53 protein-coding genes and 1 tRNA gene (2 of these 54 running past the window's edge) are annotated in these 56,208 nt (G+C 57.3%); 29 read left to right on the top strand and 25 right to left on the bottom strand.

Annotated features, from left to right (window positions below; translation table 11 throughout):
* Both ACK4FF_RS12630 and ACK4FF_RS12625 read right to left on the bottom strand, forming a co-directional pair.
* Positions 1-45, bottom strand: the start of a protein-coding gene (locus ACK4FF_RS12630) for a phosphate/phosphite/phosphonate ABC transporter substrate-binding protein (protein ID WP_409709818.1). The gene continues 822 nt to the left of window position 1, outside the view; the window shows 45 of its 867 coding nt (coding positions 1-45); its start codon is at positions 43-45; the stop codon falls past the left edge of the window.
* A 33-nt stretch (positions 46-78) separates the two neighbouring features.
* Positions 79-987, bottom strand: a complete 909-nt coding sequence (locus ACK4FF_RS12625; protein WP_409709815.1) for a VTT domain-containing protein — start codon at positions 985-987, stop codon at positions 79-81.
* 238 nt (positions 988-1,225) lie between these two features.
* Here ACK4FF_RS12625 and ahpC point away from each other — a divergent pair, with 238 nt between their 5' ends.
* From ahpC to ACK4FF_RS12605, 4 genes are all read left to right on the top strand, one after another.
* Complete coding sequence (ahpC, locus tag ACK4FF_RS12620) at positions 1,226-1,789, top strand: alkyl hydroperoxide reductase subunit C (protein ID WP_409709812.1); 564 nt, start codon at positions 1,226-1,228, stop codon at positions 1,787-1,789.
* 155 nt (positions 1,790-1,944) lie between these two features.
* Positions 1,945-3,501: an alkyl hydroperoxide reductase subunit F gene (ahpF, locus tag ACK4FF_RS12615; protein WP_409709809.1), complete on the top strand. Its 1,557-nt coding sequence runs from the start codon at positions 1,945-1,947 to the stop codon at positions 3,499-3,501.
* A gap of 74 nt (positions 3,502-3,575) precedes the next feature.
* Positions 3,576-4,259: a hypothetical protein gene (locus tag ACK4FF_RS12610; protein WP_409709806.1), complete on the top strand. Its 684-nt coding sequence runs from the start codon at positions 3,576-3,578 to the stop codon at positions 4,257-4,259.
* On the top strand, positions 4,256-5,128 hold the full coding sequence (locus ACK4FF_RS12605) for a DMT family transporter (RefSeq protein ID WP_409709804.1): 873 nt from the start codon (positions 4,256-4,258) through the stop codon (positions 5,126-5,128). Before ACK4FF_RS12610 ends, ACK4FF_RS12605 begins: the two co-directional genes overlap by 4 nt.
* Before the next feature lie 23 nt (positions 5,129-5,151).
* On the opposite strand, the gene ACK4FF_RS12600 is transcribed toward ACK4FF_RS12605, so the two are convergent.
* A complete protein-coding gene (locus tag ACK4FF_RS12600) occupies positions 5,152-6,789 on the bottom strand; it encodes a hypothetical protein (protein WP_409709801.1) in 1,638 nt (545 codons plus the stop codon).
* Entirely contained in the window at positions 6,782-7,225 is a 444-nt protein-coding gene (locus ACK4FF_RS12595; RefSeq protein WP_409709798.1) for a TadE/TadG family type IV pilus assembly protein, read from the bottom strand. Before ACK4FF_RS12595 ends, ACK4FF_RS12600 begins: the two co-directional genes overlap by 8 nt.
* Positions 7,226-7,466: 241 nt before the next feature.
* Here ACK4FF_RS12595 and ACK4FF_RS12590 point away from each other — a divergent pair, with 241 nt between their 5' ends.
* On the top strand, positions 7,467-8,735 hold the full coding sequence (locus tag ACK4FF_RS12590) for a hypothetical protein (RefSeq protein WP_409709795.1): 1,269 nt from the start codon (positions 7,467-7,469) through the stop codon (positions 8,733-8,735).
* Here the strand turns inward: ACK4FF_RS12590 and ACK4FF_RS12585 are convergent, their stop codons facing one another.
* Complete coding sequence (locus ACK4FF_RS12585; RefSeq protein WP_409709792.1) at positions 8,736-9,311, bottom strand: hypothetical protein; 576 nt, start codon at positions 9,309-9,311, stop codon at positions 8,736-8,738.
* A 96-nt stretch (positions 9,312-9,407) separates the two neighbouring features.
* On the opposite strand from ACK4FF_RS12585, the gene ACK4FF_RS12580 reads away from it, so the two are divergent.
* From ACK4FF_RS12580 to ACK4FF_RS12540, 9 genes are all read left to right on the top strand, one after another.
* Positions 9,408-9,800 (top strand): PA2779 family protein, encoded by a 393-nt coding sequence (locus ACK4FF_RS12580; RefSeq protein WP_409709789.1) that lies wholly within the window; start codon positions 9,408-9,410, stop codon positions 9,798-9,800.
* Positions 9,801-9,814: 14 nt separating this feature from the next.
* Positions 9,815-10,786, top strand: coding sequence for a PA2778 family cysteine peptidase (locus ACK4FF_RS12575; protein WP_409709786.1), 972 nt, complete (start codon positions 9,815-9,817; stop codon positions 10,784-10,786).
* Positions 10,783-11,061, top strand: coding sequence for a SemiSWEET transporter (locus ACK4FF_RS12570; RefSeq protein ID WP_409709783.1), 279 nt, complete (start codon positions 10,783-10,785; stop codon positions 11,059-11,061). The genes ACK4FF_RS12575 and ACK4FF_RS12570 overlap by 4 nt, the downstream gene beginning before the upstream one ends.
* Positions 11,058-11,786 (top strand): SDR family NAD(P)-dependent oxidoreductase, encoded by a 729-nt coding sequence (locus ACK4FF_RS12565; protein WP_409709780.1) that lies wholly within the window; start codon positions 11,058-11,060, stop codon positions 11,784-11,786. The genes ACK4FF_RS12570 and ACK4FF_RS12565 overlap by 4 nt, the downstream gene beginning before the upstream one ends.
* Before the next feature lie 76 nt (positions 11,787-11,862).
* On the top strand, positions 11,863-13,005 hold the full coding sequence (locus tag ACK4FF_RS12560) for an efflux RND transporter periplasmic adaptor subunit (protein WP_409709777.1): 1,143 nt from the start codon (positions 11,863-11,865) through the stop codon (positions 13,003-13,005).
* 5 nt (positions 13,006-13,010) lie between these two features.
* Positions 13,011-16,151 (top strand): efflux RND transporter permease subunit, encoded by a 3,141-nt coding sequence (locus ACK4FF_RS12555; protein ID WP_409709774.1) that lies wholly within the window; start codon positions 13,011-13,013, stop codon positions 16,149-16,151.
* Positions 16,148-16,729 carry a TetR/AcrR family transcriptional regulator gene (locus ACK4FF_RS12550; RefSeq protein ID WP_409709771.1) on the top strand — a complete coding sequence of 194 codons (582 nt, stop codon included), beginning with the start codon at positions 16,148-16,150 and terminating at the stop codon, positions 16,727-16,729. The genes ACK4FF_RS12555 and ACK4FF_RS12550 overlap by 4 nt, the downstream gene beginning before the upstream one ends.
* Before the next feature lie 73 nt (positions 16,730-16,802).
* Positions 16,803-17,813: a FecCD family ABC transporter permease gene (locus ACK4FF_RS12545; protein WP_409709768.1), complete on the top strand. Its 1,011-nt coding sequence runs from the start codon at positions 16,803-16,805 to the stop codon at positions 17,811-17,813.
* Positions 17,813-18,628, top strand: a complete 816-nt coding sequence (locus ACK4FF_RS12540) for an ABC transporter ATP-binding protein (protein ID WP_409709765.1) — start codon at positions 17,813-17,815, stop codon at positions 18,626-18,628. Before ACK4FF_RS12545 ends, ACK4FF_RS12540 begins: the two co-directional genes overlap by 1 nt.
* Here the strand turns inward: ACK4FF_RS12540 and ACK4FF_RS12535 are convergent.
* Entirely contained in the window at positions 18,613-19,245 is a 633-nt protein-coding gene (locus tag ACK4FF_RS12535; RefSeq protein ID WP_409709762.1) for a class I SAM-dependent methyltransferase, read from the bottom strand. The two genes, ACK4FF_RS12540 and ACK4FF_RS12535, sit on opposite strands and share 16 nt — an antisense overlap.
* A 64-nt stretch (positions 19,246-19,309) precedes the next feature.
* On the opposite strand from ACK4FF_RS12535, the gene ACK4FF_RS12530 reads away from it, so the two are divergent.
* Together ACK4FF_RS12530 and ACK4FF_RS12525 are read left to right on the top strand one after the other, a co-directional pair.
* The gene (locus ACK4FF_RS12530) at positions 19,310-21,292 is read left to right on the top strand and encodes an alkyl/aryl-sulfatase (RefSeq protein WP_409709760.1); all 1,983 of its coding nucleotides are present in this window, start codon (positions 19,310-19,312) and stop codon (positions 21,290-21,292) included.
* Between the two features lie 31 nt (positions 21,293-21,323).
* Positions 21,324-22,403, top strand: a complete 1,080-nt coding sequence (locus tag ACK4FF_RS12525) for an alkene reductase (RefSeq protein ID WP_409709757.1) — start codon at positions 21,324-21,326, stop codon at positions 22,401-22,403.
* Positions 22,404-22,409: 6 nt separating this feature from the next.
* Here the strand turns inward: ACK4FF_RS12525 and ACK4FF_RS12520 are convergent, their stop codons facing one another.
* Positions 22,410-23,282 (bottom strand): bile acid:sodium symporter family protein, encoded by an 873-nt coding sequence (locus ACK4FF_RS12520; protein ID WP_409709754.1) that lies wholly within the window; start codon positions 23,280-23,282, stop codon positions 22,410-22,412.
* A 250-nt stretch (positions 23,283-23,532) separates the two neighbouring features.
* Here ACK4FF_RS12520 and ACK4FF_RS12515 point away from each other — a divergent pair, with 250 nt between their 5' ends.
* Complete coding sequence (locus tag ACK4FF_RS12515) at positions 23,533-25,113, top strand: aldehyde dehydrogenase family protein (protein ID WP_409709751.1); 1,581 nt, start codon at positions 23,533-23,535, stop codon at positions 25,111-25,113.
* Positions 25,114-25,122: 9 nt separating this feature from the next.
* On the opposite strand, the gene ACK4FF_RS12510 is transcribed toward ACK4FF_RS12515, so the two are convergent.
* Positions 25,123-26,343, bottom strand: a complete 1,221-nt coding sequence (locus ACK4FF_RS12510; RefSeq protein ID WP_409709748.1) for a hypothetical protein — start codon at positions 26,341-26,343, stop codon at positions 25,123-25,125.
* A gap of 566 nt (positions 26,344-26,909) precedes the next feature.
* Here ACK4FF_RS12510 and ACK4FF_RS12505 point away from each other — a divergent pair.
* Both ACK4FF_RS12505 and infA read left to right on the top strand, forming a co-directional pair.
* The gene (locus tag ACK4FF_RS12505; protein ID WP_409709745.1) at positions 26,910-27,164 is read left to right on the top strand and encodes a hypothetical protein; all 255 of its coding nucleotides are present in this window, start codon (positions 26,910-26,912) and stop codon (positions 27,162-27,164) included.
* A gap of 2 nt (positions 27,165-27,166) precedes the next feature.
* Positions 27,167-27,433, top strand: coding sequence for a translation initiation factor IF-1 (gene infA / locus ACK4FF_RS12500; RefSeq protein ID WP_409709742.1), 267 nt, complete (start codon positions 27,167-27,169; stop codon positions 27,431-27,433).
* A gap of 28 nt (positions 27,434-27,461) precedes the next feature.
* Here infA and ACK4FF_RS12495 read toward each other — a convergent pair whose 3' ends face one another.
* Together ACK4FF_RS12495 and ACK4FF_RS12490 are read right to left on the bottom strand one after the other, a co-directional pair.
* Positions 27,462-27,884, bottom strand: a complete 423-nt coding sequence (locus ACK4FF_RS12495; protein WP_409709739.1) for a response regulator — start codon at positions 27,882-27,884, stop codon at positions 27,462-27,464.
* A gap of 62 nt (positions 27,885-27,946) precedes the next feature.
* Entirely contained in the window at positions 27,947-28,291 is a 345-nt protein-coding gene (locus tag ACK4FF_RS12490) for a BON domain-containing protein (protein ID WP_409709736.1), read from the bottom strand.
* A gap of 181 nt (positions 28,292-28,472) precedes the next feature.
* Between ACK4FF_RS12490 and ACK4FF_RS12485 the strand changes: the two genes are divergently transcribed.
* Positions 28,473-29,108, top strand: a complete 636-nt coding sequence (locus ACK4FF_RS12485) for a response regulator (protein ID WP_409709733.1) — start codon at positions 28,473-28,475, stop codon at positions 29,106-29,108.
* Here ACK4FF_RS12485 and ACK4FF_RS12480 read toward each other — a convergent pair.
* Together ACK4FF_RS12480 and ACK4FF_RS12475 are read right to left on the bottom strand one after the other, a co-directional pair.
* Positions 29,101-30,483: an ATP-binding protein gene (locus tag ACK4FF_RS12480; protein ID WP_409709730.1), complete on the bottom strand. Its 1,383-nt coding sequence runs from the start codon at positions 30,481-30,483 to the stop codon at positions 29,101-29,103. The two genes, ACK4FF_RS12485 and ACK4FF_RS12480, sit on opposite strands and share 8 nt — an antisense overlap.
* A gap of 128 nt (positions 30,484-30,611) precedes the next feature.
* The gene (locus ACK4FF_RS12475; RefSeq protein WP_409709727.1) at positions 30,612-30,812 is read right to left on the bottom strand and encodes a CsbD family protein; all 201 of its coding nucleotides are present in this window, start codon (positions 30,810-30,812) and stop codon (positions 30,612-30,614) included.
* Between the two features lie 231 nt (positions 30,813-31,043).
* Between ACK4FF_RS12475 and ACK4FF_RS12470 the strand changes: the two genes are divergently transcribed.
* Positions 31,044-32,318 (top strand): DUF3089 domain-containing protein, encoded by a 1,275-nt coding sequence (locus ACK4FF_RS12470; protein ID WP_409709724.1) that lies wholly within the window; start codon positions 31,044-31,046, stop codon positions 32,316-32,318.
* A 1,077-nt stretch (positions 32,319-33,395) separates the two neighbouring features.
* On the opposite strand, the gene ACK4FF_RS12465 is transcribed toward ACK4FF_RS12470, so the two are convergent.
* The 3 genes from ACK4FF_RS12465 to acs form a co-directional block, all read right to left on the bottom strand.
* Positions 33,396-33,486 (bottom strand) — tRNA-Ser (locus ACK4FF_RS12465).
* A gap of 42 nt (positions 33,487-33,528) precedes the next feature.
* Entirely contained in the window at positions 33,529-35,589 is a 2,061-nt protein-coding gene (locus tag ACK4FF_RS12460; protein ID WP_409709721.1) for a VC_2705 family sodium/solute symporter, read from the bottom strand.
* Between the two features lie 107 nt (positions 35,590-35,696).
* Positions 35,697-37,679, bottom strand: coding sequence for an acetate--CoA ligase (acs, locus tag ACK4FF_RS12455; RefSeq protein ID WP_409709718.1), 1,983 nt, complete (start codon positions 37,677-37,679; stop codon positions 35,697-35,699).
* Between the two features lie 204 nt (positions 37,680-37,883).
* Here acs and ACK4FF_RS12450 point away from each other — a divergent pair, with 204 nt between their 5' ends.
* Entirely contained in the window at positions 37,884-38,417 is a 534-nt protein-coding gene (locus tag ACK4FF_RS12450; RefSeq protein WP_409709715.1) for a TIGR00645 family protein, read from the top strand.
* Positions 38,418-38,488: 71 nt separating this feature from the next.
* A complete protein-coding gene (locus ACK4FF_RS12445; RefSeq protein WP_409709712.1) occupies positions 38,489-40,009 on the top strand; it encodes a fumarate hydratase in 1,521 nt (506 codons plus the stop codon).
* A gap of 91 nt (positions 40,010-40,100) precedes the next feature.
* Here the strand turns inward: ACK4FF_RS12445 and ACK4FF_RS12440 are convergent, their stop codons facing one another.
* The gene (locus ACK4FF_RS12440) at positions 40,101-42,020 is read right to left on the bottom strand and encodes a propionate--CoA ligase (RefSeq protein WP_409709709.1); all 1,920 of its coding nucleotides are present in this window, start codon (positions 42,018-42,020) and stop codon (positions 40,101-40,103) included.
* A gap of 203 nt (positions 42,021-42,223) precedes the next feature.
* On the opposite strand from ACK4FF_RS12440, the gene ACK4FF_RS12435 reads away from it, so the two are divergent.
* Together ACK4FF_RS12435 and ACK4FF_RS12430 are read left to right on the top strand one after the other, a co-directional pair.
* Positions 42,224-43,249: an extracellular solute-binding protein gene (locus ACK4FF_RS12435; RefSeq protein WP_409709706.1), complete on the top strand. Its 1,026-nt coding sequence runs from the start codon at positions 42,224-42,226 to the stop codon at positions 43,247-43,249.
* A 115-nt stretch (positions 43,250-43,364) separates the two neighbouring features.
* Positions 43,365-44,039 carry a TetR/AcrR family transcriptional regulator gene (locus tag ACK4FF_RS12430; RefSeq protein WP_409709703.1) on the top strand — a complete coding sequence of 225 codons (675 nt, stop codon included), beginning with the start codon at positions 43,365-43,367 and terminating at the stop codon, positions 44,037-44,039.
* A 68-nt stretch (positions 44,040-44,107) separates the two neighbouring features.
* Here ACK4FF_RS12430 and ACK4FF_RS12425 read toward each other — a convergent pair whose 3' ends face one another.
* The 5 genes from ACK4FF_RS12425 to ACK4FF_RS12405 form a co-directional block, all read right to left on the bottom strand.
* A complete protein-coding gene (locus ACK4FF_RS12425) occupies positions 44,108-44,998 on the bottom strand; it encodes a MaoC family dehydratase (protein WP_409709700.1) in 891 nt (296 codons plus the stop codon).
* Between the two features lie 3 nt (positions 44,999-45,001).
* Positions 45,002-46,282 carry an acetyl-CoA C-acetyltransferase gene (locus tag ACK4FF_RS12420; RefSeq protein ID WP_409709697.1) on the bottom strand — a complete coding sequence of 427 codons (1,281 nt, stop codon included), beginning with the start codon at positions 46,280-46,282 and terminating at the stop codon, positions 45,002-45,004.
* Positions 46,283-46,388: 106 nt separating this feature from the next.
* Positions 46,389-47,816 (bottom strand): 3-oxoacyl-ACP reductase, encoded by a 1,428-nt coding sequence (locus ACK4FF_RS12415; RefSeq protein ID WP_409709694.1) that lies wholly within the window; start codon positions 47,814-47,816, stop codon positions 46,389-46,391.
* A 158-nt stretch (positions 47,817-47,974) separates the two neighbouring features.
* Positions 47,975-48,637: a glutathione S-transferase gene (locus tag ACK4FF_RS12410; protein ID WP_409709690.1), complete on the bottom strand. Its 663-nt coding sequence runs from the start codon at positions 48,635-48,637 to the stop codon at positions 47,975-47,977.
* A gap of 18 nt (positions 48,638-48,655) precedes the next feature.
* The gene (locus ACK4FF_RS12405) at positions 48,656-49,654 is read right to left on the bottom strand and encodes a rhodanese-related sulfurtransferase (RefSeq protein WP_409709687.1); all 999 of its coding nucleotides are present in this window, start codon (positions 49,652-49,654) and stop codon (positions 48,656-48,658) included.
* Positions 49,655-49,784: 130 nt separating this feature from the next.
* Between ACK4FF_RS12405 and ACK4FF_RS12400 the strand changes: the two genes are divergently transcribed.
* Positions 49,785-51,098 (top strand): hemolysin family protein, encoded by a 1,314-nt coding sequence (locus tag ACK4FF_RS12400; RefSeq protein ID WP_409709684.1) that lies wholly within the window; start codon positions 49,785-49,787, stop codon positions 51,096-51,098.
* Here ACK4FF_RS12400 and ispH read toward each other — a convergent pair.
* Complete coding sequence (gene ispH / locus ACK4FF_RS12395; protein WP_409709681.1) at positions 51,089-52,033, bottom strand: 4-hydroxy-3-methylbut-2-enyl diphosphate reductase; 945 nt, start codon at positions 52,031-52,033, stop codon at positions 51,089-51,091. The two genes, ACK4FF_RS12400 and ispH, sit on opposite strands and share 10 nt — an antisense overlap.
* A gap of 2 nt (positions 52,034-52,035) precedes the next feature.
* A complete protein-coding gene (locus ACK4FF_RS12390) occupies positions 52,036-52,500 on the bottom strand; it encodes a peptidylprolyl isomerase (RefSeq protein ID WP_409709678.1) in 465 nt (154 codons plus the stop codon).
* A 137-nt stretch (positions 52,501-52,637) separates the two neighbouring features.
* On the opposite strand from ACK4FF_RS12390, the gene radC reads away from it, so the two are divergent.
* From radC to rpmG, 3 genes are all read left to right on the top strand, one after another.
* Positions 52,638-53,339 carry a RadC family protein gene (gene radC, locus ACK4FF_RS12385; RefSeq protein WP_409709675.1) on the top strand — a complete coding sequence of 234 codons (702 nt, stop codon included), beginning with the start codon at positions 52,638-52,640 and terminating at the stop codon, positions 53,337-53,339.
* A gap of 141 nt (positions 53,340-53,480) precedes the next feature.
* Positions 53,481-53,714 (top strand): 50S ribosomal protein L28, encoded by a 234-nt coding sequence (rpmB, locus tag ACK4FF_RS12380; protein ID WP_256764441.1) that lies wholly within the window; start codon positions 53,481-53,483, stop codon positions 53,712-53,714.
* A 14-nt stretch (positions 53,715-53,728) separates the two neighbouring features.
* Positions 53,729-53,896 (top strand): 50S ribosomal protein L33, encoded by a 168-nt coding sequence (gene rpmG, locus ACK4FF_RS12375; protein ID WP_409709672.1) that lies wholly within the window; start codon positions 53,729-53,731, stop codon positions 53,894-53,896.
* Between the two features lie 154 nt (positions 53,897-54,050).
* Here the strand turns inward: rpmG and ACK4FF_RS12370 are convergent, their stop codons facing one another.
* Together ACK4FF_RS12370 and ACK4FF_RS12365 are read right to left on the bottom strand one after the other, a co-directional pair.
* Positions 54,051-55,244: a fatty acid desaturase gene (locus ACK4FF_RS12370; RefSeq protein ID WP_409709669.1), complete on the bottom strand. Its 1,194-nt coding sequence runs from the start codon at positions 55,242-55,244 to the stop codon at positions 54,051-54,053.
* Positions 55,245-55,384: 140 nt separating this feature from the next.
* Positions 55,385-56,208 carry the 3' portion of an RsmB/NOP family class I SAM-dependent RNA methyltransferase gene (locus ACK4FF_RS12365; RefSeq protein WP_409709665.1) on the bottom strand. 538 nt of this gene lie beyond the right edge of the window, so 824 of the gene's 1,362 nt are visible here — the last part of the coding sequence; the start codon falls outside the window, past its right edge — the gene reads right to left on this strand; its stop codon occupies positions 55,385-55,387.

Below are 56,208 nucleotides of genomic sequence, written 5' to 3'. Positions count from 1 at the left end.
CAGAAACACACCCACTACTGCGCACTTCGCCAACCACTTCGCCATAACTGCACCCGCGTGAACTACAAAGCAATGACGTTACACCAGTTTGCGCTGCTGATGCGCCTGCAAGGCCTCATAGCCGCCGAGCAACGCTCGGGCATTGACGAAACCCAAGGCCTCCAAAGCCGCGGCAGCCTCGCTGGCGGTGACATCGTTGGGGCAGGCACACAGGGTCACGATGCGGTCGCCAGCCCCCCAAGCGACTGACAGTTCCTGAAGAGAATCCAAACGGGCCGGTGTCCAACCCGCCAAGGGCTCGGAAGTTTGAATGTGGTCAGGCCTAAGATCCAGCAGCCGCAGCGGCCCGTGGAGTGCTTCATCGTGCTGGTCCAATTCCTCAACCCGGGTTTTGGGGGCTTGATGGCGGGCCATGTAGGCCAAGCGGCGACTCCATTTCCACAACACCAGCACCGCCAAGCCCAAACCAACCACCAAGGCCATCGCCAGTGCGTTGGAATGCAGTACCTCAAACACGGTGGACACTTGGGTGCTGAACAGCCAACCCGCCAGTAAAGCGGCCCCAGCCCACAGCGCGGCGCCCAGGGCTGATGCAAGGGTGAATTGCCACAAGGGCATACGCACAGCCCCCGCAATCGGCGGGGCGACAGTCGAAAACCCCGGGATGAATTTGGCCAATACCAAGGACCAAGCCCCCCAACGTTTGAACTTGAATTCCGTGCTGGTGACGCAGGACTCGGGGTTGATCGACAACTTGCACAACACCGACAGCACTCGATAGCCAAACCCTCGGCCCGCCAGGTACCACACCCAGTCCGCCAACAAAGAGGCCAACACAGCCAGACCTGCCAGGACAAACAGGTCAATGCCGGAATGAACCAGACTGGCCGCCACAATCATGGTGGGCACGGACGGCACAGGCACCCCCAACTGCTGCAGTAACACGTTGAAAAACACCAGCCACTCGGATGTGTCGCCCACGTTCATAAAGCCCCCATTGAATTACACCCCCCAGTATGACCGGCTGGCCTTGTGCAAAGGTGAGAGATTTCCGAACAATCGCCTCAAGGTTTTTGAAGGGCAGCCCAAAAAGACGCGAAAAATCGATTAATAAAATTAATCTGAAATATTGCATCATTAAATTTTGCAATTGCAACAAATTTGGATACACTAATCCTTCGTTGCAAGTTTCAACCCATTTTTCAACCCAACTGAGGATGACACCATGTCTTTGATCAATACCGAAATCAAGCCATTCAAAGCCACTGCTTACCACAACGGCAAAGAAGTGCAGTTGACCGAAGCCGACGTGAAGGGCAAATGGTCCGTGTTCTTCTTCTACCCCGCTGACTTCACCTTCGTATGCCCCACAGAACTGGGCGACCTGGCTGATCAGTACGAAGAGTTGAAAGCCATGGGCGTGGAAGTGTATTCCGTGTCCACAGACACTCACTTCGTGCACAAAGCCTGGGCCGACGCGTCCGAAACCATTGCCAAGATCAAGTACCCCATGATCGGCGACCCCACTGGCCAAATCACCCGCAACTTCGGCGTGATGATTGAGGAAGAAGGCCTGGCCCTGCGCGGCACCTTCGTGATGGACCCCAAGGGCGTGATCAAGGTTGTGGAAGTGCATGACCTGGGCATCGGCCGTGATGCGTCCGAACTGAAGCGCAAAATCCAGGCTGCCCAATACGTGGCCGCCAACCCCAACCAGGCTTGCCCAGCCAAGTGGAAAGCCGGCGAAGCCGCGCTGACCCCTTCCCTGGACCTGGTCGGCAAGATCTAAGACTGCGCCCGCAGTTGAGAAATTTGGTCCGCTGACGAAGCGGACAACCCAATGCCGTGGCTTACCTGCCACGCGCCCAGCCTGTTGAGTCAGGACACGCCGCCTCCCACAAGGGGGCGGCCCCCGAATAACACGAATGCATGGAGTACCCAATCATGTTGGACGCCAACATCAAACAGCAACTGAAGACCTATCTGCAAATGCTGCGCCACCCCATTGAGCTGGTGGCCTCGCTGGACCACAGTGACAACGCAAACCAGATTGAAGGCCTGCTGGCTGACATCGCCGAATGCTCGGACAAAGTCAGTGTGCGTCTGGATGGTAACCATGCTCTGCGCCCATCATTTGGTATTGCCAAAGCCGGTGAAGAAGCGCGTGTGCGCTTTGCCGGTCTGCCGATGGGGCATGAATTTACATCCCTTCTGCTGGGCTTGTTGCACGTGGGTGGACACCCCCCCAAAGTGGACGACAAAGTCATTGAACAGATCAAGAACCTGCCCAAGCCCGCAGCGGGTGGACAGTTCGAAACCGTGGTGTCCCTGAGCTGCCACAACTGTTCAGACGTGGTTCAAGCCTTCAACACCATTGCAGCCCTGAACCCCAATTACAGCCACACCATGATTGATGGTGCATGGTTCCAGCCCTTGGTGGACCAGCGCAAAGTGATGGCAGTGCCTACCGTGTTCGCTGCCGACCAAAGCCAATTTGGCTCGGGCCGTATGCTGCTGGAAGAAATTCTGGCCAAACTGGACACTGGCGCCCAAGCCAAACAAGCCGAAGCACTCAGCCAGAAAGGCGAATTCGATGTGCTGATTGTCGGCGGTGGCCCCGCTGGTGCAGCCGCGGCCATTTACGCCGCCCGCAAGGGTGTAAAAACCGGTGTGCTGACCGAACGTTTCGGCGGCCAAGTGCTGGACACACTGGGCATTGAAAACTTCATTTCGGTGAAGGAAACCGAAGGCCCACGTTTGGTGGCCCAACTGGAACAACACGTCAAAACCTACGACGTGGACATCATGAACCTGCAACGGGCCAAGGGCCTGAAAACAGTGGATTCCCGAGTGGAAGTGGAACTGGACAACGGTGCCAAGCTGACGTCCAAAACCGTGATTCTGTCCACGGGTGCCCGTTGGCGTGAACTGAATGTGCCGGGCGAAAAGGAGTACAAAAACAAGGGCGTGGCTTATTGCCCGCACTGTGATGGCCCACTGTTCAAAGGCAAACGGGTGGCGGTGATTGGCGGGGGTAACAGTGGTGTGGAAGCCGCCATTGACCTGGCAGGCATCGTTTCACACGTCACGTTGATTGAATTTGACACCAAGCTGCGCGCCGACGCGGTGCTTCAAACCAAACTGAACAGCTTGCCCAATGTGAATGTGGTGTTGAACGCCCAAACCACCGAGGTGACGGGTGATGGCACAAAGGTCAATGGCCTTCGCCTGAAAGACCGTACCACCGGTGAAATCAACACCGTTGAACTGGAAGGCGTGTTTGTGCAGATCGGTTTGCTGCCCAACACCGACTGGCTCAAAGGCAGTCTGGAGTTGAGCCGCCATGGCGAGATTGTGGTTGATGCCCGCGGGCAGACCAGCATGGAAGGGGTGTTTGCTGCAGGCGACTGCACCACCGCGCCTTACAAGCAGATCATCATTGCCATGGGTGAAGGCGCCAACGCCGCATTGGCCGCGTTTGACCACTTGATTCGCAACTGAATTCCCTGATTGCGCAGCACAGGAAGAAGCCCCGGGGGCATAGCCCTTGGGGCTTTGTTGTTTAGAATGGGGCAATGATGACAACAACACCCCTGTCCATGCCGCACACCGTTAACAAAGGCCTCGTCACCGCCCTGGGCCTGTTCCTGACCTTTACAGCCTTGGCGCAGGCCCCTGCCCAAAAGAAGGCAACCTCGGGTAACGTGGAACTTGTCCCGTCAGCGCGCTTGGTGGTCAACAACCCACCCCAGGTGACCGAACAGGAACTCAAAGCCTGCCTTCAGCAGGAACTGAGTGCATCCGAACAGTTTGACGCCTTGAACAAGGAAGCCGATGTGCTCAAAGAGCGCGAGCGCGCTTTGCGCACCGCCCGGGGCAATCTGGAAGCTGACCGCATGGCGATGAACAAAACAAAACCATCGGCCACCGACATAGCCCGCTACAACATCCGCATTGATGTCTTCAACCGCGACAGCGCAGACTTCAACACCGACAAAGAGGCCTTGGACCGCAAACAACAGGCCTTGGACAACTGGATTGGCACCACCCTCAAACCAGCCTGTAACCCGGTTCAAAACAAACCGGTGCCCGTGATGGTGAGCTACTACGCCTGTGAATGGGACAAAGCGAGCAGCCCGCTGCAAGCCCTGCCATTCTGCAGCAGCCTGGAGAACCGTGCGGAGCTGACACAATGCGCGGCCAGTGCCGGAAACAAAGCCAATGCGCTGGAACAATGCAGCACCCGTAAGGCCCCATGAAACCCCGCCACTGGTTGAACCTGCTGGCCCTGTCCATGATCTGGGGCTGCTCGTTTATTTTCTTCAAAATTGCAGCCCCTGAAATGCAGGCCCCTTTTCTGGCGTGGGCCAGGGTGCTGACCGGTGCGCTTTTTCTGGGGCTGCTGTACAAAGCCACGCAGCAACCCACGCATGTGCTTCAACATTGGCGGGTGTTGGTCTGGATCGCAGCCTTCGCGGCCACCCTGCCTTTCATGTTGTTTGCTTGGGCATCAAAAAGTGTGAATGCCTCGGTACTGGTGATTCTGAATGCCACTGCGCCCATCTGGTCAGCCATTATTCAGGCGCTACTACACCGCAAAGCCCCCCAGCCACTGGCTGTTGTCGGTCTGTTGCTGGGCATGGCGGGCGTCAGCCTGATTGTCAGCCGCAACTTGGGGAACCTGAACGAACTGGTGCACAGCCAGGCCGCGCTGGGCATGCTGGCAGCGCTTGCAGCAGCAGCCTGTTATGGTGTGGCCACCAACATGACTTTGGGCATGGGCAAACACCTTGACCACCGAAGCAATGCCTTGGGCTGCCTGGTGTATGCCACGGTGCAGTTGAGTTTGCTGGCCCCGTTCACCGCACCGGAACAATTGCCCAGTGCTGCTGCCATGTGGGCCACCTTGGGCGTAGGTGTGCTTTGCAGTGGCGTGGCGTATCTGATTTATTTCAAACTGGCCGATGAGATTGGGCCCACATCAGCCCTCACCGTGACCTTTCTCACCCCGATTTTTGGAATTCTGTGGAGTGTGCTGCTGCTTGGGGAATCCATTGGCTGGGAAACCCCAGTCGGTGGACTTGTGGTGCTGTCGGGCACGTATCTGGTTCTCAAACACAGCCGTTAGACGGCACGACGGGTTGATGTGTTTCAACGCGTCAACACAACGCTTTGACAGTCCACTGAATTCACATTGACCTGAACCTGATTCAGGTTCACGCCCAACACGGGTAACAACCCATCAAGAATGGAACCCACCGTGCCGAGAATCGGGCTTAACACAGGCGTCAGCGCAGTCAACAAGCTGCTGAGCAAGCCATTGAGCAGGCCACCCACCACAGGCACCTGTATGCCCAAATTCAGTTGGGTGTTGCTCAGCAAATTCTGCAAAGTACCGCCCAGGCTCAGGTTCACAGTGCGTGCGTACGGCGGCTGACCTGTGAAATCAACCTCAGTCGGGTTGGGCCTGAGCGTGGCAGAGGCACCCAAAGTTACGCCGGTATTGACCAAACCCAACAAGGTCACCGACAGAATATTGGCCGGGGCACCGCAGGTGAGCGCACCAACGGTGGTGTTCAGGTTGGCCGAACTTTGAGCAATGCACACGTCCGCCACCGAGGGCACCACAGTCATGCTGACGGTGTTGCTGGTGCGTGGGTAATGGCAGCGCAAATCATTCACTTCCGCCAAGCCACCAGCAACGCGCAGTTGCACGCTCATGTCCAAGGCACTGATGGCCACAAGGGCAATGTTGATGTTCAACGGTTGGCGTATCCTCAAGGTCAAACCCACCTGCGCGGTTTTGGCCTGAACCAAGGGGTCTTTGTACGGCAGCTTTCGGCCAACAAACACCTGAGGCGGCTCGAGAATTCGAACGCCGACGTCCAGATTCAACAAACCCGAGGTGATCGGCAAGGTGTAGCCCACGCCTTTGGTGGCTGTCAGCAAAGTGGCCTGCGCCAAAGGGCCCAGGCCGAGGTCCAGTGCGGTGTTGGTGCGGCCAGACAAGTCCAGCGCCAACAAATCACCCACACGCACCAATCGGTTGTTCAATGGCCCGGTCAGCGAGCCAAGTATGCCTTGCAACTGGCTGTTTTGCGCTGCATCGCCGTCGCCCAAAGTCACCGCCTCCTGCAGCAGACGCAAGGCAGACACATTCAGGTTCAACAAGTCATTCAAAGTGGCGGCACCCAAGCGAGTTTGCAGGGCCAGCAGGTCCAGGGTGATGTTGCTGCCCAGCAGAGCCCCCCATTGCGCGACACTCAAATTCACATTGCCGCCACCCAGCGCGGTCAACAAGCCATTGAGCAAAGCGGATTGCTGGGTACTGACCGTGGCCAACGTTGAGGACACCGTTCCAATGACGGTGGGCGCTGTAGTGGCTTCGGACACCACGGTCACGGTGCGGCCAGAAAACCCCGGAAGAATGGATGGCAAAGTGCGGGTGACACTGACCCGCGCGGTGATTGCATTGTTGCAGTCATTGCTGACCACGTTGTTGATGATGCATCGGATGGTGAGCGTGTCGGTGCCCAACACCCCGTTTTTTGTGGCGATGTCGCGGGCAGCGCTGAACCCAGGCCCGTCCGACATCTGTCGGGCAGCCGTCATGGCCACAAGGTCGGACAAGCCCTGCAGCTGATTCTTTTGCCAGGCCGAATGCCCAACTGCAAGTACACCCAGGGCCGACAGCGACATCACTATCACACCGACCATGAGCAATGAATACACGCCGCGTTGTTGCTGGCGTGCCAGAGCATTGACGGCTGTGAACAGCCGATCAGCCATTGTTGGGCTCAACCCGCGTCACTGACTGAACCGTCAAAGAGGCGGGCAAAGGCAGCAACTTGTAGTTCATGACCAGCGGGTTGGTCTTGTAATTCGGATAGGTCAGAGTGAGGGTCAGACAGGTGGAATCGCCGCAGGTCTGCGAGGTCACGGTGCGCTGCACGTTCTGGCGGAAGGCGCCCACGTACGTGGGCAAGTTGTTGTTCAATGCATTCAGGGCAAAGGACTGGTACTGAGCCAGGGTGTAGCCACTGCGGTAAACCGTGGTTTGGCGCGCTGATTCATTGGCCGTGTTGTTCATCACAATGAGGGCACCCAACATGACGGCGTATTCAATCAGGCCGAATACCACCATCAGCATCACCGGCAAGGTAATGGCCAATTCGACCATAGTGGCCCCTCGGTGTCGGGCTTTGAGTCTGCGAGAAAAGCGCATTGATTTCTCCGGCTGGAAAGGTGTTCGTTGACCAGTGAATTGTCGGCTGTTCGAGGGTGAATCGATAGGTCGAATACCCCCCAAATGGGGAGCCTTCTCCCCAATTTCATACCTCACCCCCCCTCCCATCCCCCCCAAAGAGGGAATGAACTTGGCTTGTTGATCGGCATTCTTTCGGATACAGTGTCAGCACTTTACTTACAAATGATTACACCATTTTGGGTATTTTACGGAGAAAAACATGAGTTTGGAACAAATCGACGCTACAGTTGGACAAGTGAATACCATTCAGGGGGAAGTCAGTCTGGTTCGCGCCGGACAGGCTCCAGTGGCCCTAAAGGAGGGCATGGAAATCCGTCACGGCGATGTGCTGAAAGCCTCAACAGGGTCCAGCGCATCGGTGGTCATTCCGGGCGCAGCCAATCAGGTCAGCTCAACCCTGGACATTCAGAATGGTGCTGAAGCCAAAGTGAATTTTGACCCCAATGCGGGCAAAGGCGGCCAGGTCAGCATTGAGCGCCTGAGTGATGAGGGCACTGGAACATTGACCATGACCCAAGACGGCCCCGGCGAGAATGTGGCCGCAGTGGTGCAAGGCGAAGAGTCAGGCGTGGTTTCCGGTTTGTTTGGCGCAGGCCTGATGGCGGGCGGCAGTCTGTTTGTTCCCGGCTTGGGTGCGGTGGCTGCTGGTGCATTTGTTGCATCAAGCCTCGACGACAACACGGACGGCAGTAGCGGTGGGAATCCCAACGCCAACCCCATCCCCACGCCTGCTGACACAGTGGGCGGCGTGATTGGCACCGTGGAAAACCTCAGCACTAACCTGGACAACCTCACCGAGTCCATCCCGGTGGTGGGCACACTGGTGGACACAATCACGGATGTGTTGGCCGGTAATGGCGGTAACCCCAGCCTTATTCCACCCTTGGTCGGCGGGGTGACCAACTCATTGCTGGACATCACCAATCAATTGGCCAACGCCACGGATGGTATTCCGGTGATTGGTGAATTGACCGATGTGTTGAGCCAGATTCTGCAAGGGGACAACTCGGGTGGCCTGTCGGGTATTTTGTCGGGCTTGGGCAACGGCTTGGACAACGCCTTGGCCTCCACACCGCTGGCCCCGCTGGGCGATGTGCTGAACACCGTGTTGAATGGCACCGACAGCCTGAACCTCGGCCCCCTGAGTGGTGGTTTGGTGGGTGGGCTTGAAACTGTGGCTGACGCTTTATCAGGCTTCGGAGGCAATACGCCTTTGGCGGATGTGACTCAACTGCTGGCCGATGTGGTGGGTACCTCGGGTGACGCCAACACATCGGTGGGTGGGGGCCTGTTGGGTGGAAACCTGTTGGGCGGACTGCTTTCAGGGGGCGAGGCCTTGTCCCAGATTCCGATCCTCGGCGATGTTCTGGGACAGGTCACCTCAATTGCCTCAAACGCTGGGGGCGACGGTGGCTTGCTCGGTGCGCTGCCCCTGGACCCCAGCAAACTGGCTCAAGGCCTGGCCTGATCAGTCGTCTCGACCTCGACCACGTCCACGATCACCGTGGTCGTGGCGGTCATGGCGATCGTATCGATCACCCCGACGGTCGTCCCAGCGGTCGTCGCGGCGCTCTTCCCTGCGCCCGTCCCTGTAACCATCGCGGTAGGCGTGGCGCTCTCCCCGGTCATAGAAGTGGTCATAACCACCGCCTCCCCGGTACACACGCTGAGGCGTGTAAATGTAACGGCGCTCAATGTAGCGGTCATCCCAGTCGTTGTAGTAGTCGTGGGACTTCACAAAATAGACCGGGCGCGCACAGGCCCCGTAACGTGAGCAATGACGATCCCAGTGCCGCAAATGCCCTGGGGGTACATGCAAGTACCAAGGATCGTATATTCTGGAGCTGCGCTGGATCAACAGGGGTTCGCCGTACACCAACAAGGGACGTTGATTGCCAATGTTGACTCGGCCATACACGCCGGGTGCTACTTCACCATTGATACCGATGGATATGCCAATGTCTCCGGCTTGTGCGGGGCTGACCGAAAGCACTGCTCCGAAGGCCAGAACTGCACCCATCCATTTCATTACCAAAGTACGCATCACAGGTCTCCGTGGTTGTGATGTCAACAAAAACGCAATCCAAGCCGTTCGGTTGACGGCTGTCACATCAATTCACAGTTAAATTCGAGGAACTTTATGAATACTCAGGTAACCCGCAAGTTCAAAGCCGTGGCTGTGGCCACTTTGATTTCCTTCGGTGCCATCAGCGCCGCACAACCGGTCATGGCTGCGATGGTCAGCACCGAACAGGCCATGGTTCAGCATCAGGACCGCGGCGAGCTCAAACAGTTCTTCGACCGGGACAACGTGGTCAGCGCCTTGGAGAAATTCGGTGTCAGCCCTGAAGACGCCAAAGCCCGCGTGGATGCGATGACCGACGATGAAGCAGCACGACTGGCCTCTCACATTGAGAACGCACCGGCAGGGGCCGGCATTATTGGTACACTCTTTACCGTGTTCATTATCCTGTTGGTCACGGACATCCTCGGTTTCACCAAGGTGTTCCCGTTCACCCGTTCCATTCGATGATCGTTAAAGCACCGATGAAACAGCCTGCGCACCTTGCGCGCTGGGCTGTGCTGACCCTGGCACTGACCGGGGTAGCCGCGTTGTCCACTGGGTGCGCCATAACCGCGCAAGTTCCCGCAGAGGTTGCACAAATCACGGCCAGCCAGAAACCGGTTGAGCTGAAGGATGTCCCGTTTTTTGCCCAAACCGAGCATTACTGCGGGCCCTCTGCTCTGGCCATGGCCATCAACTACCGTGGCGGGAAAACCAACCCGGACCAATTGGCCCCGATGCTGGTGGTGCCCGACCGGAAAGGCAGCCTGCAACTGGAAATGCTGAGCGCCCCGCGCCGCCAAAACTTCCTGGGCCTTGAAATCGACCCCAAACCCGCTGCCCTGCTGGACGCGCTGAACGCCCGCTACCCCGTGGTCGTGTTGTTGAACATGAGCCTGAACATCGCACCACAGTGGCATTACGCCGTGGTGGTTGGGTATGACCCAGCCCGCGATGAGGTGCTGATGCGCTCGGGCACCGAGCAAAGGCAAGCCTTGCCCATGGCCACCTTCCTCAAACTGTGGGGCCGAAGCCGCTATTGGGGCATGGTCGTGAGCAAAGCAGGCGAGCCTGTGCCTGAATTCATTTCTGCTCAAAGTTACTTGAACGCCGCGGTCGGTTTGGAGCGCGGTCAGCATGAGCAAAGCTTGGCTGTGTACCAACTTGGGGCTGAACGCTGGCCACAGGAACCCTATTTCTACTTCGGCGCAGGCAATGTGCTGTATCAGAAGAAGGCCTACCAAGACGCTGAGGCCCAGTTCTCCAAAGCCGTGTCCATCTATCCATCGCTGGCCGATGGCTGGAACAACCTGGCTGAAACCCTGATGCAGCTCGGTCGCCCCCAAGAAGCCAGGGCTGCGGTCAACAAAGCCATTTCCTTGGGCGGCCCACGATTGGCGGCCTACGAGGACACAGCCAACCGACTGGATGGCAAAAACACCGCCAAACCATGAATGACTGGGGCATTCAGGCCTTGGGCTATGTGGCTGCCTGCTTGACCACCTTGGCCTTCATTCCGCAGGTGGTGTATTGCTGGCGCACCAGGGACACCACCAGCATTTCCCTGGGCATGTACACCAGTTTTTGCCTCGGCGTGTTTTTATGGTTGGTGTACGGTGTGTTGGCTGAGCAATGGCCGGTGGTGGCGGCCAATTTGGTCACCTTCGTGTTGGCCGGATCCATCTGGTGGCTGAAACTCACCGCTAAATCACCCAGGAATCGCCCATGAAACCAGCCTTGGTATTCATCACAGGCCACAACAGGGGCCTGGGCTTTGCCTTAATGGAACGCGCCCTTGAATTGGGACACCCCGTGGTGGGCCTTGGGCGCCGTTGCATTCCTGAACGCGAGGGTTTGACGCAATTTGAAGTGAACCTCGCCGACGCGGACGGGCTTGCCCAGTGGCTGGAAGCAGGCCACCTGAACTCGGTCATTGAGCCGGGCCGAGAACTTTGGCTGATCAACAATGCGGGCACCGTTCAACCGGTTCGGCAAGCGTTGACCACCCGGCCAGCCGACCTGCCACCGGCCATTGCGCTGAATGTCACCGCGCCAATGCTGCTGAGCACTGCCATGCTTCATTGGGCCTGTGACACTCAACCCGTTCGCATCATGCACATCTCAAGCGGCGCAGCACGCACCCCTTACAGCGGGTGGAGCGTGTACTGCACCACCAAAGCCGCGCTGGACATGCATGCCCGGGCCATCCATCTGGAAGCCCACCCGGGGGTTCGAATCTGCAGCATGGCCCCCGGTGTCATCGACACCGACATGCAGGCTGAATTGCGCAACACCGACGAGCGAAACTTTCCAAACCGCCAGCGGTTTGTCGGCCTGCACAACGACCACGCACTAACAAGCCCGGCTGAATGCGCACGCGCGCTGCTGGCCCACCTGGGCTGCGACCGTTTTGGAACCAAACCGATCGGGGATGTGCGGCAACTTTCTGGCTGAATTGGTATTAACACGGGTACACAAACCTGTGCCTGAATGAGAGAATGAACGTTCATTCAGTTTTTCAGCAGGCACCATGAAGCACACCCAAGCGCCCTTGCGCAGCCTGTCGGCTGTGGCCACCCTCGCCCTGTTGATCACCGCCTGCAGCCCAAAAGGCGACGCTCCGGGGGCTGCCCCACCCCCTGCCCCCAAGGTTCGGGTGCAAACGATTCAGCCCCAGAATGCCACCATCAGCACCGAGTTGCCCGGCCGCACACTGGCTTTTCAAGAGGCTGAGGTTCGCCCACAGGTCAGCGGCATTCTCAAATCGCGGTTGTTCACCGAGGGCATGGACATCAAGGCGGGAACCACCCTGTATCAAATTGACCCAGCCACTTACCAAGCTGCGCTGAGCAGTGCCCAAGCGGCGCTGGACAAAGCGAACGCCAACCTGGTAACCGCCGAAGCCCGCAGCAAACGGTTCGAGGCTCTGGCTGAAGGCAACGCGGTCAGCCAGCAGGAACGTGACGATGCCAAAGCCGCTCTGCTGCAAGCGCGTGCCGATGTGGCCGCCACCAAAGCGGCCTTGCAAAACGCCCAAATTCAGCTGAATTACACCCGTGTGTATGCCCCAATCAGCGGCCGAATCAGCCGCTCATCGGTGACCGCCGGGGCCTTGGTACAGGCCAATCAGGCTCAGGCGCTCGCTCGCATCGTGCAACTGGACCCTCTGTACGTTGACCTCACCCAATCCACAGCGGAATTGCTCAAACTGCGTCAGCAAGTGGCCAGCGGGCAGCTGAAATCGACCGGGCAAGGCAAAGTCGCTGTCAAACTGATGCTGGAAGACGGCACAGAACACCCGCAAGAAGGCAGCCTGCAGTTCTCGGAAGCCACCGTGGACCCAACCACAGGCACAGTCACCCTCAGGGCCATTGTGCCCAACCCAAAACGCGCGCTGCTGCCCGGTATGTATGTGCGTGCGCAGCTGGCCACTGGTGTGCGTGAAAGTGCCATTCTGGTGCCACAAAAGGCCCTCGCCCGTGACAACACGGGTGCCGCCGTGGTGTATCTGCTGGGCGCAAACAACACGGTGGAACGCAGGCCCGTGAAAACAGCGCAAGCTGTGGGCGACCAGTGGGTGATCAGTGAAGGCCTGAAAGAAGGCGAAGTATTGATTGTTGAAGGGTTACAGAAGGTCAAGCCAGGCCAACCTGCTGAAGTGATCAAGGAGTAACGGTCATGTCGCGGTTTTTCATTGATCGGCCCATCTTCGCCTGGGTCATTTCCATCGTCATCATGCTGGCTGGGGTGCTGGGTATTCTGAAACTGCCCATCGCCCAATTCCCGGCCATCGCCCCACCGGCAGTCACCATTGCAGCCACCTACCCCGGTGCATCGGCCCAAACCCTGCAGGATTCAGTCACGCAGGTGATTGAGCAGCGCATGACGGGCCTTGACGGCTTGCGCTACATGAAGTCCACCAGCGACTCCACCGGCCGTTTGCGCATTGAACTGACCTTTGAGCCAGGCACCAACCCCGACATTGCGCAAGTGCAGGTGCAGAACAAACTGGCGCTGGCCATTCCGGTATTGCCCGAGGATGTGCAACGCCAGGGCGTACAAGTCACCAAAAGTGCCACGGGTTACCTGCTGGTCATCTCACTGATCTCCAGCCGGCCCGACATTAGCTCCGTGGACATTGCCGACTTCATCACCACCAACATTCAAGACGCCATCAGCCGTGTCAGCGGTGTGGGTGAAACACAGGTGTTCGGGGGTTCATACGCCATGCGCATTTGGCTGGACCCTTACAAAATGGACCAGTTCAAGCTGACCGTGGCCGAGGTGAAAAACGCCATCCGTGCGCAAAATGCGCAGGTGTCAGCGGGCGAACTGGGTGCTGTGCCTGCCGTGCCCGGCCAAACACTGAACGCCACCATCACGGCGCAAAGCCGTTTGCAGTCCGCCAAAGAGTTTGAGCAGATCGTACTCAAGTCCACCACCAACGGGGGCGTGGTGAAACTGGGCGACGTGGCCCGAGTGGCCATGGGCAGTGAAAACTACAGCTTCACGCCCCGCTACAACGGGCAGTTCGCCTCCGGTATCGGTATTCGGCTGGCATCCGGCGCCAATGCGCTGGACACAGCCGAGGCCGTGCAAAAAGAAATGCAGCGCCTGACGCCCTTGTTGCCCGAGCACATGAGCTGGCAAGTGTCCTACGACACCACCCCCTTCGTGAAACTGTCCATTGAAGGCGTGGTGAAAACACTGATCGAAGCCATTGTGCTGGTGTTTTTGGTGATGTACCTGTTCCTGCAAAACTTCCGGGCCACCCTCATTCCCACTATCGCAGTGCCGGTGGTGTTGCTGGGCACCTTCGCTGTGTTGGCCGCGTTCGGTTATTCAATCAACACACTGACCATGTTTGCAACCGTGTTGGCCATCGGCTTGCTGGTGGATGACGCCATTGTGGTGGTTGAAAACGTTGAACGCATCATGAGCGAAGAGGGCCTGAGCCCATTAGAGGCCACGCGCAAATCGATGGACCAGATCACCGGCGCGCTGGTGGGTATTGGCCTGGTGCTGTCGGCCGTGTTCGTGCCCATGGCTTTTTTCCCCGGTTCTGCCGGGGTCATCTACCGCCAGTTTTCGGTCACCATTGTGGCCGCCATGTCCCTGTCGGTGCTGGTGGCTTTGGTGCTGACACCCGCGCTGTGCGCCTCCTTGCTCAAGCCGGTGAACAAGGGCCACACCCACGCCACTAAAGGCTTCTTCGGCGGCTTTAACCGCTGGTTCGATGCAGGCATTGCAAGGTACCAGGGCACAGTCGGCCGCATGCTCAACAAGTCAGGCCGATACCTGTTGATTTATGCTGGCCTTGTCGCGGTGATGGTCTGGATGTTTTTCCGCCTGCCCACCTCGTTCCTGCCCGATGAAGACCAGGGCGTGTTCTTCACGCAAGTGCAATTGCCCGCTGGTGCCACTCAGGAGCAGACGCTGGAAGTGCTCAAAAAAATGGAAAACCATTTCCTGACTGAGGAAAAAGGCGCTGTGCGCTCCTTGTTCACCATTGCAGGTTTCAACTTTTCCGGCACTGGCCAAAACATGGGCTTGGGGTTTGTGCGCCTGCGCGACTGGAGCGAGCGCCCCGGCAAAGAGAACGAAGCCAAAGCCGTGGTGGCACGGGCCATGAAAACCTTCTCTGGCTGGCCTGAGGCTCAGGCCCTGGCCTTCGCACCACCGCCCATCCGCGAACTGGGCAATGCCACGGGCTTCAACTTTTTCATTCAAGACCGTTCAGGTGTAGGCCGCGACACCATGCTGCAGGCCCGAAATACCTTGCTGCAGGCTGCCTCGAAAGACCCGGTGCTCACCGCCGTTCGCCCCAATGCGCAAGCGGACACCCCCCAGTTCAAGCTCGACATTGACATTCCCAAGGCCGGTGCTCTGGGTGTGAACATGGCCGATGTGAACGATGCCCTAACCACCGCTTGGGGCGGCACCTATGTGAATGACTTCATCGACCGGGGCCGCGTCAAAAAAGTGTTTGTTCAAGCCGATGCGCCATTCCGCATGCAGCCCGACGACATTGGCCGATGGACGGTGCGCAACCGCGAGGGCAACATGGTGCCCCTGTCCAACTTCGCCAAGGCCAGTTGGAACATTGGCTCGCCCCGTCTTGAACGCTACAACGGTCTGCCCGCCCTGGAAATTCTGGGTCAGGCCGCACCCGGCATGAGCACTGGCGATGCCATGGCTGCCATTGAAACCATCGCCGAGCAGTTGCCGCAAGGCGTCGGCATTGAATGGACTGGCCTGTCCTATGAGGAAAAACAATCAGGCTCGCAAGCGCCGCTGCTGTATGCCATTTCCTTGCTGGTGGTGTTTCTGTGTCTGGCTGCGCTGTACGAAAGCTGGACCATTCCCATCGCGGTGATGCTGATCGTGCCCCTGGGTGTGGTGGGTGCTCTGTTTGCAACTGGCCTGCGTGGCTTGGCCAACGACGTGTACTTTCAGGTCGCCCTGCTCACCACCGTGGGCTTGTCAGCCAAGAATGCCATTCTGATTGTGGAGTTCGCCAAGGAACAGGTGGACCAAGGGGTAGGGTTGATACAGGCCACACTGGACGCTGCACGCATGCGCCTGCGGCCCATTCTGATGACCTCGCTGGCCTTTGGTCTGGGTGTGGTGCCCCTGGCCATTTCCCACGGTGCCGGTTCCGGCAGCCAGAATGCCATTGGCACGGGGGTATTGGGCGGCACCATCGCCGCCACAGCCTTGGGTATTTTCTTTGTGCCTTTGTTCTTCGTGATTGTAAGCCGCTGGTTCTCAGGCTCACACCATGAGCCCAAGACCAATGCACAGGAGACTCGCCCATGAATGCAGTCACCTCGCCAAAAACAGAACTGCGGCGCCAGCAAATTCTGGACGCAGCCAGCGAATGCTTTCGCAAAAGCGGCTTTCATGGTGCCAGCATGGCTGAAATCGCCAAGTCGTTCGGCATGAGTTGTGGGCACATCTACAACTACTTCGACAGCAAAGAAGCCATCATTCGCGCGTTGGTGGAACGTGACATGGAGCAGACCCTGGAACGCATCGCATCGTTGAAGGCAGAACCCGACCTGTTCGCAGGCCTCATGGGGCGAGTGGACGAGGGGGTACAGCGCCGCATCGACAACAGCAGCCTGGACACTGAAATCATGGCCGAGGCCTCCCGCAACGAAACGGTGGCCAAGGTGGTTCAATGCACCGACAGCACCATCCGGCAGGAACTACAAATCCTGCTCGCCACCATTGCGCCACCCGGGCTGAGTGACGAACAACTGGCCATACGCACCACCCTCTTGATTGCGCTGTTTGATGGCTTGATGATTCGCGCCATTCGCGACCCTGGCCTGCAACCTGAAGCCTTGGGACACACCTTGCGCAAGTTGATCGGTCATCTGCTGAGCAACTAACCCTTACGCACTGCCCGCGGGTGCTTGCAGGCTATACTGCGCTAGGCCAATTACTGCATCCGGTTTACTCACTGTGTCCACCAACCCCTCCTTTTCCAGCAATTCACGGCCCTGGCTGTGGCCATTGTTGGCCCTGCTCTGGGTTGGCTCGGGTTTTTGGGCCTTGGGCGCTGGGGCCTACCCGCTGGGGGCTCACGATGTTTGGCAGGCACTGACCGGGCAGACTGGCGGTGTGGCCCAACAAGTGGTGTGGGAAATCCGGCTGCCACGTCTTCTGACCGCGTGGTTGATGGGTGCCTCTTTGGCCGCATCAGGCGCGGCTTACCAGTTGCTGTTTCGCAACCCCTTGGTGTCGCCCGACATACTGGGGGTTTCCAGCGGTGCAGCACTGGGCGCCATTCTGGGCATTTTTCTGGGGCTGAGTTCATTGGGTGTACAAGCCATGGCCTTTGCCTTGGGCTTGGGAACAGTGGCCCTCGTCTTCCTGCTGAGCCAGTTTCAACAACGCGGTGACCGGCTGCTGAACCTGGTGTTGACCGGGCTGGCCTTGGCAGCCCTCACGGGTGCATTCACCGCCCTGCTGAAGGCCTTGGCAGACCCCTACGAACAACTGCCCGCCATGTCGTTCTGGCTGATGGGTAGCCTGGCCCAATCACGGCTTGACCACACCCTGAACGCACTGCCCTGGATCGCGGGCTGTACCGCGGTGCTGTTCGCACTGCGCTGGCCTTTGAACGCCTTGGCACTGGGCATGAACCAGGCCATCACGGTGGGCGTATCAGCGCGCCGTGTTCAAGCCTTGGTGGTGGCGTGCAGCACCTTGATGACAGCCATCGCCGTGGCCCAAGTGGGTGTTGTGGCCTGGGTCGGTCTAATCATTCCCCACGCTGCACGTCTGCTGACCGGGCCTGCTTTTCCGCGCATGCTGCCCGTGTCCATGGCCATGGGTGCTGTTTTCCTCGCGATGGTGGACACGGTTTGCCGCAGTTGGGGGTCGCATGAAATCCCGCTGGGCGTGGTGACTGCGATGGTGGGGGGCCCCGTGTTTCTGCTGCTTCTGATGCGCAGCCAAAGGCCAAGCTGATGATGCCCAACACCGACACCGACACCGCACTGCTGACGCTCGACCAGTTGACGGTAGGCCACGGCCCCTGCGCAGTGCTTGAGCAGGTGTCTATGGCCGTGCACGCCGGCGACATCGTATGTGTGTTGGGCCCCAACGGCTGCGGTAAATCAACGCTGCTCAGCACCTGCCTGGGCTTGCTGAAACCACTGGCTGGCCAGTCCCTGTTGCAGGGCAAGCCTGTGTCCGCACTCACACCTGCCCAACGGGCCTCGAAAGTGTCACATGTGGCGCAACACGTGGCCGAACAATTGGGATTCCGTGTACTGGACTGGGTGGTGCTGGGCCGCTCAGCCCGTTGGTCTGGTTTTTGGGGCAGCTTGAACGGCCCGCAAGAGGCGGATTATGCTCAGGCAAAACAAGCGCTGGCTGAACTCGGAATCGCAACGCTGGCGCAACGCCTGTACAGCGAACTTTCCGGTGGTCAACAACAGCTGGTGCGCATTGCACAGGCGGTGTGCCAAGACGCCCCCCTCATGACACTGGACGAGCCCACGGCAAACCTTGACCTCGCCAACACGGAACAGGTGCTGCACCTGCTGGAGCAGTGGGCCACCCACACCGGCCGTGGTGTGCTCTTCACCACCCACGACCCTCAACAGGCCTTGCGTTTGAATGCCCAAGTGCTCATGCTGAATCAAGGCCGGGTCATGGCCTTTGGTCAAGCCACAGACGTGTTGACCAACATCAACCTGTCCGCGCTCTACAACCACCCCGTTGAACGGGTGGACACACCGCATGGCCCATGGGTACGCCCCTCTCAATCTCCCCGGTAGGCTGCGCCCCAGTGGTTGTAAGTGAAGAATTTGGGCCCCGGCACATACATGGACTCAATGTCCTCGAATGTGAAGCCCGCCGCCTGCAACAACGCAGGAATGTCACGGTTCAGGTGACAGCCACCCGCCAAGGGTTTCCACATGGGCTGAATACGCCCCTGCCAGCGTCGAATGGTTTCATCGGGCGCAGCACCGTGTTCACAAAACAGCAAACGCCCGTCAGGCTTTAACACGCGGCGAATCTCCTTCAATGCGGTGGCCGGGTCGGGGATGGTGCACAAGGTGTAGGTCATGACCACGGTGTCGATGCTCGCGTCCTCCAGCGGAATCCGCTCGGCGGGCAAGCCCAACAAAGTGACCTTCAACCCCGCCTGCTGAATGCGGCGCTGGGCTTTGGGGTGCATTTGCAGGGCCGGGTCAAGGCCGATCAATTCAGTCACCTGATCGGCGGCGTAATGTGCCATGTTCAACCCGGTGCCTATGCCCACTTCCAGCACCCGCCCCTTTGCACGCGGCACCACCTTGGCCCTTTGGCGTGTGATGGCCTTCATGCCGCAAGCCGATTCTATGAGGTGGGGCAGTACGAACCGTTCGTACCACTGTGTCAACTTCTTCATCGAAAACCTTTAAGGCCTGTGCTAGGCTCATCCACACAACAAAGACAACACGGAGACATCATCCATGCCCTTCACGTTCGCACCTTTGCGCCTCACAGCCTTGCTGAGCGGTGCTGCGCTGGCCAGTGTAACAGCCTGTTCAAAACCCGACGCACCCATTGCCTTCAACAGCGAAGCCAGTACGAGCACCCAGGCATTCAATGCCCAAGTGGCGCTCAGCCCCCACTTGAAGGACGACCAATCGGCCAACGATGCCCAGCGTGGCTTGATCGCCAAACCCGAGGGAAAAATCGTCAACAGCCAAGGGGAGGTCATCTGGGACTTCTCGGCTTTCGATTTCGTGCAGGGGCAGGCACCCACCACCGTGAACCCCAGTCTTTGGAAACAAGCCGTACTGAACAATCAGGTGGGCTTGTTCAAGGTGAAAGACGGCATCTATCAGGTGCGTGGATTCGACCTGTCCAACATGACCCTGATCGAAGGGAAAACCGGCTGGATCATCGTGGACACGCTGACCTCCGTTGAAACTGCGAAAGCGGCCATGGCCTTCGTCAAGCAACATCTGGGTGAAAAACCCGTGTCCGCAATTGTGTTCACGCACAGCCACGTCGACCATTTCGGTGGCGCCTTGGGCGTGGTCACTGCTGAAGAAGCCAAAGCCCGCAAGGTGCCCGTGGTGGCCCCAATCGGTTTCATGGAAGAAGCCACCAGCGAAAACGTGTTGGTGGGCACTGCCATGGCCCGCCGTTCCATTTTCATGTACGGCAATTCATTGCCCCGAAGCACCACTGGCGTCGTGGATAACGGCTTGGGCAAAGCAGTGGCCTATGGCCAGGTCAGCCTGCTGCCCCCAACGCTGATCATCAAAGACTCCTCAGAAGAACACACCATTGACGGGGTGAAATTCGTTTTCCACAACGTGCCCGGCAGTGAAGCCCCCTCCGAGTTTGTGTTCTACCTGCCCGAGATGAAAGCCTTCGGTGGCGCTGAATTGTTTGGCCACACCCTGCACAACCTTTACACCCTGCGCGGTGCCAAAGTGCGTGACGGCTTGCGCTGGGCCAATTACATGAGCCAAGCAATGGACTACGCAGCCGATGCCGAAGTGAGTTTTCACCAGCACAACTGGCCAGTGTGGGGCAAAGAGCGCATTGCCGAATTCATGGGCAAACAACGTGACACCTACAAATTCATTCACGACCAAACCGTGCGCCACCTGAACCAAGGGCTCACCTCGGAGGAAATTTCGGAGATCGTGCAACTGCCCCCTGAGTTGGACGGCTACATGAGCACCCGAGGCTTTTACGGCACCGTACGCCACAACGTCAAAGCGGTGTATCAGTTCTACATGGGTTGGTATGACGCCAACCCAGCCAACCTCAACCCCTTGCCGCCCGTTGAGGCAGCCAAACGTTACGTGGCCTTGGCCGGTGGGGAAGAGGCTGTTGTCAAAGCCGCCCGCGCAGCGCACGACCAAGGGGACTACCGGTGGTCGGTTGAACTGCTGAAGCAAGTGATCTACGCCAACCCCAACAACAAGTCAGCGCTCGATCTTCAGGCCCAAGGGTTTGACCAGTTGGGCTTCATGGCCGAATCGGGTCCGTGGCGCAACGTATACCTCACGGGTGCCAAAGAACTGCGTGAAGGTGGCCCCAAGCAACGCTTCAAGCGCAGCCAACTGCTGGGCATGTTGCAGCACACACCTATCGAAAGGTTTCTGGAAGCCATGGCTGCATCATTGAACAGCGACAAGGCTCAAGGCGTGAGCCTGAAGGTGCTGCTCAAGTTTTCAGACACTGGCGAGTCGCACCTGCTGAGCGTGGCCAACAGCGTGATGCTGCATCGCCCCGCCCGCCCTCAGGACCAAGCAGACGCCACACTGACACTGACCAAACCGTTCTTCCTGAACATGATGGTGGGTGAAGCGGGCGCAAAAGACCTGCTTTTGTCCGATCAGACAAAAATCACCGGCAGTACGCTTAAACTAGGACAGTTCTTCGGACTGCTCGACAAAGCAGACGGGCAGTTCAACATCGTCACACCATGAACAGTGGTATTTTCATGAGGAAGTTTTTGCAATGACGACTTTGTTTGATCCAATCCAGGTTGGTGACCTGCAACTGGCCAACCGCATCGTGATGGCCCCCTTGACCCGCAACCGTGCGCTGCCCGGCAACATTCCCGGTCCACTCACGGTGGAGTACTACCGCCAACGGGCCACAGCGGGGCTGATCGTGGCCGAAGCCAGCCCCATCAGCCCGACAGCCCAAGGTTATCTGGACACCCCAGGCATTTGGTCTGACGCCCAAGTGCAGGCTTGGCAGCAGGTGACCCAAGCCGTGCATGCCGAAGGCGGAAAAATCGTGCTGCAGTTGTGGCATGTGGGGCGAATTTCCCACACCTCACTGCTGCCTGACGGTGAACAACCCGTCTCCTCGACCAATCAAACCGCCAAGGCCAGCACCTTCACCCGTGATGGTTTTGTGCCCGTGTCCGCCCCACGCGCCCTGCGCGATGATGAAATTCCCGGGCTGATCAACGACTACCGCCGTGCCGCCCGCAACGCCATTGCGGCCGGGTTTGACGGTGTTGAAATTCATGCCGCCAACACCTACCTGATCGAGCAGTTCCTTCGCGACAGCGTGAATGACCGAACCGGCCCCTACGGCGGTTCGATTGAGAACCGCACACGCCTGCTGCTGGAAGTGGTCGATGCTGTGGTGGGTGAAATTGGTGCAGGCCGCACCGGTATCCGCCTAAGCCCCATGACCACCTTCACCGCCCCCTTGGACAGCAATCCACAAGCGCTGTATGGCCATGTGGTGGAGAAGCTCGCACCGATTGGCCTGGCCTACCTGCACGTGATTGAAGGCGAAACCGGGGGCACCCGCACGCCGGAAGGCAAAGCATTTGACTATGAAGCCCTGCACAAGGCCTTCAAGGGCACCTGGATGGTAAACAACGGCTACAAGAAGGAATTGGCCACCAGCGTATTGGCCAGCGGCCAAGCTGATCTAATTGCTTTTGGGCGGCTTTTCATCAGCAACCCCGACCTGGTTCGCCGCCTGCGCGAAGGCGCGGAGTTCAACGCCCTGCAGGCGGACAAGCTCTACGGTGGTGGCGCAGCCGGTTACACCGACTACCCCACCCTGGCCTGACCGCCTTCAGCCCGCGCGCTGGGCCTGTTTGCTCACCAGCATCCCGAACAGGGCTGCGGTGATGAACGCCAGCCCGCCGTACACCGCAGATGGCAAAGCCATCTGCGGGCTGTTCAACAACACCGGGCTCATCGCAATGGCCATGGACAAGGTGCTGTTGTGAATACCAATCTCCATCCCGATGGCTGTGGCCTGCTTGGCATTGATACCCACCAAGCGCGGTACCACATAGCCCACACCCAGGCTCAGCAGGTTAAACACCAACACCGCACCACCAATTGCGCCCAGGCTGCCCAACAGCACTTTCCACTGGGTCACCGCCACCAGAATCACTACTGCGAACAGGAAAATCAGCGAGAACGCCCGCACCGGCTTGTCCATGCGGTGGGCAAAGCCCGGCGCCTTGTGGCGCAGAATCATGCCGACAATCACCGGCACCAGCACAATCGCGAACACTTGCAAAATCTTGTCGAACTGCAAGGGCAACACTTGGCCATCATTGAAGAAATGCAGCAAAGCCCCGTTCACAATCAAAGGCAAAGTCACAATCGCCAGTACAGAATTAATGGCCGTCAAGGTGATGTTCAAAGCCACATCACCGTGGGCCAAATGGCTGTACAGGTTGGCTGAGGTGCCCCCCGGTGAAGCCGCCAGCAGCAACATACCCACCGCCAATTCCGGGGGCAGCGCAAACACATAGCACAAGCCAAAACACAGGGCCGGCAGCAACACCACCTGGCAGAACAGGGCCACGATGACCGCCTTGGGGTAAGTGAGCACCCTTTTGAAATCATCTGGCGTCAGGCTCAAGCCCAGCCCCAGCATGATGATGGCCAATGCCACGGGCAACCCAACAGTCAATGCAATACTTTGGTCCAACGATGTCTCCCTCTTTGTTTTGTCGTTATGCCGGGGTTCAACCCCGTGGCCCCATGTTCACAAAAGTGCCGAACGCTGGCAAGCGAAAACCGTGACCGCTAGGGGTTCTTGGGACAAAAAGCCGGAATTTTTCGAGTCCGCCCTCCACTCCGCTCGTTGACAAGTGTTTACGTGCTTCGCCAGACTACTGACAAAACTGACAATTAGAATTTTCACATTCAAAGTTCACGCATTCCGGAGACAAGCCACCATGAATTTGTCCGACTCCAAAGCCATCGCCCAAACCGCAGGCCTCAACCCAGCGACCGGCGAATTGCTGGGCACCTTGAACAACACCCCCATTGAGCACATGCCCGCCATTTTTGAGGCGGCTCGCAAAGCACAGGCCCAATGGGGTGCCATGAGCTTCAAACAGCGTGCACGGCACATCCGCCTGATGCGCGAGTACATCATTGAACACGCCGACGAACTGGCCGAGACCGTCAGCCGCAGCAGCGGTAAAACCCGCATGGACGCGCTGACCACCGAAGTACTGCCCTGCACGCTGGCCTGCAACTGGTACGGCAAAAACGCGGCCAAGGTCCTGAAAACCGAGCGCCGCGAAGCCTCCAGCATCATCTGGATGGGCAAGCGCTCCATCGTCACCCACGAGCCACTGGGCGTGGTCGCCATCATCAGCCCCTGGAACTACCCGCTGTCCATTCCTTTCGGCGAAATCGTCATGGGCTTGATGGCAGGCAACGCCATTTTGCTGAAAGTGGCCGCGGCCACCCCCTTGGTGGGCAAAGCGATTGAAGACATTGTGAAGGCCGGTCAATTGCCCGAGGGCTTGTTCCACCACATCGTGGGCGCAGGTGCCGAAGTGTCCACCGCCTTCTTTAACAATGGCGTGGACAAAATCTTCTTCACCGGTTCGGTGCCCGCAGGCAAAGACCTGATGGCCCAAGCCGCCAAAACCCTCACCCCCCTGTCGCTTGAGCTGGGTGGTAAAGACCCGATGATCGTGCTGGAAGACGCCGACCTGGACCGCGCCGCAGCCGGTGCAGCCTGGGCAGGCCTGCAAAACAGTGGCCAAAGCTGTGCTGCCGTTGAACGCGTTTATGTGCATGAAACCGTGTATGACGCCTTTGTGCAAAAGCTGTCCAAACTCACGGCCAGCCTGCGCCAAGGTGTGCCTGACGCGGACTGCACCGTGGACATTGGCTCCATGACCACCGCCAAACAGCGCCGACTGGTGGAGCGGCATGTCGACGAGGCCGTGGCCCAAGGTGCAAAAATTGCGGCACAGGCCCAACTGGCGCCCAATCTGCATGGCGAGTTCTACCCCGCCACCGTGTTGACCCATGTCAACCACAGCATGGCCGTCATGACCGAAGAAACCTTCGGCCCCTTGTTGCCTGTGATGAAGTTCAAGACCGAAGACGAAGCGGTGAAGCTGGCCAACGACAGCACTATGGCCCTCACCGCCTCCATCTGGAGCAAAAACACCGCCCGCGCCAAAGCCCTGGCCAAACGCGTGAACGGCGGTGTGGTGGTCATCAACGACCACCTGTACACCCACGGCATGTCGGACATGCCTTGGGGTGGCCCTTATGAATCAGGCATTGGCCGCACCCATGGCCCGGAAGGGCTGCTGGAAATGAGCCGCATGAAGGCCGTGAACTGGGACTTGCTGGGCGCCAAACGCAACCTGTGGTGGTACCCGCAAGACCTTCAGACTTACAACGTTTTGAAATCAGCCATCCGCTTGGGTTCCCCACGCAACGTGCTGGAATTTGTGTGGTCAGCCTTCAAGGTGCTGCCCCACATGATCAAACGGATGTATTTCTAAACCAACCCTTTATTTGATGCCATCCACAATGGCTTGGTTGTAGGTGACCATGCCTTGAAGACTGAGGCGGGCCATGGCTGGCCCATCCAGGTCCACTTCCTTGTTGATGGTTTTGTATTGGTTGGCCCCCTGCCCCATCATGTTCTGAAACAGGCCAAGTGCGCGCCCACCGGCGTCCTTGGTGCTGTCATAGCCGCCCACATCCCGGAAATTGGCAAACTGCCCGTCAATGGCCATGGGCTTTTCCGTGCGCAGCGACTCCGAATTGACCGCAGTACGCGCAGGCCATTCCATGGGGCTGTTGCCCACAATCAAGGCTGACTTCACATCGGCAGATGACTGGCGCTTCCAGATCGACGAGCCACTGCCCGAGGTTTCATGCTCGGTCAGGTTGATGGTCTGGGTAATCATCAGTCCTTCCTGATTGGTCTTGCTCCACTCGATGCGTTTGCCAATGTTCCCCGCGCCGATGCCTGCGAACCCCCGAGGCACCAGCTTCATACCCGTGGGCGCCATCATCAGGTAAGTGCGCTTTGAATGCCCCAGGTTGACCGTGGTGTACACCGGCTTGGCAGGCGTGCTGGGTTCCTCAGTGGCTTCGTACACAGCGCCGTCAGCAGGCTGGCCGTACACCACATCCAAGCCCTTTCGGCCCAGGCGTTGCTTGAAGTCTTCCCAGGCGCGGTCGGTGATGGCCTGAAATGCCGCCACATCCACATTCGGAATTTTATAGGTCACGGTGACGCGGGTTGACCCATAATCGGTACCCAACAGGTAACCCCCACGGGTGTTGGCCTTCACCTCACCGCTGACATCGAACATCACCCGGTATTCCTGCACGTACACCTTTTTGCCTGTCAGCTTGATTTGCCCGCTCAGCAGGCCATCAGCGGCGATGGGTTCGATGTTTTCAGCCAACACTTTCTGGATGGATTGCTGACTCATCGGCACCACCTGAATGGTCCCCACCGAAGGGGCCATGGCCACCTGTTGGTACTCCTCCAAGGTCAGGGCCTTTTCCTGCCCACCGCACTGCTTGGCACTGGCCAATTGGGCAAGAAAGTCGCTTCGGCTCTGGGCCTTCTTGGCCAAAGCCTGCTGTTCTTCGCTGGCTCCCATTTTGGTCTCTGCCGTGGTTTGGGCCACAGCCCCAGCAGCCTTGGCCACCAAACCACCAAAGGCCCCAAAAATGCTGCCTGCCGCTTGGGCCGCTGCCACCTGGCCACCCACGTTGGCCGCCCCCCCACTGCAGCCTGACCCATGGTGCGCTCGGTACTGCCCGCACTGATGGTGGCCTTCAGGTCGGCCTGCTGCTGGGCAATGTCGGCGCAACTCAAGCCACTGTCAGCCCCCTGAACTCGGTCAATGGCTTGGGCGGACAACGGCAATACCGCCAGCAGGGCAATCGGAAGGGGGTTTCGGGTCATGGGCGGTCCTTTGGCGTTCGTTTTAAGGTTTTTCACAATTGTGCTGAATAAACAGGCAGCCTGACAAGCCCATGTTGTCGCGGGTCACCTGAAATAAGCATGGACAAGACCTCTGGACAAATGTACAGTGCATGCCATGGCGGCATTTTGGCTTTGCCCCGCCTTGGTTCTTTTGCACTGGCAAAGAACACCCCCGTCTTCGTGTTTTCCCCGCCTTCTCACGGCCTTGGTTTACACCAGAATCCAATCGGCAAATCCTCAACCAGCACCCGCATTGCACCCTCGTGATGCAAGCAAGTGCAGTTTTTTCGCACGTGCATTCAGCGCAGCGCCAGAACAAGAACGCCTAAAAAGGCCACTAATCAGTACATGAACATTGAATTGAACAAACCCATCGCCATGGGGCATTACACCCTGACACCGGCCAGCGTGCCGAATCGGCAAGGCAGTCACCAAGCCCGCGTGTCTATACGCAGCGGCCAAGGCAGCACCACTTCCTGCCGCATGTTGACTTTCAGCGATTGTCACGCCACACCGGAAGTTGCGCTTCACCACGCCATTCTGGAAGGCCAACACTGGGTGCGCACCCACGGCAACCTCAATACCACCACCACAAGGAATTAAACATGGCCAAAGAAGAACTGATCGAAATGCAGGGAGTTGTGACCGAAGTGCTGCCCGACACCCGTTTTCGCGTCACGCTGGACAACGGCCATGAACTGATCGCCTACAACGGCGGCAAGTTGAAGAAAAACCACATCCGTGTGATGCAGGGCGACCGCGTTACGCTGGAAATGTCCCCCTATGATTTGGGCAAAGGCCGTATCACCTTCCGCCACCTGGACTCGTCTGCCCCACGCAGCAGTGGCCCACGCCAGTACAACCGCCGTTGATTCTCAAGGGCCTGTGAAAGCGGGCTGGTCAAACCATGGAGCGTCGTGATTTTCCAGACGCTTCACCCTGAACAAAATCCAAGAGCTCGTCAATTTGAAACGATTTGTCGAAAAACGCTTGGGCGCCCATGCGTAAGCACCGGCGCCTGATTGATGCATTGGAATAGTTTGAAAACACGACAGCTTTCAAATTCAAGCCATCGCCTTCTTGTTCAGACAGGGCTTTCAGCACCCCAAAACCAGTGCCCGATGCAAGCTCCAGATCCACAATCGCCAAGTCGGTACTGGCAGTGCCAAGCCACTGAATAGCCTCTTCTTCGGTGGTCACATGGGCCACCACATCCACACCCGGAATCTCATGGAGCATCGCAGCCAACAGCAACTGCAGGTTGGTGGAATCTTCTACCACCAAGACCCGAAAGTTCCGTTCCAATGCGTCATCGTTACTCAAGGTTCCACCTGTGGCACGCCCCCACTGTCCACAGACAGCAGGGGCGCGGGTTAAGCAGTCAATTATGAACTGGGTTTCAACTCAATCATGTTGCTGACTGACTTTACACCATCGACCTGCTTGGCCAATACTTCGGCGCGTTTGATTTCATTTTCGCTTTTGCCCTCACCCGACAGAATGACAACGCCGTCCCGTGTTTCCACGTTCACACGCATGGCGCTGACTGCCTTGTCTTCAGCGTGCTTGGCCTTCACTTTGAGCGTGATGGCGCTGTCATCCACATACTGCCCCATGGTCTGGGATTGCTCCCGGTTCGGGTCCCTCTGCTGATCGGCGGCATGCACCACGCCCACGGTTGACAGCGACGCAGCGGCAATCATCAATGTTTTTGCGAGATGTTTATTCATTTGTTACTCCTTAGAAATGATTGAACCAACTCTTCAACAAGAAATCTGGATCCGAGGTATGTAGAGATCCGATCTCATGCGTTCACTATACGGAGGACAGAAAATCCGATCTGTCCGACAAAGATGATTCCCTTGTAGGAGTTGTCTGGCCTTGACCACCCAATTTCATAAGGAGTACCCAATGATTCGGTTGGCCATTGTTGATGACCACGCAATCGTGAGGGCAGGCTTTCGGGAAATGCTCAACGACGAAATGGGACTGACCATCCAATTTGAAGCGAGTACCGGAGAAGAAGCCCAAAGCCTGCTGCGGGAGCACCCCTGCGATGTGCTGATGCTTGACCTTTCACTGCCCGACCAGAACGGAATTGACGTGCTGCGCGCCGTTCGTCAGCGCTACGAAAGCACCCAGGTGTTGATCATCAGCAGCTTCTCGGAAGAACGGTATGCCCTGTCGATGATTCGCAATGGCGCAAGTGGCTACTTGTGCAAAGACTGCGATCAAGCCGATCTCATCAATGCCATTCACACCGTGGCGCAAGGCCGTCGGTATGTATCGTCCACCACTGCAGATTTGTTGGCCAGGGAAATGGCCGGGGAAAGCCAGAAACTTCCGCACGAACAATTGTCGGATCGTGAAATGCAGGTATTTATGCGGCTGGTTAAAGGGGAATCGGTTTCCGTGATTGCTCAGGATTTGCATTTGAGCGTTAAAACAGTCAGCACGTACAGGTCACGGTTGCTGGAAAAACTGGGGGTTGCCAGCAATGCTGAACTGACGACATATGCCCACCAACAGGGCTTGCTGCTTAGTTGATGCCCTTGCTTGCACTCAAAGGCATGCGCACTTCAATGTGTGTGCCTTTGCCCGGTGCTGACCGCAACGTTAAGGTGCCCTGAAACATTTGGGTTCGGTGTTTCATGCCGGCAATACCGTGCCCATGCATTTCAACATCATGGGTGTCAAACCCGGTTCCGTTGTCGCGAATGCTCAGCACCACCGCTTCCCCTTCCTGGTAAAAAGCCAATTGAACCTGAGTGGCTTTGGCGTACTTGCGCACATTGTTCAGTGACTCCTGTGCAATCCGGAACAAGGCGAGCGATTGGTCTTTCGACATGGCAGGGTTGTGATCCGGAAAACTCATCTCGACTGGCAGGTCAATCTGAAAGTGCTCACCCAGCGAACGCAACGCCTCCACCAAACCCAAACCTTTGAGCAGCGGGGGTTGCAAGTCATCCACCAAACGCCGCATCAACGTGATGGCGCTACCCACGCTTTCAATCAGGCGCAACATGCGCTCTTGAATCTCGTTGCTCACCTGAGAACCCAAGGTTCGGCGCAACCAACCCGCATCCATTTTCGCAGCGGTCAGAATCGAGCCCATTTCATCATGCAACTCACGGGCGATGGTTTGGCGTTCAGCTTCCCGCGCATTGGTTAAGTGGCTGGCCAAATTGCTCAACTCACGTGTTCGCGCTGTAACCTGGGCTTCAAGCCGGTTGTTCTCAGTTTTCAGCAAGTCGTGAATTCGTGCCCTTAAGGCCACTTGCCTCTGCTGAACCAAAAAGAGGCTGACGATCAGCAGCAACGAGGCCAGGCCCAAGGCATAGCCCACGTGTCGAATGTTTTCAACCCGTTCCAGGTACATGGCCTCAAGGTGTTGATGTGCCTGCTGACGCCGCGCCTTCAACACCGCAACACGCACCCCGATATCATTCATCACCTGTTTGCCCGATTCGCCCTGGTCTTGAGCCCAAGTAACAGGCACCCGTCCCTTGCTAAGCATGTCGCCCAACTGCTGGAACTCTGCGTCGACCAACCGCTTGAGAATTTGGAAATCCGCATGGTCTTGGGAATGAGCAGGAAAGTCAGAGCCCATCAATTCCATCAAGGGTGTAAGTTTTTCGGCAGCCATGCGGTAAGGCCCCAAATACGCATCGTTACGCATCAACAGAAAGGACAATGCACTCGCCTCTGCGTCCATGACCAGCATCCACAGCTTGTCCAACCGATCAATTCGCTTTTGGTTCACTTCGGTCAACTGCAGCACCTGAACATTCATTCTGGCCTGTGTGTAAGTGAGGCCCAGCAAGGCCACAACCATGGCACAACCGATGGCGAGCAACCAGTAAGACCGGCTTTGCAACACGCGGGCCTTGGCCGAACGAAAGGAATTTGAAGTGATGTTCATGGGATGCACCAAAGAAAACAAGGAGGGCCACTCACCAGTGGCCCTCCGGGATGTCATTCAGTCAAAAAGCCCAATACTCTTTTCAGAGCATCCTCTTCAACTCCTTGGGCTGTTGAATGGTTGACACATCAATGGGTTTTGCTTTCCCATTCTTTAAGGCGCTTTTCAGCCTCCTCTTTTCCATAGCCGTAACGCTCCTGCAGCTTACCTGCCAGCTCATTGCGACGACCGTTGATGACATTGAGGTCATCGTCGGTCAGCTTGCCCCACTGTTGTTGGACCTTGCCTTTGATTTGCAGCCAGTTGCCTTGAAAAATGTCTTTGTTCATGGCGAATCTCCTGGTCGTTGGTTGATAAACGTGATTCAACACATCACAACTTCACTGTAGGGCTGTGTGGTGCAAAAATCCGTCAGCGTTGGCCGAAGCTGTTGTGGGGCTAGTCCTACAATCCGTGCAGTTCACCAACGGTTGGCCGAATTTCCTCTTTTCAAACAGCCATGACCCAACTATGTTGAATGCAAAACCAACAATGACTGTTAAAAGGCAGAGGAGACACTCATGATCCACCTGTTTCGCGGGTTCGGCCTGGCCTTAAGCCTCAGCGCACTCACCTTCATGGCAGCGTGCGGTGGTTCTGACAGCAACAGCAGTTCAAGCGGTGCGCGAACCAACGCAAGCGGCTTCACGCCCAACCCTTACGGTGCTTACCAAAGCACGGTCTACGAGGGCACGCAGAATTGGCTTTGTCACCCAGACCTCACCGGCCTTCGAAACGTGTGCTTGGGCAACTTCGACACCACGGTTGTGCCCGCTGGAAATGCAGCGGCAAGCATCCAACCGTACCGCGCCGCAAACGCACCTGAAGTGGATTGCTTTTATGTGTACCCCACGGTCAGTCCCGACCTTGGTGAAAACTCAGACCGCATCACCGACCTTCAAGAACAACAAACCACCGCCCTGCAACTGGGCCTGTATGGCAGCGTGTGCCGCCAGTTTGCCCCCGTGTACAAACAACGCACACTGACCACGCTGGCCCTGCAAAGCTTCGCCAGTGCTGCGCTGCCCGACAACTTCGCAGCCAATGCGGGCGAAGTGGCTTATGCCGATGTGCTGGATGCATTCAAGCATTACATCGCCAACCTCAGCCAAGGGCGCGGTTTTGTGCTGGTGGGGCACTCACAGGGGTCGGGCTTGCTGCGGCGTTTGATTGCTGAAGAAATTGAAACCAAACCTGAACTGCTTCAACGTTTGGTGGCGGCGCACATTCCGGGGTCCAACGTGCTGGTGCCCACGGGTCAGGACGTGGGCGGCTCATTCAAACAGGTGCCTGCCTGCCGCAGCGAAACCCAAACCGGCTGCGTCATCGCCTTCTCCAGTTACCGCAAAGGCGACCCGCAATTGGCCAACCCGCGTTTTGGATTAAGCACTGTGCCCGGCACACAAGCCTTGTGCGTCAACCCGGCCGCCTTGGCGGGTGGTGCAGCAACCACCTTCCCGCACATTCCCCGTGTGTTGCCGCCAGTGTTTCAAGCCTTACTCATTCCGCGCGGCAGCGGTGGCCCCTACGCCAACCCGGTGAATAACCTCACCATCAGCACCCTCTACTACAGCATGCCCAACCAGTTGAAAGCCGAGTGCAAAGTAGGCCCCAATGGTGTGAGTTACCTGGAGATTGAAATTCTGGCCGATGCAGCCGATGGGCGCGCCGACGATTACCCGGGCGAATTCATCGGCGGCATGAATTGGGGGCTGCACCTGCCTGAACTGTCGCTGGCGCAAGGAGACTTGGTGAGGTTGGCGGGAAAACAGGCGAAGGCGTGGTTGCAGCGTTAACAGCATTCATCAACGCTGGGCCTTGATATGCCATGTCTTACGCTACACAACGTATTCATCTACATTTCAACGCAGCCGAACTCAAAAGCTTCAAGCCTGCACACATCAACAAAAACTCTCGTCAATACCCACAGCAACTCCCCCTGAGAGACCGCCGTACATGACCTAAATGCCAGGCAGATGGGATATTCGCAACAAGCTATGGAACGCTTGAGCAACTTGCTAATGCTAGGCTTTATCTTACAGGGTCGAAGATTCGAATTAATGCCCTCGTCAAGGGGCGCTCAAGCTCAACCATCTACCGGTTTTATGTAATTAGTCCCTTGGAGGAACGTTTAACTCATCAACTGAGCAATACCCGCCAGTGGCCTAAACTGAGTAGGATTGGTCGATTAAGAATAATAAAGGCAAGTTATCGCCGGTAGTCAGGTTCAGAATAACCATCATTAGGTTTTAGCTTAAACGCATACGGATCTTCCTTCCAAACCACATGAATTGCACAGAACGCATTCAAGAAGCAGAACACTCCTAACAAGAGTTTAGTCCCTTTTTCTCTAGCTCTGAAACTCGCTACGGCTAGGCCAACCGCTAAGACAGCAAACGCGAAAAACATTTCAATCGCCTTTTGCTGGTGGTTGCGATTTCGATGCTGACCGAAGCTTCTTAGCCCACCAATAGACTCCTCCGGCCATCAGAAATTGAAGCAGCGCACTGACAACATGGGAACTAGGGCCTCGACCTTGCCAATCAACGTAGCCCTCAAATGCTAAATAAATTTTAAATACCGCCATCAATACCCAAACGATAGCCAATACATACAGGACAGATGATGTGAATCTCTTCATTTTTATGATGGGCAAGATATAAAAATCTAGGATAGCTCAAAACCTTGATACATAAAAATTTCAACTATCGAATTCATTTATCAGCAGTTTAGGCTTCATGCAAACAGTAGTCTCTCTAATGTTAGGAACACTCTATTTTTAGGGCAAAAGGGGATAACAAGGTGTGGTAAAAAACACCCTCGAAAAAACAAAAAACCCCTGTAAGTCATTAACTAACAGGGGTTCTAATTTTTGGCGGAGAGAGGGGGATTCGAACCCCCGATAGGCTATTAACCTATACACGCTTTCCAGGCGTGCGACTTAAACCACTCATCCATCTCTCCGCGTGGTAAGCCCGAAAGTATATCCTAACCAACCGCTTTTGCCTAGACCTTGCTGGAATCAAATGGTTGTTCGGGGGTGCGAAGGGTCACAATCATGTCCACCATCTCGCGCTTGGGGCCACCCCAGATGGACCCCAACACCATGCCCAGCGCGCTCAGCGGCACCGTAATCACCCCGGAAGCCACCCCGCTGATGCCAAACAAACTCACCGGGTTCAGGTTCAGGCTGGCCATAAACCCTGCGTTCGAGATGGCCAGGTAGACTGCTGAGCTGAAAAAACCGGTGCCCATGGCCCACATGGCGCCCCGCCGGGTGGCATTGCTCCAGAAAATACCAGCCACCAAAGGCACAAACAGACTGGAAGCCGCCAAGGCAAAGGCCGCCCCCACCAGCACCACAATATTGCCCGGCTGCAGGGAAGTCACCCACGCTGCAACCAGTGCTGCGCTCATCAAGGCAATTTTGGACATGGTGACCCGGCGCTGTGCGGTGGCTTTGGGGTCAATTACCTTGTAGTACAAGTCGTGCGACAGGGAAGCCGCAATCGTCATCAGCAAACCATCGGCGGTGGACAGGGCAGCCGCCAAGCCACCCGCTGCAATCAGGCCCGACAGGAAGAACGGCAGCCCGGCAATCTCGGGTGTAATCAACACCAGAATGTCCGGGCTTAAGGCCACCTCGGCAAACTGCACAATGCCATCGTGGTTCACGTCGCTCAGCATGGCCAGGTCTGGGGTAATACGCGCCCACGACGAAATCCAGTTGGGAATGTCCTTGAAGCTGGAGCCCACCAAGTTGTCGTACACCACCACTTTGGAAATCACCGACAACCACGGCGAGCACAAATACACCAGCAAGATGCACCCCAAGGCCACCACCACGGACCATCGGGTTTGCGAGGCATTGGGCGTGGTGAAAAAACGCACAATGATGTGGGGCAAGGCCACAGTGCCACACATCAAGGTGAAGGCCACCGCCAGAAAACCGAACATGCTTTGGCCAGGCCCTGCCCCTTCGCGCCGGTCCACATCAAAGTGCGGCACACTGGCTTTGACCCGGTCCTGAAAATACTGGCGCTGCTGGCCCCACAATTTCTTGGCTTCGCGCTCGTTTTTCGGAAACTCGTTCAGCACCCGCTCAGCCTGTTTGATTTCCTGAAAACTTGACCCATCGTAGCGCGCCAACTCCAGGTTTTTGCGCCGCGCCTCGTAGCCCTCTTCCCACGAGGTGGGCAGGGCATCAATCAACAACTGGTAACGGTTGGCCTCTTGCTGGTACCACTGGCGCACCTGCACTTCGCGCGGGTCTTGGGCTATGCGCTCTTCCTGCTGCTTCACGTACTCGGGAATGGAAATGTCCTCGGTGTGCGTCAGGTTTTGCACTGGGTTACGGCTGGCGAATGCCCACAGTGAACCAATCATCAACATCATGGTGATGATCATGACAATGCATTGCGCCACGGCAGTCCAGGTGACTGCACGCATGCCGCCCAAAAACGAGCAAACCAGCACACCGGCCAACCCAAAGAACACACCAATGCCAAACTCAACCCCTGCGAAGCGCGAAGTAATCAAACCCACTGCATAAATTTGTGCAATCACATACACAAATGAAATCGCAATCGTCACCAAAATACAGAAGAGCCGAATCAACCGCCCTTCGTCATCACCGGCATACCGCTCGGCCAGAAAATCGCCCACCGAGTAATAGGCAAATTTGCGCAGATACGGCGCCACCAGCAAGGCAATCAGCACAAAGCCACCAGTCCAACCCACCAACAGGGCCAGCGCCTCAAAACCGCTGTAGAACAGGGTTCCGGCAACACCGAGGAAGGACGCAGCGCTCATCCAGTCAGCCGCAGTAGCCATGCCGTTGTACACGCCGGGCACGGTGCGTGAAGCCACAAAGTACTCGTGAATATCACTGGTGCGGCTGAGCAAACCGATGACCGCATAGGCACCCAAGGTCACGAAGATGAAGTAATAACCGATCCACTGCCGGCCGATGCCGTTCATCTCCATCCACGCAGCGCTGCCTATGGCCACCATGAATGCCAAAGTCAGCACTGCGAAGAATCGGGTCAAACTCAGTGTGAAACTCATGCAGGCCTCAGCACAATGAAAAAAAACCAGCCTCCAGGTGAAGGCTGGTTTGAGATGAACACAGCGAGGTGCTCATTGGGACATACCCCTTGTCCGGAATTTCAGATTCAGTTGGCTTTGCCCAACTGGTCCAGAATTGCCGGGTTCTCCAAGGTGGAGGTGTCTTGCGTGATGGCCTCACCTTTGGCCAGGCTGCGCAGCAAGCGGCGCATGATCTTGCCGGAACGGGTCTTGGGCAGGTTGTCGCCGAAACGGATTTCCTTGGGCTTGGCAATGGGGCCAATGTCCTTACCCACCCAGGCCTTCAATTCGTTGGCCAGTTTCTGCTGGGCGTCGCCTTCAGGGCGTGAGCCTTTCAACACCACGAAAGCCACGATGGCTTCGCCGGTGAGGTCGTCGGGGCGGCCCACCACTGCGGCTTCAGCCACCAGTTCGTTGGCCACCAGCGAGCTTTCAATTTCCATCGTTCCCATGCGGTGGCCCGACACGTTCAACACGTCATCGATTCGGCCCATGATGGTGAAGTTGCCGCTTTCCTTGTCGCGCACAGCGCCGTCACCGGCGAGGTACAGCGTGCCGCCCAACTCTTCAGGGAAGTAGCTTTTCTTGAAACGCTCGGGGTCGCCCCAAATGGTGCGGATCATGGAAGGCCATGGGCGTTTCACCACCAGAATGCCACCTTGGCCATTGGGCAAATCGCCGCCTGTTTCATCCACCACTGCGGCCATAATGCCGGGCAGCGGCAATGTGCATGAACCGGGCACCAAGGGTGTGGCACCGGGCAGCGGCGTGATCATGTGACCACCAGTTTCGGTTTGCCAGAAGGTATCCACAATCGGGCACTTCTCGCCACCCACGTTCTTGTGATACCACATCCAGGCTTCAGGGTTGATGGGCTCACCGACTGAGCCCATCAGGCGCAGGCTGCTCAAGTTGTAGCTTTTGGGGTGCACAGCCTCGTCAGCCTCAGACGCTTTGATCAGCGAACGGATGGCCGTGGGGGCGGTGTAGAAAATTGTCGCTTTGTGGCGGGCAATCATGTCCCAGAAACGGCCTGCATTCGGGAATGTGGGCACACCTTCAAACACAATCTGCGTAGCACCCACCGCCAGTGGGCCGTAGGCAATGTACGTGTGGCCGGTAATCCAGCCGATGTCCGCCGTACACCAGAATACGTCATTGGGCTTGATGTCGAAGGTCCACTTCATGGTGAGCATGGCCCACAACAAATAGCCTGCCGAGCTGTGTTGTACGCCCTTGGGTTTGCCAGTGGAACCGGAGGTGTACAAAATGAACAGGGGGTGCTCGGAATCCACAGGCTCGGCCGCGCACACACTGGATTGGCCTTCCACCAAGTTGTGCAAGTACACATCGCGACCCGCTTGCATGGGCACATCACCACCGGTGCGCTTGTACACAATCACGTTGCGCACAGCGTCACAATCGCCCAAGGCCAAGGCCTCGTCCACAATGGTTTTCAGGGGCAGTTGCTTGCCACCGCGAACCTGTTGGTCAGCGGTGAATACAGCCACAGCGCCGGTGTCCACGATACGGTCTTGCAGGGCTTTGGCAGAAAACCCGCCAAACACCACGGAATGGGTTGCACCAATGCGGGCACAGGCATGCATGGCAGCCACACCTTCCACGCTCATGGGCATGTAGATGACCACACGGTCACCTTTCTTCACGCCCAGGCCTTTCAGCCCGTTGGCAATCGCGCTCACACGGGCCAGCAATTCGCTGTAAGTCACCTTGGTGACTTCACCACCGTCGGCCTCGAAAATGATGGCCACTTTGTCGCCCAAACCCGCCTGAATGTTCTTTTCAAGGCAGTTGGCCGACACGTTCAATTGACCGCCGTCGAACCATTTGTAGAAAGGCGCGTTGGACTCATCCAGCACAGTGCTGAAGGGCTTGGAGAACGACAGGTTCTCATTGGCCAAGCGGCCCCAAAAACCTGTGAAGTCACGCTCGGCTTCGGCGCACAGGGCGTTGTACGCCTCCATGCTGCCGATGGCGGCAGTTTTCTGGAATTCTGGGTTGGGGTGAAACACCCGGGTTTCATGCGAAACCGATTCAATTGCTGACATCCTGTCCTCCAAGGGGAATAGTTTTATGTTTGCCCTAACAATAGGCACCCGCTCTTACTCTCACCTTACAGTGCAGCGCACCACGCACAAGCTCGGTGCACACCCACACTGTCGGCCTTTCAATACGCAGACTGTAAGCGGTTAACTGGTATCATGGCCGGGCAAAAACTCAACCCCCATGATGCAACGCACATCCGGATTATCATGCAACAGAGACACGCCCAACCCCCGTTCCTTGCCAAGTTGATCTTCGCCAGCCGATGGCTGCAATTGCCCCTGTACTTGGGCCTTATCGTGGCGCAGATCGTGTACGTCTATCACTTTCTGATCGAGCTTTGGCACCTGGTCGGCGGTGCAGCCAACCACACGCTGGATGAAACAGGCATCATGCTCATCGTGCTGGCTTTGATCGATGTGGTGATGATTTCCAACCTGCTGATCATGGTGACCATCGGCGGTTACGAAACATTTGTCAGCCGCATGCACCTGGAAAACCACCCTGACCAACCCGAATGGCTGGACCACGTCAACGCCTCGGTACTCAAGGTCAAGCTGGCCATGGCCATCATCGGCATCTCCTCCATCCACCTGCTGAAAACATTCATCAATGCCCAGCAGTACGACGAGAAAACCCTGATCGCCCAAGCGTCCATTCACGTGATCTTCCTGCTGTCCGCCTTGGCCATCGCCTATTGCGACAAGCTGATCAATGGCAGCCACCCGGGCCACGGGCATTGAATTAAAATAGCGGTCTGATGCCCCGCACACAGGCCGCGCCGCATTTCCTCATTTCCAGGAGCACCCATTCCATGACCACAATCAAGCAAGAGGACTTCATCGCCTCCATCGCCGATGCGTTCCAGTACATCTCCTACTACCACCCGCTGGACTACATTCAGGCCCTGGGCAAAGCGTATGAGCGCGAGGAAAGTGCCGCGGCCAAGGACGCCATCGCCCAAATTCTCACCAATAGCCGCATGTGTGCTGAAGGCAAACGCCCCATCTGCCAGGACACCGGCATTGCCGTGGTGTTCTTGAAAGTAGGCATGAACGTGAAATGGGACTCCACCCTGAGTGTGGCTGACATGGTCAACGAAGGCGTGCGCAGGGCCTACAACCACCCGGACAACAAGCTGCGTGCCTCCGTTCTGCTGGACCCAGCCGGTGCCCGCAAAAACTCCAAAGACAACACACCCGCCGTGATTCATTACGAAATTGTGCCCGGCGACGATGTCGAAGTGATTTGTGCGGCCAAAGGTGGCGGCTCTGAGAACAAGTCCAAGATGGTCATGCTGAACCCGTCCGATTCCATCGTGGAATGGGTACTGAAAACAGTGCCCACCATGGGCGCGGGCTGGTGCCCACCCGGCATTTTGGGCATTGGCATTGGAGGCACTCCCGAAAAAGCCATGTTGATGGCCAAAGAAAGCCTGATGGCCCCTTGCGACATTCACGAACTGTTGGCCCGTGGCCCGCAGAACCGCACCGAAGAACTGCGCCTGGAACTGTATGAAAAGGTCAATGCCTTGGGCATTGGCGCCCAAGGCTTGGGTGGCCTCACCACTGTGCTGGATGTGAAAATCATGGACTACCCCACCCACGCAGCCAGCCTGCCCGTGGCCATGATTCCCAACTGCGCAGCCACCCGCCACGTGCACTTCCACCTGCACGGCGACGGCCCAGCCAAGCTGGAAGCCCCCAACATCTCCGACTGGCCGCAAGTCAGCTGGAAAGCGGACACCGAGAAAAGCAAGCGTGTGAACCTGGATACACTGACCGCCGAAGAAGTGGCCAGCTGGAAACCCGGCCAGACCCTGCTGCTCAATGGCAAAATGCTCACTGGCCGCGACGCAGCCCACAAGCGCATTGCCGACATGCTGGCCAAAGGCGAAACCCTGCCGGTGGACTTCACCAACCGAGTGATCTATTACGTGGGCCCAGTGGACCCCGTGCGTGACGAAGCTGTAGGCCCCGCTGGCCCCACCACCGCCACCCGCATGGACAAGTTCACCCGCATGATGCTGGAAAAAACCGGCCTCATCGCCATGGTGGGTAAAGCCGAACGCGGCCCAGTGGCCATTGAAGCCATTCGCGACAACAAGTCGGCCTACCTGATGGCCGTGGGCGGCGCAGCCTACCTCGTCTCCAAAGCCATCACCAATGCGAAAGTGGTTGGCTTTGAAGACTTGGGCATGGAAGCCATTTACGAGTTCGAGATTGTGGACATGCCCGTGACCGTGGCTGTGGACAGCACCGGCACTTCAGTGCACAACACCGGGCCCAAAGAGTGGCAAGCCAAGATCGGGAAGATTCCCGTGTCCGTGGCCTAAGAAAAAAAAGGCCTCTGCAAAAAACATGCAGAGGCCTTTCAATTGATGCGGCCAGACAATGATCTGCCACATCACCCCAAACTGTATTGACCTACACGGTCATCGCGGTCTTGATCTGATCCAGCGCCGTAGGGTCCTCAATCGTCGTCATGTCCCCAGGGTCGCGCCCTTCGCAAATGGCTTGAATCGACCGGCGCAGCAATTTGCCCGAGCGGGTTTTGGGCAGCACATTCACAAAATGCACCCGCGCTGGCCGGGCCACCGCACCCAACTGCTTGTCCACCACCTTCATGATATCGGCTTCAAGGCCACGGGCTTGATCAGGGCTTTCCATGACATCACTCGACTTGAGTATGGCAAAGGCCACCGCAACCTGCCCTTTCACCTGGTCGGCCACACCCACCACAGCCACTTCGGCCACGGCGGGGTGTGATGAAATGCTTTCTTCAATTTCGCGGGTGCCCAAGCGGTGCCCGGCCACGTTGATCACGTCGTCGGTGCGGCCCAGAATGAAGAAATAGCCGTCCTCATCACGAATACCCCAGTCAAACGTGGAGTACACCTGCCGGGTTTTGAAGCTGGACCAGTAGGTTTTCACAAAACGCTCATCGTCGCCCCACACCGTCTGCATGCAACCCGGTGGCAGAGGCCCTTCAATGGCCACCACGCCTTTTTCATTCACCTTGCACGGTTGGGCATTGTCCTCATCCAGCACATTCACATTGAAACCAAACACGGGCACGCCGGGGCTGCCAAATTTGGAATCCATGTCTTCAATGCCTCGCTGCACACACAAAATGGGCCAACCCGTCTCGGTTTGCCAGTAATTGTCGATGATGGGCTTTTTCAGGCTGTCGGCAATCCACTGGGCTGTGGTTTCGTCCAAAGGCTCGCCCGCCAGAAACAGCGCCTTCAGGCTGCTCAGGTCGTACTTGCTCAGGTATTCAGGGTCTTGCTTCTTCAACACCCTCACCGCCGTGGGGGCCGAGAACATCACCGACACTTTGTGCTGCTCAACAATCTTCCACCAAATACCCGCATCGGGCCGCAATGGAGTGCCTTCGTAAAACACGGTGGCCATGCCGGCAATCAATGGGCCATACACGATGTAGCTGTGGCCCACCACCCACCCAATGTCACTCGTGGCGAAAAATGTTTTGCCTTTCTCGCCCATGAAAATGTGTTTCATCGATGCGGCCAGTGCTACGGCATACCCACCCACATCGCGTTGCACGCCTTTGGGTTTGCCGGTGGTGCCGCTGGTGTACAAAATGTAGCTGCTGTCCGTGGATTTCAACCAAGTCACTGGTACCTGTGCATTCAAGTGCTTGGCGTGCAGTGCGGTGTAATCCTCGTCACGCCCTTGAACACGGGCAAAGTCAGTCAGGCCACGGTTTACCATCAACACTTTGGCGGGCTTGTGGGCACTGCGTTCAATGGCTTCATCCAGCAAAGGCTTGTAGGGCACCACCTTGCCACCGCGCGAACCGGCATCGGCCGACACAATCACCGTGGGTGTTGCATCTTCAATGCGCGAGGCCAGGCTGTGCGAGGCAAACCCGCCGAACACCACGGAATGAATCGCGCCAATGCGCGCGCAGGCCAGCATGGCAAACGCCGCCTGGGGAATCATGGGCATGTAAATCAATACACGGTCGCCCTTCTTCACGCCCAAGTCCAACAGGCTGGCCGCCATGATCTGCACTTCACGGTGCAATTCACGGAAGGTATAGGTGCGCTCCTCGTTCACCTCAGTGGACACATAAATCAGCGCGGGCTTGTCGCCTTGGCTGGCCACATGGCGGTCCACGGCGTTGTGGCACAAATTGGTTTGGCCATCGACAAACCATTGGGCAAACGGGGGGCGGCTATCGTCCAACACTTTGGAGAAAGGGCTGTGCCAATCCACCAGTTCAGCCTGCCGGGCCCAGAACCCTTTGGGGTTGCGAATGGATTCATCGTACAGCGAGAGGTATGCACCAGTGGACTGGTACTTCTTGGGATTGCTCACACCTTGTCTCCGGTTTTTTGTTGGGTATTGGGCACAGGGCCACTTTTCCGACACTGTAGAAACTGGCGCTTACTACACTCTGACTGGGCAAAAAACGACTGAATTTGAATTAATAAAAACACTTCTCGTTTCGCACTTAATTATTGTTTGCTATACTCTTCGCACTCGTTCCATGAACATTTCAACCAAGGCAGTCAATGAACATGAACCGCATTCTCAAAGCCACCCTGGCCGTCGCCCTGCTAGGCAGCGCCGCCGCTCACGCCCAGGAACCCCAGGTGCTGAACCTGTACTCCGCTCGTCACTACTACACAGACGAAGCGCTGTACAACGACTTCACCAAGCAAACCGGCATCGTCATCAAACGCCTTGAATTAAAGGACGAAGCCCTGCTTGAGCGCCTGCGCAACGAAGGCCCACGCAGCCCAGCCGACGTGGTGCTGCTGGTGGATGCAGCCCGTTTGGCATCCGCTCAGGAACAAGGCTTGTTCCAGCCCGTGAAATCAAAAATCCTGTCTGACCGCATTCCTGCGCAATACACCGGCCAGGATGGGCTGTGGTATGCCTTCTCGGCCCGCAGCCGCGCCATCGTGTACAACAAAGACACCGTGAAGCCCGAAGAAGTCCAAAGCTACGAAGACTTGGCCAAACCCGCCATGAAAGGCAAAGTCTGTACACGCAGCGGTTCACACCCCTACATGCTCAGCCTGCTCAGCGGCATGATTGCCAACATCGGTGAAAAGAAAGCCACCGAATGGGCAGCCGGGGTTGTGGCCAACATGGCCCGTGCACCCAAAGGTGGCGACACCGACCAGATCAAAGCAGTGGCCAGCGGTGAATGCGGCGTTGCCCTCACCAACACTTACTACTGGGTGCGCATGGTCAACTCCGACAAGCAGGAAGACAAGGATGTGGTCTCCAAAGTCGGCTTCATTTGGCCCAACCAGAAAACCACTGGCGCGCACATGAACGTGTCTGGCGGTGCTGTGGCTGCATACGCCCCCAACAAGGCAGCGGCCGTCAAATTCCTGGAATACCTTGCCAGTGACTCGGCACAGCAATACTTCGCCAACGGCAACAACGAATGGCCCACAGCCAAGGGCGTTAAAACAAACAACCCTGGCCTTGAAGCCCTCGGCCCCTACAAAGCTGACGTTACCCCAGCAAAAACACTGGCGGCCAACACAGCCCTGTCACAACGCATCATGGACAAGGTCGGCTACAAGTAATTCCACTTGGGTCCAACAAGGCTGTATCCCCCGAAACCCCGTCATTGCACGGGGTTTTTGTCATTTGGGCCCCAGGCTTGTTACACTTTCCCAAAATGTAACCGCCGAGTAATGTGTGAGAAAAACCGCCGAACCCAAGAAGGCCGTCAAGCGCGTACCTGCGCCACCCGCCGCCAAACGTCTGGGCACCCGCAAGGTGCCCAAAGAGCAGCGCATGGAGCAGATTCTGGAAGTGGCCGGTGTTGTGTTCTCCAAGCATGGCTTTCACTCCACCAGCATGGAAGAAATTGCCGAAGGCGCAGGGGTTACCAAGCCCCTGCTCTACCGCTACTTCGGCTCCAAAGATGCGCTTTACCTGGCCACGATTACGCAGGTAGGTAACCACCTGATGTCGGGGTTGAAGCTGCTGATGTCCACCGCCAACCCCACCGAACGCCTCAAACTCATCATGCTGAGTTTCCTGACATTCGTGGAACGCCACCGTGAAGGTTGGTCAGTGCTTTATAACGAAGCCTTGACCAGCGTTGGCCCAGTGGGCGAAAAGGTGGGTTTTTTCAGAAACAGCTTCATTGACGCCTGCGCGCGCACCATTGAAGAAATCAACGGCGTTGAGCCTGCCACAACCACCCCCCAGCCCCCTGTCAGCCTGCAGGCCTTGGCCATGGCGAACATCATGGTTGGGGCGGTAGAAGCGGGTGCGCGCTGGTGGATTCAACACCCGAACATTCCCATCAAAGACATGCAGGTGCTGATTGAACGCATACTGGTGCCTGGGCTGGCGAGGCAATAAGCGATAAAAAAACCGCTGCCTTGTGAGCAGCGGTTTGTCAGGTCATCTGCGCGATCGGCGCAAATAAATCAAGCGGCAATGGTGCCTACCATCAGCACTTTCGAATCGCGCTCAGCCAGCAATTCATAGCGGGCAACGCCCTCGCTGGTTACGCTTTTCAAGCTGGCCTTCGATGGCAAAAACACGGGCTGCTTGAAGCTCAGGCTGTACGCCTTGGCAGGCTTGCCCAAACTGGCTTCCAGAATGCTCAGTGTTTTTGCGGCACTCCACATGCCATGCGCAATCGCCTGTTTGAAACCAAACATCTTGGCCGTTTGCGCATACAGGTGAATCGGGTTGTAGTCGTTCGACACTTTGGCGTACTTGCGGCCTTGGTCTTCCGGTACCTTCAGGCTCACATACTGAGCCTGAGCAGCATCCAGTCCTTCCACAGCGGCTGGCTTGCCAGCGGGCTTGGGCATGCCCTTGACCCGGCACAGCACGCTCATGGTGCCGCGCCAATGCACTTCGTCATCCTTGAAGAACTCGGTGTGTACATCGAACTCCAAACCTTGCGGAATGGCGCGTGTGTCACCAATGGTCACCACCACGTCGTACGGCACGCCGAATTCCAGTGGTTGAATCAATTCCACCGAATTGTGCAGGTGAACCATGCCCAACATCGGGAATGGATGTTCCGCACGGCTCATCAGGTACATGTGCAAGGGGGAGGCCAACACCTGCGGTGCAGTCAGAGAGATGAAATCATCCTCAAAACCACACACCGCATTGTAGGCACGCACCCACTCACGATCAATGAACACCTTCTTGACACGGGCCCCCAGGCGAACCGCCTGAGTGTCCTTCTTGGGTTTCTTGGTCGAGGTGGTTGCGGCCTTGAGCAGCATCACCTTGCCGTTGGGCATCTCGCCCAGTTCAAAGAACTTGGCGGATGACTTCAAACGTTCGGCGGCGCTCATGGATTACTTCTCGAGAATGGCGGTTACACCGATACCACCGGCGGCACACACGGAAATCAGACCGCGGCCACTGCCCTTCTCATTCAGCAGCTTGGCCAGTGTGGCGATAATACGGCCACCGGTTGCCGCAAAGGGGTGGCCCACAGCCAGCGAACCACCTTTCACGTTCAGCTTGCTGCGGTCGATGGAACCCAGAGGAGCATCCAGACCCAGCTTCTCTTTGCAGAACTTGGGGTCTTCCCAGCTTTTCAGGGTACACAGCACTTGGGCGGCAAATGCTTCGTGAATTTCGTAGAAATCGAAGTCCTGCAGGCTGACACCGGCTTTCTTCAACATACGGGGTACGGCGTAGGCGGGGGCCATCAGCAGGCCTTCCTTGCCAGATACAAAATCCACACCAATGGTTTCGCAGAAAGTCAGGTAAGCCAAAGGCTTCAGGCCACGGGCTTTGGCCCAGTCTTCAGAGGCCAGCAGCACAGCGGACGCACCGTCGGTCAGTGGGGTGGAGTTACCGGCAGTCATGGTGCCTTTGCCGCTCTTGCGGTCAAACGCAGGCTTCAGGCCAGACAGTTTTTCCACTGAGGAATCTGCGCGCAGGTTGTTGTCTTTGGACAAGCCATTGAACGGCACGATCAGGTCGTCAAAGAAGCCTTCTTCGTAGGCCTTGGCGGCTTTCAGGTGGCTGCTCACAGCCAGCTCATCCTGCTCTTCACGGCTCACACCCCAAGTCTGTGCCATCACTTCGCAGTGCTGGCCCATGCTCATCTTGGTGCGGGGTTCGGAGTTAGCGGGGGGCAGAGGAGCCAGGTGCTTGGGGCGAATCTTCAGCAGTGCAGCCAGTTTGCCTTTGGTGTCACGGGCGCGGTTGGCTTCCAGCAGAATTTTGCGCAGGCCTTCGCTCACAGCGATGGGCGCATCGGTCGTGGTGTCCACGCCACCGGCCATGCCCACTTCAATCTGGCCCAGTGCAATTTTGTTGGCCACCACAATGGCGGCTTCCAAGCCGGTGCCACAAGCCTGTTGAATGTCAAAGGCTGGAGTCATTGGGCTCAGGCCAGAACCCAACACGGATTCGCGGCACAGGGAGAAATCACGGCTGTGCTTAACCACAGCACCGGCCACCACGTCGCCCAGCTCTTCGCCGTGCAACTGGAATTTGTCAACCACACCGCGGAATGCTGCAGTCAGCATGTCCTGGTTGGACTTGCCGATGTAGGCAGTGTTGGAACGAGCGAAAGGAATGCGTGAACCGCCCAGAATGGCAACGCGACGACCGTGTTTCATAAAATTCTCCTCAAATTGTTTGAACTGGGTTCGGGCTCATCGAATGAGCCCGACACCCGGGTTGAATGGTGTTGACCCACACACTGATGGGTCATGTTGCTGCTGATCAGGCACCCACCAGGTTTTGGCCACACACGCGCAGCGTTGCGCCGTTCACACCGGCTGCCAGAGGGCTCGCCATGAAGGTGACGGCTTCAGCGATGTCCACAGGCAAACCTCCTTGGGACAAGGACGACAGGCGGCGGGCCACCTCGCGGGTCACCACGGGAATGGCGGCGGTCATCTGGGTTTCAATGAAACCGGGGGCAATCGCGTTCACCGCAATGCCTTTGCCGCTCAGTTCTTTGGACAATGCATCCACGTAACCAATCACAGCGCTCTTCGTGGCGGCGTAGTTGGTCTGGCCCACGTTGCCCGCAATACCACCGATGGAGGAAATGCACACAATCCGCGCGCCTTCACCAAATGCCTCACCGTTGAGCAGTTGCTCGTTGCAGCGAACAATCGCGCCCAGGTTCACGTCCAGCACCATGTCCCACAGGTGGGAGGCCATGTTGCGCATCATCTTGTCGCGGGTAATACCGGCGTTGTGAACAATGATGTCAATCTTGCCTCCACGCTCAGCCGCCACAGCAGCCAGCTTCAGACCAGCGTCAGCTTCAGTGATGTCCAGAGGGCACACAATGCCGCCAATCGCGCTCATCGTAGCGCCCAAGGTGCTTTCATCTGCGGGGCGGTCCACACCGATCACGGTGGCGCCTTCGCGGGCCAACACTTCAGCGATGGCCGCACCAATGCCGCGCGCAGCACCAGTCACCACAGCCAGTTTGCCGGTCAGGGGTTTTTCGCTGAACGCAACCGCCTTGGCGCCTTTTGGGGCACCCACCACAGGCAACACCTGTCCGGTCACGAATGCGGAGTGGGGGGTCAGGAAGTAACGCAGTGCGCCTTCCAGGCCAGCCTCAGCGCCGCTCTTGAGTTGAATCAGGTTGGCTGTGGTGCCGTTCTTGCCGCTTTCTTTGGCCAGGCTGCGAATGAAGCCGGGCAAAGAGGCTTGCGCTGTTTCAGCCAAGGCGTCCTTGGAATCGCCACGGGGGCGGCCAATCACGACGATGCGGGCGTTGCCGGGCAAGCGGCGCAGACGTGGCTGGAAGAAATCGTACAGCAGGCGCAAATCAGCCACGCTGGCGGCAGACGTCACATCCAATACCAACACGCTTTCGCTGACACCCGCGTCGGCCTGGGAAATGCTGACATCCACTTTGGACTTTGCAGCAGCCTGCTTCACACCGTCCAGGCCAGCCAAATCAGACGACACTTTCAAGTTGGCACCCAGCATATCAAGGGCCTTCACCAAGGCAGCGGCAGTGGCGCTGTTGGCGCTTGCGCCCACCAGTGCGTTAACACCGGCCAACGGCTTGTCGGCGTAACCCGCTTTGGCACGCTTGAGTTGAGGGGGTACGGGCATCCCGAGGGCCGCGGCAATTTGCTTGCCGGTGGAAGAATGCAGGTACTCAAGAATCTTGTCAGCCATGGGTCTCGTCCTCTTTAGTATTGATTGGATTGGATTTTTCGGACTACAGCATAGCCCAACCAAACCATGTTACTGTTGCGTAACTTCGGAGTGTATAGAAACTTGAGGTGAAAAGCGTAGAGGGCTTTCTCTAACGCTTTTGCCATTGAAAGCCTGACTTAGGGAAACTGGCGCGGTGGCCCTTCAGGTGTCCATGGGTCCAATTTGACCATCACCTGCTCAAACCAAGGTGACGCCAAAAACCGCGCCAACCACCCCTGCAACGCGGGCAATTGGAGGCCCGAGTCGAACCACGCCTCGTCGGCAATCCGGAATTGGCGAACAAAGGGCAGAATCGCGCAGTCGTAGAGGCTGGGCTGAGGGCCAAACAACCAGTGCTGTCCGTGCTGAAGGTGTGCATCCCAGACCGCCAACATGCTGCGGCCCAGCGTGCGCTCGGCCATCGGGTCACAGCCCTCATAGCGGTTGGGGTATTTGTAACGGTCCAAGGCTTGCTTGAATGGCCCGTCCAGCATCTGCAACCAAGCCTCGCCTTGTTCACGTTGCCGGGCGTCACAGTCTAGCCACGTGTGGGGCCTTTGCTGGGCCACCGCCCACCGCATGATGTCCAGGCTTTGGTCGATCACGGTGCCATCAGGCAGCCACAGCACAGGTACCGTGGCTTTGGGCGACAACTCCCGCAGATGTGCAGGTTTGTCCCGCAGCACAATCTCGCGAATTTCAACCGCTTGCCCTGCCGCAGCCAGCGCCAGCCTGGCACGCATGGCGAACGGGCAACGCCGAAAACTATACAGCACTGGCAGGTTCAATTGCGGTTTCATCAGGTACAGCCCAGAACCTCAAGAAACCTTGGCTTCTGAATTGCCCTGTTTGTCCTTGGGCGGCATGGTCCGGCCTATGTGTTTTTCATTGCGTGCTCGGGCCAGCGCAATCTGCTTCTGGCGCTCGCTGAACCGGGCTTTTTGGTCATCGGTCAGGCTGTCGTAACAATGGGGGCAACCCACGCCCTGAATGTACTTCTCACTTTGCTTGTCCGCCTCGGTAATGGGCATGCGGCAGGCATGACACAAGTCATACTCGCCGACTTCCAAACCGTGCTTCACCGACACACGCTGGTCGAACACAAAGCATTCACCTTTCCAGAGGCTGTCCTCTTGGGGCACCTCTTCCAGATACTTCAAAATGCCACCCTGCAAGTGGTACACCTCATCGAAGCCCTGCTCCAGCATGTACGCCGTGGCCTTCTCGCAGCGAATCCCCCCAGTGCAAAACATGGCAATCTTTTTGGGCCGCTGCCCCTCGGGCAATGACTTGAGGTTGTCTTCCACCCATTGCGGGAACTCACGGAACGTGGTGGTGGCCGGGTCTACTGCCCTTTCGAAAGTACCAATCGCGTATTCATAGTTGTTGCGGGTGTCGATCACCAGGGTGTCCGGGTCCGCAATCAAGGCATTCCAGTCCTTCGGGGGCACGTAACGGCCCACCAAGCGATTGGGGTCAATGCCGTCTTTGCCCATGGTCACAATCTCTTTCTTCAGCTTCACCTTCATCCGGGTAAAGGCCTGGTTTGGGGCAAATGAATACTTGGGCGCCAAATCCGCCAAGCGGGGGTCGGCCCACAAAAACCTCATCAAGGCCACAATGCCCTCACGCGGGGCGCTCACCGTGCCGTTGATGCCCTCTGCCGCCAACAGCAAAGTGCCCAGCACGCCATTGGCTTGGCACACCGCATCCAGCGCGGGTTTGATGGCTTCAAAATCGGGCAGGCTGACAAACTTGTACAGGGCAGCCACCACAATCTGGTCAGACTGTGGAATGGAATCTTCGGTCAACGCCATGATGATTCAATGCAAAACTGGGATAACCCGTCATTGTACTGCACACCCCCGCCACTGCACCATGCCCAACAAAGCACCCATGAACGGGGTTTGATACACTGCAAGGGTCAGTTACCGCGACACAACACCCATGCACGCCCTGTGGATACTCATTGCCCTCATCCTCGTTTCCGGTTTTTTTGCACTGTCAGAGATGGCTTTGGCCTCAAGCCGCCGCAGCAAACTGGAAAGCATGGCCGAAAACGGCAATCACAAGGCCAGAATTGCCTTGGGCATCATCGACCACCCCAGCCGCCTTCTGGCCGCCACCCAAACCGGCATCACCGCAGCCGCGCTGCTGATGGGTGTGTATGGCGAGTCGGCCTTGTCCACCGTCATTGCACAGGCCCTGAACACTTATTTGCCCGCCCTGGCAACCCACGCCGACACCCTGGCTTTCGTGCTCACCATCGCAGCGGTGACAGGCTTGTCCATCGTGCTGGGGGAAATAGTGCCCAAACGCTTGGCCATCGCCAATCCCGAAGCCGTGGCTGCATTCTGCGCCCCCTTCATGGCTTTGTTCATTTCTGTCATGCGCCCAGCCATCGCCGTGTTGTCCAAATCCTCTGACGTGGTACTCAGCCTCTTGCCCTTCAAGGCCGCGCCTGCCGTCAACACCGTGGAAGACATTCTGGCGTTCCTCTCAGAAAACGAAAAAGATGGCGCACTGGCGCCGGAAGAAAGCCTGCTGATGGGCAACGTACTTCGGCTGGAAGACCGGCGACTGGCCGCAGTCATGACCCCGGTCAGTGACATTGCCTGGATCGACCTGGACAGCAGCACTGAAAACAACCTGCGGGTGTTGCGTGAAGCCCCGCATTCCGTGTTGCCGGTGTGCCGTGGCAGCCTTCAACGGGTGGTGGGCCTGGCCGAGAGCCACGACATTCTTCAGGCTGCAATTGCTGGTGACATCGACTTCGCTGCCCTGCCGCTGCAGGCTGCCTTGTTTGTGCCCGCGTCGCTGACGCTGGGCGATTTGTTGCGCACCTTCCGGAAACAGAAGAACACCTTCGCATTTGTCATCAGTGAATTCGGCATGACCGAAGGCATCGTCACCATCGACGATGTGCTCTCCAGCGTGGTGGGCGACATGATGCCAGTGCTGGACGACGACGAAGACACCTTGGCCGTGCGGCGCGAAGACGGGTCTTGGCTGTTTGACGGCCTGCTGCCCGTGGATGAGATGTGCGACAAGCTGAACTTGCGAGGCCTGCCCACCGACGACTTGGGCAACTTCCACACCGTGGGTGGCTTCGCATTGACCGCACTGGGTCGGAAACTGGGCCGCATTCCGAAAAAATCCGAAAAATTCGAATTCTCCGGCTGGACCTTTGAAGTCATGGACGTCGACGGGCACCGAGTGGACCAAGTATTGGCCACTCGGCTATCAAACGATCAGCCCTGATTGCCGGGTTGCCCGCTCAACCCCTTGGGCAGCGGGAAGGCAATGTTTTCCTCCACGCCATCCAGGTTACGCAGCGAGGCCGCGCCCCACTCCTTCAGGCGCTTGATCACAGCCTGCACCAAATGCTCAGGCGCCGAAGCACCGGCAGTCAGGCCCACCTGCTTGACGCCCTCAAACCACGCGCGGTCCAGGCTGTCCGCATTCTCAATCAGCTTGGCCGGCACACCCAGCTTTTCAGCCACCTCACGCAGGCGGTTGGAATTGGAACTGCTGGGGCTACCCACCACCAGCACCAAATCCACCTGACGGGCCATGAACTTCACCGCATCCTGACGGTTTTGTGTGGCATAGCAAATGTCGGCTTTCTTGGGTTCCCGAATGTGGGGGTACTTGGCTTTAAGTGCCGCAATTACGCGGGATGCATCGTCCACGCTCAAAGTGGTCTGGGTGACATACGCCAACTGTTCCGCCTTCACCTGCAAACGGGCCACGTCTTCTTCGGTTTCCACCAAATAAATGCCATCGCTCACCTGCCCCATGGTGCCTTCCACCTCGGGGTGGCCCTCATGGCCAATCATGATGATCTCGCAGCCTTGGGCGCGCATCTTCGTCACTTCCACATGAACCTTGGTCACCAAAGGGCATGTGGCGTCGAACACTTTCAAACCCAAACCCTCGGCCTGTGTCCGCACATCCTGAGACACGCCATGGGCCGAAAACACCACGGTTGAACCGGTGGGCACCTCGTCCAGCTCATCGACAAAAATGGCCCCTTTGTTGCGCAAATCGTCAACCACGGTCTTGTTGTGAACAATCTCGTGTTTCACATAGATGGGCGAACCAAACTGCTGCAAAGCCCGTTCAACGATTTCAATGGCACGGTCCACCCCGGCGCAAAAGCCGCGCGGTTGGGCCAGGCTGATTTCGATGGCCATAGTCACAGCACCCCAATCAACTGCACTTCAAAAGCCAAGCGTTTGCCAGCCAAGGGGTGATTGAAGTCAAACAACACATTGTCATCCCGGTCCTCAATCACAGTGCCGGCAAACTGTCCGCCATCGGGTGCTGGGAAATGCACAAAGTCACCGGGTTCAAACGTGGTGCCTTCCTCGGCGTAGCTGTTGAGCAAGGCTTTGCTGACAGGGCGATACAGGTCTGGGTTGCTTTCCCCGTAACCATTGGCAGGTGGCAATACAAAAGTGTCGCGTTGGCCGGCTTGCATGCCCAACAGGCAACGCTCCAGCCCCTCGGCCAACTGCCCTGCCCCCATCTGCAAGGTGGCGGGTTTGTCTTCAAACGTGGAAACGACCACCTGCTGGCTGTCGGCCAGCCGAATGCGATAGTGCAAAGTCACAAAGGAAGACTCATTGACAACGGGCTTGGACTGCACGGGCTCGGACATGGCTTAAGGCCTCAAACGGAATACAACAAACCGCTATTTTACGCCAAGCAAAGCACCGGGCATCCACCCGCCTTGCGCAGCGCGTTGAACTCCTGCACAGGCCTTGACACACAAGGGGTTTGCAGGAGCACCTTTGAATGTCCATCCAGCAGTGGCCTGAACACGAGCGCCCACGGGAACGCCTCATCAACCAAGGCGCAGACAGCCTGTCCGACGCTGAATTGCTGGCCATTTTCCTGCGCACCGGGCTGCCCGGAAAGAGCGCAGTGGACTTGGCCCGAGACATCATCCTGAAGTTTGGCAACCTGCGGGCCTTGAACCGAATCAGCCTGAAAGACTGGAATTCCGTACCTGGCCTGGGTGCAGCCAAGTACGCGCAGCTTCAAGCCTGCCTTGAGATGGCCCGCCGATGCTTGGGGGACGAACTGCGCCATGAAGCCCGGGATGAGCCGCCCGCCATCAGCGACCCTGACCGATTCGTCCGTTTTGCCCGGGCGCAGATTGGCCTGTCCGATGTGGAACAGTTTCTTGTGCTGGCCCTGAACAACCAACTGCGCATGGTGGCCCACAAGGTTCTGTTCACCGGCACAGTGAACAAAACAGCGGTGTTTCCTCGCGAAGTGCTTCGGTTTGCCATCGAACACCAGGCCAGCCGCATCATGGTGGCGCACAACCACCCCAGCAACCTGTGCACACCCAGTGCCGCAGACGACCAACTGACACTCACATTGAACAGCGCCTTGGCGCTGGTGGACATTGAATTGGTGGACCACTTGGTGGTGGGCCAAACCACAGCGTATTCCTATCGCCAACAGGGCCGTGCGCCCTATCAACGCTAGGGCCTGGGGCACGCCTGTGGCTGGTGGGCCACGGCTGCTTGGCCGGTGGCGCCACATTGGCCTGTAAAACCCCATGAAGTACTTGATGGTATTTTGATTCGCAGGTATAATCGTGGACTTTGCTGAATTCTTGGGGTCATCATGGCTCGCGTATGTCAAGTCACGGGTAAGCGCCCGATGGTAGGAAACAAGGTTTCCCACGCCAACAACAAAACAAAACGTCGTTTCCTGCCTAACCTGCAAACACGCAAGTTCTGGGTTGAAAGCGAAAACCGCTGGGTTCGCCTGCGTTTGACCAACAATGCCCTGCGCACTATCGACAAGAATGGCATCGACGCCGTTCTGGCCGACCTGCGTGCACGCGGCGAAATCTAAGCAGGAGCTGAATCATGGCAAAAGGCGGCCGCGAAAAAATCAAACTGGAATCTACCGCTGGAACTGGTCACTTCTACACCACGACCAAGAACAAGCGCACCAAACCAGAAAAAATGGAAATCATGAAGTACGACCCAGTTGTACGCAAACATGTGTCCTACAAGGAAACCAAGCTGAAGTAATTCAATTCAGCAAGGTGCCCCACTGAAAACCCGCTCAGCGCATGCTCAGCGGGTTTTTTGTTGGCAGGCACTCAGCGCCAAGCAGACACAAAAAAAGCCCCGGCATGCCGGGGCTTTTTGTTCCGAAAAAACCTGCTGGGCTATCGATTGGCCATCAAGCCGCGTAACGGCGGATACGCAGTGACATGTCCTGCAACCAGCGGTTACCGCTTTGTTCTGCCTTGTCGCACCATGCCTGCAATTGAACCAGCATCTGCTCTTTGCTCAGGTTGGTTTTCTCCCAAATCTGACGCAATTCACGGCGCATTTCCACCAACCCGCGAATCAGGGCTGATTGTGTGCACAGCTGCTCCAACTGCTGGCGCTGCACATCACTGAGTTTGGCTTCGTCAATCGACAGCAGCCCTTTGGCTTTGGCCAACACATTGCGCTCTTGGGCACTGCGGGCCTGCTCACGCAAACTGGCCAATTCCGAGCGAAACGCCTTGCGCATGGAACTGGCATAACGCGCCATCACATCGTACCGGTGGTTGACAACCGCCTGTACAGTGGCCAAGTCCAGCCGGGCCTCACTCTTGGACGCAAACCGTGGGCGCTCTGCCACTTTTTTGATCTTCACCAAACCCACTGCACTGAACAGGCGGATGTACATCCAGCCAATGTCAAACTCATACCACTTGGAGCTCAGCTTGGCCGAGGTCGCATGGGTGTGGTGGTTATTGTGCAGCTCTTCACCGCCAATGAGAATTCCCCAGGGGAAAATATTGCGGCTTGCGTCCACGCAATCGTAGTTGCGATAGCCCCAGAAGTGGCCGACGCCGTTGATCACGCCAGCGGCCAACACCGGAATCCACAGCATTTGAATGCCCCAGATACTCACGCCGGGGAAACCAAACAGCAAGAACTCCAGCACCAGGGTGAAGCCAACACCCTGCCAAGGGAAGCGCTCATACACTTGGTTTTCCAGCCAGTCGTTGGGGCAGCCGTGGCCATAACGAGCCAGGGTTTCTTTGTTGGCCGCTTCAGCCCGATACAACTCTGCACCTTTCCAGAACACCGTTTTAAGGCCTTTAACCTGGGGGCTGTGTGGGTCTTCAGCAGTTTCGCATTTGGCGTGGTGCTTGCGGTGAATGGCCGCCCAGGCCCGGGTGCTCATACCCGTAGTCAACCACAACCAAGCCCGGAAAAAATGCGCCAAGGCAGGGTGAACATCCAAAGCCCGGTGGGCCTGCGCGCGGTGCAGATACACAGTGACCGCAACAATGGTGATGTGGGTGGCAACCAGCGTGTACACCACCATTTCGGTCAGGGAGGCGCCCAACAGTCCGGACGTCAGAAATTCAAGCATGATCACAATCTCTCTCGTGGTTTTGACAGGTCACAGCCGCAAGGTTTGAATGGTCTCAGGTCTTCTGGGACGGCAGTGATTCAAGTTTCAGTGCACAACTGTACTTTATTATACGAACGAATGTTGGAGTTTCTACTCGGTTACACCTTCGCGCGTTGCATAACGGCTGCAAAGAAGCCGTCCGATTCACCATCTTCAGGCCACATGCGCAGCATATCAGCCGTGGCATCGGCTTTCAAAGGCCTCTCACTCGGATTGAGTACTTCAGTCCAGCGCCGCAAACGGAATTCAGGGTGCTTGGCCAGGAACTCCTGCACGATGACTTCGTTCTCATCCTGAAGCACACTGCAAGTCACATAAATCAACCGTCCATCCGGCTTGACCAAGGCACTGGCGCGCTCAAGAATCGACCGCTGCTTCACATTCAGCTCGGCCAGAGACTGCAAACTTTGGCGGAATTTGAGGTCAGGATTCCGGCGCAATGTCCCCATCCCCGTACACGGGACATCCACCAACACCCGGTCCGCCTTGCCGGTGTAGGTGTTCAGGCGGGCATCGCCTTCGTCATGAATGGCCATGGTGTAGAAATTACTCATGCCGGAACGGGCAGCCCTTGGCTTGAACTTCAGCAATCGGCGTTCCGAGGTGTCCAAGGCCACCACGCGCCCAGTGTTTTTCATGAGCGCTGCAATGGCCAGGGTTTTGCCGCCCGCGCCTGCACAAAAATCAACCACCAAATCGCCTCGGCGAGGGGCCACCAGTCGGCTGACCCATTGGCTACCCGCGTCCTGCACTTCAAAGCCACCGGTCTGGAACAACTCGGTTTTACCCAAAGCGGGCTTGCCCGTGACTCGCAGGCTGTCTGGCAGGCCTTCAATGGGTTCGCTGCGCACACCCAACTCAGCCAGAAAACCCTGCAATTCGGTGGCGGAGGTTTTCAGGGTGTTGACTCGAATATCCAGGG

It is taken from the genome of Limnobacter sp. (assembly GCF_046297615.1).
Taxonomy (GTDB): domain Bacteria; phylum Pseudomonadota; class Gammaproteobacteria; order Burkholderiales; family Burkholderiaceae_B; genus Limnobacter.
Note: the sequence above shows the minus strand (reverse complement) of the source record. Positions and strands in the feature narration are given on the sequence as shown.

What these genes read in the sequence shown, in the direction of transcription:
- ACK4FF_RS12625 (WP_409709815.1), bottom strand. Translation starts at nt 987, where the DNA reads ATGAACGTGGGCGACACATCCGAGTGGCTGGTGTTTTTCAACGTGTTA.
- ahpC (WP_409709812.1), top strand. Translation starts at nt 1,226, where the DNA reads ATGTCTTTGATCAATACCGAAATCAAGCCATTCAAAGCCACTGCTTAC.
- ahpF (WP_409709809.1), top strand. Translation starts at nt 1,945, where the DNA reads ATGTTGGACGCCAACATCAAACAGCAACTGAAGACCTATCTGCAAATG.
- ACK4FF_RS12610 (WP_409709806.1), top strand. Translation starts at nt 3,576, where the DNA reads ATGATGACAACAACACCCCTGTCCATGCCGCACACCGTTAACAAAGGC.
- ACK4FF_RS12605 (WP_409709804.1), top strand. Translation starts at nt 4,256, where the DNA reads ATGAAACCCCGCCACTGGTTGAACCTGCTGGCCCTGTCCATGATCTGG.
- ACK4FF_RS12600 (WP_409709801.1), bottom strand. Translation starts at nt 6,789, where the DNA reads ATGGCTGATCGGCTGTTCACAGCCGTCAATGCTCTGGCACGCCAGCAA.
- ACK4FF_RS12595 (WP_409709798.1), bottom strand. Translation starts at nt 7,225, where the DNA reads ATGCGCTTTTCTCGCAGACTCAAAGCCCGACACCGAGGGGCCACTATG.
- ACK4FF_RS12590 (WP_409709795.1), top strand. Translation starts at nt 7,467, where the DNA reads ATGAGTTTGGAACAAATCGACGCTACAGTTGGACAAGTGAATACCATT.
- ACK4FF_RS12585 (WP_409709792.1), bottom strand. Translation starts at nt 9,311, where the DNA reads ATGCGTACTTTGGTAATGAAATGGATGGGTGCAGTTCTGGCCTTCGGA.
- ACK4FF_RS12580 (WP_409709789.1), top strand. Translation starts at nt 9,408, where the DNA reads ATGAATACTCAGGTAACCCGCAAGTTCAAAGCCGTGGCTGTGGCCACT.
- ACK4FF_RS12575 (WP_409709786.1), top strand. Translation starts at nt 9,815, where the DNA reads ATGAAACAGCCTGCGCACCTTGCGCGCTGGGCTGTGCTGACCCTGGCA.
- ACK4FF_RS12570 (WP_409709783.1), top strand. Translation starts at nt 10,783, where the DNA reads ATGAATGACTGGGGCATTCAGGCCTTGGGCTATGTGGCTGCCTGCTTG.
- ACK4FF_RS12565 (WP_409709780.1), top strand. Translation starts at nt 11,058, where the DNA reads ATGAAACCAGCCTTGGTATTCATCACAGGCCACAACAGGGGCCTGGGC.
- ACK4FF_RS12560 (WP_409709777.1), top strand. Translation starts at nt 11,863, where the DNA reads ATGAAGCACACCCAAGCGCCCTTGCGCAGCCTGTCGGCTGTGGCCACC.
- ACK4FF_RS12555 (WP_409709774.1), top strand. Translation starts at nt 13,011, where the DNA reads ATGTCGCGGTTTTTCATTGATCGGCCCATCTTCGCCTGGGTCATTTCC.
- ACK4FF_RS12550 (WP_409709771.1), top strand. Translation starts at nt 16,148, where the DNA reads ATGAATGCAGTCACCTCGCCAAAAACAGAACTGCGGCGCCAGCAAATT.
- ACK4FF_RS12540 (WP_409709765.1), top strand. Translation starts at nt 17,813, where the DNA reads ATGATGCCCAACACCGACACCGACACCGCACTGCTGACGCTCGACCAG.
- ACK4FF_RS12535 (WP_409709762.1), bottom strand. Translation starts at nt 19,245, where the DNA reads ATGAAGAAGTTGACACAGTGGTACGAACGGTTCGTACTGCCCCACCTC.
- ACK4FF_RS12530 (WP_409709760.1), top strand. Translation starts at nt 19,310, where the DNA reads ATGCCCTTCACGTTCGCACCTTTGCGCCTCACAGCCTTGCTGAGCGGT.
- ACK4FF_RS12525 (WP_409709757.1), top strand. Translation starts at nt 21,324, where the DNA reads ATGACGACTTTGTTTGATCCAATCCAGGTTGGTGACCTGCAACTGGCC.
- ACK4FF_RS12515 (WP_409709751.1), top strand. Translation starts at nt 23,533, where the DNA reads ATGAATTTGTCCGACTCCAAAGCCATCGCCCAAACCGCAGGCCTCAAC.
- ACK4FF_RS12505 (WP_409709745.1), top strand. Translation starts at nt 26,910, where the DNA reads ATGAACATTGAATTGAACAAACCCATCGCCATGGGGCATTACACCCTG.
- infA (WP_409709742.1), top strand. Translation starts at nt 27,167, where the DNA reads ATGGCCAAAGAAGAACTGATCGAAATGCAGGGAGTTGTGACCGAAGTG.
- ACK4FF_RS12490 (WP_409709736.1), bottom strand. Translation starts at nt 28,291, where the DNA reads ATGAATAAACATCTCGCAAAAACATTGATGATTGCCGCTGCGTCGCTG.
- ACK4FF_RS12485 (WP_409709733.1), top strand. Translation starts at nt 28,473, where the DNA reads ATGATTCGGTTGGCCATTGTTGATGACCACGCAATCGTGAGGGCAGGC.
- ACK4FF_RS12480 (WP_409709730.1), bottom strand. Translation starts at nt 30,483, where the DNA reads ATGAACATCACTTCAAATTCCTTTCGTTCGGCCAAGGCCCGCGTGTTG.
- ACK4FF_RS12475 (WP_409709727.1), bottom strand. Translation starts at nt 30,812, where the DNA reads ATGAACAAAGACATTTTTCAAGGCAACTGGCTGCAAATCAAAGGCAAG.
- ACK4FF_RS12470 (WP_409709724.1), top strand. Translation starts at nt 31,044, where the DNA reads ATGATCCACCTGTTTCGCGGGTTCGGCCTGGCCTTAAGCCTCAGCGCA.
- ACK4FF_RS12460 (WP_409709721.1), bottom strand. Translation starts at nt 35,589, where the DNA reads ATGAGTTTCACACTGAGTTTGACCCGATTCTTCGCAGTGCTGACTTTG.
- acs (WP_409709718.1), bottom strand. Translation starts at nt 37,679, where the DNA reads ATGTCAGCAATTGAATCGGTTTCGCATGAAACCCGGGTGTTTCACCCC.
- ACK4FF_RS12450 (WP_409709715.1), top strand. Translation starts at nt 37,884, where the DNA reads ATGCAACAGAGACACGCCCAACCCCCGTTCCTTGCCAAGTTGATCTTC.
- ACK4FF_RS12445 (WP_409709712.1), top strand. Translation starts at nt 38,489, where the DNA reads ATGACCACAATCAAGCAAGAGGACTTCATCGCCTCCATCGCCGATGCG.
- ACK4FF_RS12435 (WP_409709706.1), top strand. Translation starts at nt 42,224, where the DNA reads ATGAACCGCATTCTCAAAGCCACCCTGGCCGTCGCCCTGCTAGGCAGC.
- ACK4FF_RS12425 (WP_409709700.1), bottom strand. Translation starts at nt 44,998, where the DNA reads ATGAGCGCCGCCGAACGTTTGAAGTCATCCGCCAAGTTCTTTGAACTG.
- ACK4FF_RS12420 (WP_409709697.1), bottom strand. Translation starts at nt 46,282, where the DNA reads ATGAAACACGGTCGTCGCGTTGCCATTCTGGGCGGTTCACGCATTCCT.
- ACK4FF_RS12415 (WP_409709694.1), bottom strand. Translation starts at nt 47,816, where the DNA reads ATGGCTGACAAGATTCTTGAGTACCTGCATTCTTCCACCGGCAAGCAA.
- ACK4FF_RS12410 (WP_409709690.1), bottom strand. Translation starts at nt 48,637, where the DNA reads ATGAAACCGCAATTGAACCTGCCAGTGCTGTATAGTTTTCGGCGTTGC.
- ACK4FF_RS12405 (WP_409709687.1), bottom strand. Translation starts at nt 49,654, where the DNA reads ATGGCGTTGACCGAAGATTCCATTCCACAGTCTGACCAGATTGTGGTG.
- ACK4FF_RS12400 (WP_409709684.1), top strand. Translation starts at nt 49,785, where the DNA reads ATGCACGCCCTGTGGATACTCATTGCCCTCATCCTCGTTTCCGGTTTT.
- ispH (WP_409709681.1), bottom strand. Translation starts at nt 52,033, where the DNA reads ATGGCCATCGAAATCAGCCTGGCCCAACCGCGCGGCTTTTGCGCCGGG.
- ACK4FF_RS12390 (WP_409709678.1), bottom strand. Translation starts at nt 52,500, where the DNA reads ATGTCCGAGCCCGTGCAGTCCAAGCCCGTTGTCAATGAGTCTTCCTTT.
- radC (WP_409709675.1), top strand. Translation starts at nt 52,638, where the DNA reads ATGTCCATCCAGCAGTGGCCTGAACACGAGCGCCCACGGGAACGCCTC.
- rpmB (WP_256764441.1), top strand. Translation starts at nt 53,481, where the DNA reads ATGGCTCGCGTATGTCAAGTCACGGGTAAGCGCCCGATGGTAGGAAAC.
- rpmG (WP_409709672.1), top strand. Translation starts at nt 53,729, where the DNA reads ATGGCAAAAGGCGGCCGCGAAAAAATCAAACTGGAATCTACCGCTGGA.
- ACK4FF_RS12370 (WP_409709669.1), bottom strand. Translation starts at nt 55,244, where the DNA reads ATGCTTGAATTTCTGACGTCCGGACTGTTGGGCGCCTCCCTGACCGAA.